The organism is Vibrio sp. THAF190c (assembly GCF_009363355.1).
Classification (GTDB): domain Bacteria; phylum Pseudomonadota; class Gammaproteobacteria; order Enterobacterales; family Vibrionaceae; genus Vibrio; species Vibrio fortis_A.
Window position 1 is genome coordinate 2,190,445 of record NZ_CP045338.1, and the last position, 57,671, is coordinate 2,248,115.

The window sequence follows — 57,671 nt, forward strand, 5'->3', positions numbered from 1 at the left end:
TTATATCCTTGAGATTGCAACATCTCAACTAGCCAAACTACAACTGGCGTTTTGCCGTTGCCACCCGCCGTAATGTTTCCTACGACTATCACTGGTACAGGCGCTCGATACTTCGCTTTAGTACCTTGCTTATACGCTTGGCAACGCCTTTTACTGATAAAACTAAAGAGTAAACTCAATGGCCACAACAGTGGCCAAAGCAGATACTTTAAAGGGTGATTATCAAACCAAATCTTTTCGACCACGCTTAACTCGTCCCTACTCACCAAACTGAATACGGTGAAGTTGAGCATAGGCACCATCATGCTGAATTAGCTCAGCATGAGCACCACGCTCGACGATATGACCGTCGTCAACAACAAGAATCTCATCAGCTTGCTCAATGGTTGATAGTCGGTGCGCAATCACTAGAACAGTCTTATCTTTCTGTAGCTCATCTAACGCAGATTGAATTGCACGCTCAGACTCGGTATCTAGAGCGGAGGTTGCCTCATCTAAGATGAGTACAGGGGCATCTCTCAACAGTGCTCGAGCAATAGCTAGACGTTGACGCTGACCACCTGACAAGCTTGCACCGTTTTCACCGATGATAGTATCGAATCCATTTTCCATACCTTCGATAAATTCAGTCGCATGAGCCAGTTTTGCTGCATGTTCGATCTGTTCTCGTGTGTATTCTTCTTCTGCAGCATAAGCGATGTTGTTCGCCACTGTATCATTGAACAAATGAACATTTTGCGAAACCAATGCAAAGTGCTGACGAAGATTTTTCAATTCGTAGTCACGAATATCATGACCATCAAGCTCGATAGAGCCAGAGTCTACGTCATAAAAACGAGTAAATAGACTTGCTATCGTACTCTTACCAGACCCAGAGCGTCCCACCAATGCTAGAGTCTTTCCTTGAGGGATGATAAAGCTAACATTTTCTAGAGCAGGAGCATCAGCGCCTTGATATGTGAACGTAACACCTTGAACCTTCACCTCCCCTTTGACCTCTTGAGGCTTCAAAGTACCTGTATTTTTCTCTGTATCCAAATCCATCAAGCCAAACAAAGTTTGACTTGCTGCCATACCTCTTTGGAACTGAGATGTAACGTTTGTTAGTGCTTTGAGTGGCCTCATTAAGCCAAACATAGCTGAGAAAACAACCGTGAAAGTACCAGGAGTAAGGTCAGCTTTAATAGAGTCAACACTTGCCAAGAACAGAACGACCACGATTGCTACCGAGGCAATCATTTGGATAATTGGGTTGGCTGCTGCCTGTGCAGTTACTAGCTTCATTGTCTGTTGACGCATTTGGTTGCTCACTTTGTCAAAACGCTCTTTTTCTACGTCTTGACCGCCGTAAGTTAATACAACTTTGTGACCTTTAAGCATCTGTTCGGAAGCAGTCGTAACCTTGCCCATTGTTGTTTGCATGTTCTTTGAGATCTTTCGGAATCTCTTTGAAACAACATTGATACCAAAAGCTACAACCGGAGCAACCGCAAACAATACCAATGAAAGCTGCCAGCTATTCCAAAACATCAGTACCAATAAGCCGATAATACTTGCTCCTTCTCGAACAATAGATACTAACGCTTGACTTGTCGCTGCTGACACCTGCTCTGAATCATAAGTAATACGAGATAGAAGCGCACCTGTCTGTTCTTTATCGAAAAAAGATACCGGCATATGCATGAAATGATTAAATATCTTGCGGCGTATTTGCATCACTACATTGCCAGAGACCCAGCTCAAGCAATAGGTAGATACAAAGCCACTAATACCGCGAATGAACATCATAGCGAAAATAATAAGTGGGAGAGTTCTTAAGAAATCAGACTCTACACTTCCAAACCCTTCATCAAGTAGTGGCTTCAACAAAGAGATCATATAGGTATCAGAGATCGCGTTAATAACTAGAGCAACTACCGCGACCGCTAACCCTGATTTATACAGTCGAATATAAGTCCAAAGTCGCTTGAAGGTGGCCCAAGTATTTTCATCATTTTCTATAGACATGGAATCGCTTAATTTTTCTCACAATAATCTATCTATTCTACTCCCTTCCTGAGCATCTGCCTATACCATGGCTGTGCTCTATCTTGTCTAATCGAATGATAATTCCAGTCCTTAGTGCCAACGTTGATGGTAATTTGACCACTTTCACCAGTATCTAACCATTTCGCATTAATCGACTGATATCTTTTAACAACCTCTTCATTAGGCATTCCCCATCGATTGCCTTTTGCTAACGATGCAATCGCCAATGTAGGTGAAACAGATTCAATAAAACGGCGGCTCGATGAGGTTTTGCTGCCATGGTGAGGAACAAGCATGACGTCACTTTGTAAGGCAGAGCCTTTTCTCGACAACATCCACTCGCTGACTAATTCGATATCACCAGTCAGCAGCATAGACAATTGACTACGCGGGTCGAACAGGCGTATGACACAGGAATGCGGGTTATATGCGCGCTTTGTCAGCCTGGGCGGCCAAAGAACATCAAACTCCAAGCCTTGCCAATGCCAAACATCACCAGCTATACAGGTATACACTTGAGGTGAAACCTGCTCACTCAATCCCTGGCTACTTCGTACCCAAAAACCTGATTTCGACACCATGAGGTCATCCAAGCCTCCGGCATGATCTGAATCTAGGTGACTTAATATGACACCATCAACAGGCGGGTTAGACCTTTGATGCAATATTGGCAATAACGTTGAAGCGACAACTGAGCCACCTTGCCAATGATTACCTAAATCGTAGAGAAGCGTTCGCCCACCTTTTTCGATAATAACGGCTAATCCATGCCCAACATCCAGTACATCAACTCTCCACTCATTAGACGCCATTTCCGGTGCTGTTTCTCGTAGACTGACTAGTACAAGTAGCAACATGCTCACCCAAGGTCTGAAATAGCGATAAATGAATAAGCTGATGAGTACAGCTAAGCTCATCCATTGGGCTATCTGTACATCAAGCTCCCACCAAAAACGTATCGCCCAAGGAGATGAAATTGAAATAACCTCGAGTAGAGTATCAACAAACTCCCATAGAACCTGCACATGCTCTGATACAAAGATATGAACAAATAAGGCTAGAAAAAGCATCGGCATAACTAGAAAAGTTACCCAGGGCAACATCAGTAAGTTATAGAAAATTGAAGCAGTACTTAAGCCTTGGTAGAAATAAAGAGTCATGGGTAACAACAAGAGTGTAAGTACACACTGAACTTTAACGGCTAAGATTAGCTTGCTGACAAAACTAATATGAGAATGTTTAGTACGCGACATTGAAATTGCATATAGAACGGCCGCTAATGATCCAAAAGAAAGCCAGAAGCTTCCAGTCAGTGCCGAATATGGCCAGATAACGAGAACAATACAAACACTCACTAGAATAAAGTTGAGACTGCTAATGCTTCTCCCCTGCCAAATAAAATAGGCCCCTAAACAACACATTACTAACGCCCTTACCGTTGGTAATGTAAAGCCAGAGAACCAACTATAGACAAGTGCTATAGTTAAACCTGCAACAAAAGGAACCCAAGTCATCATCGGCGTTAAGCATCGTATACTACGCCCTAATTGATAGCCGATGCCAAAGGCCATACCAATGTGCAAGCCCGAAATCGCGACTAAATGAATCAAGCCACTGCTTTTAAGCTCTGACCACCTTTGTTGTGAAATAAAGTCTCGATATCCAAAAGTTAACGCGACGATTAAATCTCGGTTCGATAATGAGTCAAGGTTTCGCGTTATTTGATCAAACCAAATCGCGCGCCAAGATGAAGTAGATTGAATACGATATCGCGTGCCGGACTGGTAAGATGCATGAGCCACTATTTTTTGACTGAAAGAGTAGGTTTCTAAATCAAAACCAGCCTCATTGAGCTTACCTAAGATAGGTTTGATTCTGACGCTCAGTTCAATTGTTTCGCCTTGAGTGACACGAAAAGGGGTAAACAGTCTGACCTTTACCCATTGCCACCTGTCTAATTTATCGCCGTTAATTGATCTAACTACAATTCCGCTTTCATAACCTCGGCTATTTTCACTAAAAAGGCTAACAACCGATGCATTTATGGTAATATCCTGCCCGGACTTAAAGAGTACAGTTGTTTGCTGTTTTACCAAATCACTGACTATTAAAACCACCATTACCCCACAGAGAACACCTCTTAAAGGTTGGGAAACGCTATACTTGGTTGATGCTAATAGAACGAGCAATATCACCCAAGCCCAGTTCCAATGGGGCATGACAGGCCATAGGCTTGCTGACATTAATGTCAAAGCAAAAGACAATAAAAACCAAGTATTAAACAAAAGAGTTACTTCCTATATGCCAAGAAAGTTTATTAAGCGTTTTATGCCTGACCATGAGCTCATCAAGCGTCAGAAAGCATTAAAAGTTTTTGGCAACGTGCTATATAACCCCAATTTATGGTGCTTAAATCGACGTTCAGCCGCAGGGGCGTTTGCAGTGGGTTTATTTATGGCGTTTGTTCCGCTACCAAGCCAAATGATCATGTCTGCAGGCCTTGCCGTTATGTGTGGCGTAAACCTGCCACTGGCAGTTGCCTTGGTTTGGGTAAGTAACCCAGTTACCATGCCAGTCCTGTTTTATTTTGCTTACAAGGTCGGTGCGTTCGTCATGCATGTCCCACCTCAACCATTCCACTTTGAACTTTCTTGGGACTTCATTCTTGCTCAAATGAGTACTATTGGTCCTCCGTTCTTGCTTGGCTGCCTAATCTGTGGCATCGTTTCCGCAATGATCGGCTACTTCGGAATCCGTGGGCTGTGGCGATATTCCGTTGTTAGAAGCTGGAAGAAAAGACAAGTTAGATAGGTATAAGACTGTCACGATAAGCTTCGCTTCAGGGTTAATAAAACAATGAAAGCCGAGCTGTGAAGCAAGAATTAAAACTCTGTTGCATGCTTTTTCAGTAATAGCGCTCGCAATAAATAAAGAAAAAGGATCCCAGTTGGGATCCTTTTTTTATACCGTTAGTAAGTAATTACTTTGAACTTAGTACCGCTGCTGGATTTAGCTTCGCAGCTCGAGAAGCGGGATAGAGGGTCGCCAATAGGCTCAAGACTATCGCTGTACCAGACACCACCAACACATCCACCATATCTAGTTGTGAAGGCAAAAAGTCCACAAAGTAGATATTCCCTGATAAGAACTGGTGGTCAATAAGCGCCTCTAAGCCTTTTATCAAGTGAGTGAGATTGAGTGCCACTAATACACCAATAACACTACCGACTAAGCTACCCAACACACCTGAGAAGGCACCCTGCCAAACAAAAATACGTTTCACCAACCCATCGGAAGCCCCCATGGTTCTTAAAATGGCAATCTCTGAAGCTCGGTCTTTCACCGCCATCATCAGTGTTGATACGATATTGAAACAAGCCACGCCAATAACCAAGACCATAACCAAGTACATGATGGTACGTACTAACTGAATATCTCGGTACAAGAAGCCATACTTTTGCTGCCAACTTCTTAGATATACATACACATCCAATTGGTTACCGACTTCGCGCACAATGTTGTTCGCGTTGAGAACGTCATTTACCTTAAGTGAAACGCCAGTCACAGCATTGCCCAACTTGGCGTAGCTCTGTGCATCCTTTAACGGCACAAGCGCTAAGTTATGGTCTATCTGTCCATTAAGGGTTAATAGCCCCGCTACTTTTACTCGTACACGCTTTGGCGCTTGAACCTTAACAGAACCGTTCGCCGTTGGAATCATCAAGGTTAAGTAGTCTCCGACTTTAGCCCCAATCGTTTCCGCTACTCCCGAACCAAGAATGACTTTTTGTTCACCGCTGTTAAATGATTGCCAAACCGACTTGTCGATAAAGTTGCCTAGGCTCGATACCTGTGATTCAAGCTCTGGATCAATACCACGAACTTCAATCGCCTTAAGCTCTTTTCCGCGCTCTGCTAGAGCTGTAATTTTTACGTAGGGCGCCGCAGCCAATACTTTTTCATGACTCACGGATTCGTCAATCACATGTTGCCAGCGCTCAATCGGTTCATTAACGCCTTCAAATTCACCGTGTGATATAACCGAGAGTACTCGAGATTCAAGCTCGCGTTCAAAGCCGTTCATCGCCGATAAACCAATAATGATTACCGCAACACCCACTGCGATACCCACGGTTGAAGAGAGTGAAATAAAGGAGACCATTTTATCGCGCTGTTTAGCACGGCTAAATCGTCCACCAATCAAAAGAGATAAAGAGGCAAACACTAATTCACCTCCTCATTCACATCCACCAGCAGTCCATCTTGCATATGCAGTTGGCGATCCATCTTAGCGGCTAGTTCGCCATCGTGAGTGACAACTAAAAAAGCCGTATTATATTCACGATTTAGCTCTCGCATTAGGTCGTAAATAGAGAGTGCTGTCGCATGGTCAAGGTTACCGGTAGGTTCATCTGCCAGTACCAGTGAAGGCTTGTTCACTAAAGCTCGAGCAATCGCTACACGCTGCCTTTCACCACCAGACAATTCCGATGGGCGATGATCGACTCGATGACTCAGCCCAACCTTATCTAACAAGGCAGCGGCCTCTTTTTTAGCTTGGCTCGGTTTTACGCCACCAATAAGAAGAGGCATTGCAACGTTTTCTAAGGCAGAGAAGTCCGCAAGCAAATGATGGAATTGATAAACGAAACCTAAATGCTGATTGCGCAACTTAGCTTGCTTGTTCGAGCTAAGCGCCGCGAGATCTTGCTCTAGAAAGTGCACGTTTCCCGATGACGCATCATCAAGTGCACCCAAGATGTGTAGCAAGGTACTTTTGCCCGATCCTGACGTTCCGATAATCGAAACCAGTTCACCCTGCTCAATATCAAAGCTCACGCCTTTTAGCACTTCAGTATCGAGTGAGCCTTCGCGATATGTTTTACGGATGTCGCGACATTGAAGAAAATTACTCATAACGAAGAGCCTCAGCAGGTTTAACAGAAGATGCGCGATAAGATGGGAATACCGTCGCAATTAGACTAAGTGCGATCGCTAAAACAACGACCACGACAATTTGAATAGGATTAATCAAGATTGGCAAACTGCCACCAAACGAGAACAAGGCGACCCCCATAACTTCTAGAACGGTATTGAGATTCATCGCCAATACAACGCCCAAGATACCGCCAGAGAGAGCACCAATCACTCCACTACTCGCCCCTTGAACCATGAATATCCCCATCACTTGTCCATCAGGCATTCCCTGTGTTTTAAGAATCGCCACTTCAGATTGCTTCTCCATTACCACCATAATCAAGGCCGAAATAATATTGAAAGCGGCCACTCCGATGATCAAGCCAAGCATCAGGCCCATCATGTTTTTTTCCATGCGAACGGCTTGGAACAACTCACCACGTTGGTCACGCCAGTCACTCCACTCCCAACCTTCTGGTAGAGGCTGTTCAGCCAAATCTGCGACTACAAATGGGTCTTCAAAAAACAGTCTCCACCCCGAGATAGTATCCGACTTAAATCGCATTAAACGGCCAGCATCTTCAATGTGAGTCACCATTAATTGAGCATCGATATCCGAACCCGTATTAAAAATACCAGCGACGGTAAAATTGCGCTGACTTGGAATTCGACCTAATGGCGTATATTGGCTGGCTGAAGTCACCATTAGGCGCACTTTGTCACCCAACGAGACTTTGAGGTTTCGCGCCAATGTATGGCCCAAGAATAACTGATACTCGCCTGCCTTCAATGAAGACAAACGCCCAGCAATAAGGTGGTTTTGCAATGGATCGTCAGAAGCAGGCTCAATACCAATCAACAAACCCGCTGCCAATTGAGCAGGGCTTTGAATCACTGCCTCACTGCGGACTAAAGGTTCAACATGCCCTTTCAACGAAAGTTGTTGAGCGAAGGCTGGAGGCGTATCTGTGAGCTGTGTCTTCGCATCACTTTCATAGACTACCGCTTGAGGTAAGACACCAAGGATACGGTCTTTGAGCTGCGCTTCGAATCCATTCATTACTGACAAAACAGTAACTAACGACAACACACCTATAGTGATTCCTGCCGTTGACATATAAGAGACAAAACGGCTAAAGCGATCCCCTGAACGGCCTTTTAGATAACGCAGACCGATAAACATTGAAATAGGATGAAACATACTTTGAACCATCGAGTAGAGTTGCGGGTTAATGTAACGGGAATTACTTTCGGTGTGTAGGGGTCAACTGCAAATATAGAGTGAATTCACCGAATTAGTGGGCGATGACGCACTGTAAGGCACCATTTTCGCTTCAAAAACAAACTATTTGCTACTTTGCTAATACCAACCTTGATTACTGTAGCCACATAGCGATAATCAATAGATCACTTCAAGGAACTAAAGCATGTCAGAGCAAGAATTTTTCACCGTCCACCATAGCCTTACCGCCAACATCGAGCCGATGGCTGAAGATTTTGTTCTCCCATCGCAAATCCAGTTCGAATCTGAGATTCCAGCTCCGTTTGTGGTAGCGAGTGAATTCAGCCAACTTGATCTAATGGCAGACAGTGCGCGTAAAGAGTTAAAAAACAGCGACCTCAAAAACGTCATTAGCTTGCTTGATGCTCAAAACTCTAAACTCAACTTACTGCTCAGTTTTATGCTCTCTCAGCAAGACCAAGCCGAGTATCGTACACATACATACAGTTTTGGTGCGAGCCAGTTCTCTTGCTTTACTCAGTCGGATATCACTCAGGGAAGCTATGTAAAAGCTAAGTTGTTCCTTGAACATCCGGCCGCCGCTGTATATTGCTACGCTCAAGTAAGCAGTTCAGTACCAAGAGACGGCGGATTTGAAGTTCTATTTAAATACGCGCATCTGCGCGACACAGACCAAGATCTATTGATCAAAGCAGCCTTACATCAACAACAGAAACTGCTTCGTCAACGCTCACTCGATCGAGATAACAAGTAAATCCCATGACCGATACATCGATTTTTACGTTACCGACGCCAAGCGGCGCAGGGGACAAAAAACATTTAGGTAATCTAATTGGCTCTTCACTGGCAGCCTCCATCGCTGGCCTAGCTGAACAACATAACAGCCATACATTGCTCGCGGTGCCTGACCCACAAATTGCTCTCAAATTACAGTCCGAGATCGAGCAGTTTACCCAGCATTCAGTAAACCTATTTCCTGACTGGGAAACGCTGCCCTACGATAGCTTCTCTCCTCACCAAGAGATCATCTCTGACCGTATTGCTCACCTGTATGCGTTACCGACTCTAAAAAACGGGATCACGATTGTACCGATCAGCACGCTATTGCAACGCCAGTCGCCAAGAGAGTTCCTGCTTCAACACACCCTGATGGTAAAAACAGGCGATCTTTACTCACTAGAAAAACTGCGTCTACAGCTTGAAAAATCTGGCTATCGTTATGTTGATCAGGTATTTGGTCCGGGTGAATACGCCAGTCGAGGCTCGATCTTAGATCTGTTCCCAATGGGCAGCAAAGACCCATATCGTATCGACTTTTTTGATGATGAGATCGATACCATTCGTACCTTTGATCCGGAAAATCAGCGCTCAATCGCCGATATTGATGAGATCCGCCTTCTTCCTGCTCATGAGTTTCCAACATCAGATTCGGCTATCGAAGACTTTCGCATTCGCTGGCGTCAGCAATTCGAAGCGCGTCGCGAGCCTGAATCTGTTTATATGCAGGTCTCCAAAGGTACATGGCCTGCGGGTATTGAATATTGGCAGCCGCTTTTCTTTGATCAAACCGAAACCTTGTTTGACTATGTCGCGGACGACACACAAATCTTGGCACTGGGTGATATCGAACAAGCTGTCGATACCTTCTTATCTGACGTAGAACATCGCTACGAGCAGCGCGGTGTCGATCCATTACGTCCACTGTTATCGCCTGACCAGCTTTGGCTGAAAAAAGATGAGCTATTCAGTCACTTTAAGCAAAAAGCACAAGTGGTACTGAGTGTTGAGAGCTTAGAGGAGAAAGCGGGACGTACAAACCTACCCGTTTCAGCACTGCCAGATCTTAGTGTCCAACATCAGAACAAAGAGCCGCTTGCTAACCTACGCAAATTCACAGAATCATTCTCAGGCAAGATCGTATTCTCGGTAGAGTCGCAAGGTCGACGAGAAGCATTATGTGAACTACTGCAAGGCATTAAGATTCGTCCTGTCGAAGTCGAGACACTACTGCAATCATTATCAGAGAAAGACAAATTCAACCTCGTTCTTGGTTCTGCTGAGCATGGCTTTATCGATAATCAACGTGAGCTTGCCTTCATCTGTGAAAGTGATCTCCTTGGTGACCGCGTCATTCAGCGCCGCAAGAAAGACAAAAAGAGCGTTAACAGCGACACGGTTATTCGCCATCTTGCAGAGCTAAAACCTGGGCAACCTGTGGTTCACATCGACCACGGTATTGGCCGTTATATTGGCTTACAAACTCTCGAAGCCGGTGGCATGAAAACCGAATACGTAACACTTGAGTATCAAAACGATGCCAAGCTTTACGTTCCGGTTGCTTCACTAAACCTTATTGGCCGCTACTCAGGTGGCGCAGAAGAGACAGCTCCTCTACATAAACTCGGTGGCGAAGCGTGGCAGAAAGCGCGTAAGCGTGCCGCAGAGAAAGTGCGAGACGTTGCTGCAGAACTTCTTGATGTATATGCCAAACGTGAGCTAAAGCCGGGCTATAAATTTGTATTAGACCGTGGCCAATACGCCACCTTTAAAGCGGGCTTCCCATTTGAAGAAACCGATGACCAATCGATGGCCATTAATGCCGTTATGTCTGACATGTGCCAACCAAAGGCTATGGATAGACTGGTGTGTGGTGATGTGGGCTTCGGTAAAACAGAAGTGGCAATGCGCGCTGCATTTGTCTGTACCGATAACGAAAAGCAAGTTGCGGTGCTAGTACCCACTACCCTGCTAGCACAACAGCATTTCGAGAACTTCAGAGATCGCTTCGCTAATTTGCCAATTCGTGTCGAAGTGCTTTCGCGCTTTAAGTCAGCGAAAGAGCAGAAACAGATCCTTGCCGACGTTGCTGAAGGCAAAGTCGATATTGTGGTTGGTACGCACAAACTGCTTTCAAGTGATATCAAGTTCCACGACCTTGGCTTGTTGATTGTCGACGAAGAACACCGTTTCGGCGTTCGACAAAAAGAAAAAGTTAAAGCGATGCGTGCTGATGTAGATATCCTCACCCTAACTGCAACGCCAATTCCAAGAACATTGAATATGGCGATGAGTGGCATGCGTGACCTTTCCATCATCGCGACACCACCAGCTCGACGATTGGCCATCAAAACCTTTGTTCGTCAAAGTGATGATGCAGTGATAAGAGAAGCGGTACTGCGTGAAATTATGCGTGGTGGTCAGGTCTACTTCTTACATAATCAAGTCGACACCATAGAAAAGACCGCAGAGTCGCTACAAAAATTGATTCCAGAAGCCCGAGTAACGGTTGCTCATGGTCAGATGCGTGAACGCGAACTAGAACGCATCATGAATGATTTCTACCACCAGCGCTTTAACCTACTGGTGTGTACGACCATCATTGAAACCGGCATCGACGTACCAACGGCTAACACCATTCTCATGGATAGAGCGGACAATCTCGGTTTGGCGCAACTACACCAACTGCGTGGCCGTGTAGGTCGTTCACACCACCAAGCGTATGCATACCTACTAACGCCGCATCCAAAAGCGATGACCAAAGATGCGATTAAGCGACTCGATGCTATCGCTTCACTCGAAGATCTTGGCGCTGGTTTCACTCTAGCAACTCATGATTTAGAGATCCGTGGCGCCGGTGAACTACTTGGTGATGAGCAGAGCGGTCAAATCCAATCGGTTGGCTTTAGCTTGTACATGGAGATGTTAGAACAAGCGGTTGAAGCACTTAAAGAAGGTAAAGAGCCGTCACTTGATGATCTTCTTCGCGAGCAAACAGAGATTGAGATGCGTCTACCTGCGCTACTGCCAGACGACTACATCCCAGACATCAACACTCGCTTGTCGACATATAAACGCATCGCTAGTGTGGCCAACAATGACGAATTGGCGGAACTAAAAGTCGAGCTTATCGATCGCTTTGGTGTACTACCAGATGCGACCAAGAACTTATTGTCAGTATCTGAACTGAAACTAGCAGCGGCGGCAATCAAAGCTAAGAAGATTGAAGCTCACGATAAAGGTGGTTTCTTAGAATTCTACCCAGACGCTGACATAAACCCAGCGTACCTTGTTAAACTATTGCAATCTCAACCGCAAAAGTTTTCAATGGAAGGGCCAACTAAGTTCAAGTTTACGGTACCATTGGTAGACAGACGGAAGCGAATTCAATTTGTCGGTGATCTTTTGGGCGAATTTAGACAAAACTTGCTGCCTGCAAGCTAATTCCACTCTTTTCACTGAGCATTTAATTTATCCAGCCGGATCTCCGGCTGGGATACGGAGTAAAAATGAAACGACTGATCCCACTACTACTATTGTTAGTCTCTATGCCGAGCTTGGCACAAAGACAATTTGATATAGAAGTGATCATTTTCAAGCGTGCTGTTGATGCTGAACAAGTCAATGAATCATGGCCAAACAGCCTTCCTGAAATCTCTCTTGAGCGTGCAGGCTCTTTCCAAAACTCTCAGTTTCGTGCTCAAAAAGGCGTAGAGATGTTGCCTTACTCAGCATATGAGCTAAACGATGAGAAAGAAAAGCTGCGCAAACACGCAGGCTTTGAAGTCTTAATGCATACCGCTTGGCGCCAAGGTGACGAAGGTCGTAATGCAGCGCCAGTGTTCCGTATTCAAGCAGGCAAAGATTACTCGCAATCTTTTAACGCTGATGGTTCAGAGAAGAGCGCCGTTGTTACAACCAATGCGGAAGGCATTAAAGAAGAGACTATCGATAAGCCTCTTTATGAGCTGGATGGTAAGCTGCAAATCTACGTTCAGCACTATCTATACGCGGAGACAACTCTAGATCTGAAAGCACCAAGTGTTCGTGAAGTCACACTTCAAGAGCAGCAAATCGAACTAGACTCGCCAGTTAGTGGCGGCGACAGTACTATCCAGGTAGGCAATTTGACTGAAATCTCTCCAACAGTAAAAGTTGAAGAATTCCTAAAAAGCTACCGTATGGACCAAAAACGTCGTATGCGCAGTACCGAAACCCACTACCTAGATCACCCGCTACTAGGTATGATCATTCAGGTTCGTCGCGTCGCGCAGTAACCAAAGCTGTCAATAAGCTACACTTAATATGTTATCGATACGCCCTCCTAGTGAGGGCGTTTTGTTATTAGGAGGGCAATATGAGTCCTGATTTTCACATAGTGACCCGCAACTTAGTCCTCAGAATCATAGAAGCATCTGATGCACCAGAGTTTGCTCAATGTATCCAGCAATCACCGAGCCTATCGCGTTGGATTGATTGGTGTCATACCGAGTACTCCCAGCAAGAGGCAGAAAAGTTCATCCTCGCCACTCGACTCAACTGGGTCAAAGCAGATGCGTTCGGTTTTGGAATATTTGACCGAGAGAGTGACAAATTAATGGGGATGGTGGCCATCAACGAGCTTTATCACACCTTCAATATGGCAAGCTTAGGGTATTGGGTTGCAGATCAATACCAAAGACGCGGCATCGCAAAAGAGGCCATGTTAGCGCTGTTTGAATTCTGTTTTGCTCAGCTCAAACTCACTCGTCTAGAAGTTGTATGTGATCTTGATAATTTACCAAGCCAACACCTGATCGAAGCATGCGGTGCAGAGCGTGAGACCATTGCTCGAAACCGGTTTATCTTCAATGGTGAGCCTAAGGATGGTGTGGTGTACGCTGTGCTACCTCCTGGGTGCTAGAATTTCCTCCACCAACTCTCTTTCTAATCAAGCCGCAACAAATGCGGCTTTTTTTGTCTTTAAAACAACCAACTAAGAGTGAGCCTTACTTCTTTCTCTCATTTTTCTTCCCATAATTCTCAGAGTTAAATATACTGTGTATATATACAGGTATTTAACTATGCATGAACTGATCAAAAATCTACAAGACCGCCAACTTATCTGGAAAGGTCTGCAGCCTAGTACACAAGGGCAAACTCACTCTACAGGATACCCTGAGCTCGACAATCAGCTTAATGGGGGCTTCCCTACGCACGGTGTCATAGAGGTCGAATCCCAATCTGGTTTAGGAGAGATCCGCTTACTGACGCCCTACCTAGCGCAACAAAACGCCCAGCGACTTGCTGTATTTATTAACCCTCCAGGTCATGTATGTGGTGAGTTCTTTGATGCTCAAGGGCTATCCCTTCATAACATTCTTGTGATTACTCCGAGTAGCGATATCGAAGCGTTATGGGCTGCTGAGCAATGTCTAAAAAGTGGTGCCTGTCACTCTGTACTTTTATGGGGAACGGAACTTGAGATTCATCAAACCAAGCGTTTACAAGCAGCGAGTGAAACGGGTCGTTGCCTGCAGTTTCACTTTAAGAGCGGTAGCCATAATCAACTCTCTTTGCCCGTGTCACTGAGCATGAAATTATCACCGCATCATCTTGGTTTAAAAGTGGAAGTTATCAAGCGCAAAGGCAGTTGGTCGTACGGCAGCTTGGTCATAAACATGCAGCAACAGTGGCCACTTTTAACAGAGCAAGCATCTGCAGAGCTGCACGACAATTCAACCATCATCCCTTTCCCAATTGCGAAACAAGGGTGATCTATGTTGTGGCTCTATCTGCATTTTCCATCATTACAGCTGGATAGCTTATTTAGTGGTGACAAGCAAAACGAACACCCGTTGATTATCGTTGATGAAAAAACGCATAAGGTGATTCAGGCCAATAGCTTAGCTTTGGACTCAGGAATAACGCTTGGTATGGGGCTTGGTTCGGCTGCCGCTCTCAATCACGAACTCCAAGTGCTGCCTCATCGCGCTGAGCTTGAAGAAAATCGCCTCAAGGAGATCGCACATTGGGCCTATCTAGTCACCTCGGATATGGCTCTATTGCCACCAAATGGGCTTTTAATTAAGACTTCAAACATGTTGTCGCTCTATGATGGGCTCGACAATTACTGGATCACATTAAAACAGCATCTCTCTACATTAAATGTCCAATTCCACTTCGCCACTGGCTACTCACCACTAGCAGCTATTTTGCTCGGGAAAAAGTCACTTAATTTAATCACGAGTGACACCGAGACAATGAAGCACCGTGTTCAGCAACAGTGCTTAACCAGCACCGAATTACCATTTAAACAGGTCGAGCGTTTACAGCGTGTTGGTATGGATACAGTTGGAGACTTATTGAAACTATCGATCCAAGATGTCGCGCGCCGATTTGATATTGATCTGGTGAACTACGTTGGACGCCTAAATGGACAATTTAAGCACCCTATTGATTTTTATCATCCACCCGAAAAATTCGAACAATATCTAGAGTTACTGTTTGATATCGAGAACCTGCAGTTTATTGAGAAACCACTGACCAAATTACTCACACAGCTTGAAGCCTTTTTGAAACTCCGTGACCGTGTCGCTTTTGAAATCAAACTCACTTTGCATCTGCGAGACTGTGAGGACCACAGCGTGCCTTTTTTCTCTGCACAGGGAGATTACCTTGCCACTAAGTGGGCACAACTTACCCACCTTAGCCTAGAGTCTGTCACGATTAATGCTCCAGTTCAGGGGTTAACCTTAACCTTAGTTCGCCATGGAGAGCCTCAGGCGACCTATCATGATCTGTTTGATGGCAACACAGGAACCCTAGCATCACTAGACTTGCTTTCACTCCTGCAAGCTAAACTAGGGCAAGCAGCGATTCACTCGCCTTTCACGCATCAAGACCCAAGGCCAGAGAAAGCCAATCAATACTCATTGCCCAACTTAGCGTCTCAAGCTAAGGGGACAGAACCTTCAACGATTAATGACACTTCCTCATCATCACACAAGCGCTTAAGGCCAAGCATCTTATTGCCGACACCAGAACCATTAACTACGCCTGTAACGTTGTCTCAAGGCCCTGAGCGTATTGTTTCTGGCTGGTGGGATGGTGAGAAAGTGATTCGAGACTATTTCATCGCCCGTTGCGAAACCGGACGTTGGCTATGGGTGTTCCGCACTCCAAACAAAGCATGGTTTATCCATGGGTTATTTAGTTAAGCGGATTCAACAATCAGCTCAGTTTCGGTCATACATACCCATTAACCGCCGAGCAGACCAACCGCCCCGCAGACACATTTTCATTAGGACTTAACACGCTATGGCACAGCACTACTCTGAACTATTTTGTCAAAGCAATTACTCTTTCCTAGAAGGAGCGTCCCATGCTGAAGAGTTGGTTCTTCAAGCGGATTTTCTGCGTTACAACGCTTTAGCTGTCACTGACGAGTGCTCTGTTGCCGGTATCGTGAAAGTACATGCCGCAATAAAACAGCACCAGTTAGCACTAAAACAGATCGTCGGCAGTATGTTTTGGCTCAATGAAGAGTGCCAGCTCTTGTTGCTATGCCCGGATAGACAAGCTTATGCGGAGCTATGCCGAATCATTACCAATGCTCGTAGACGCAGTGAAAAAGGACATTACCAACTCTCTGAGTGGGACATCATGTCTGCCAAGCACTGTTTGGTGATATGGCTTCCTCAACAAACTGCTCAAGATAATCACTGGGGAAGCTGGCTCAATCAGCATCACTCAGGCCGACTTTGGATAGGGGTTCAGCGTCACCTTAAACAGGGTGATCAAGAGTATGTAGCTCATTGCTCGACACTTGCTCAGCACCTCCAACTTCCTATCACGGCCTGTGGTGGCGTACTGATGCATAATGCCAACCGCCTACCACTACAACACTCTCTTACGGCAATAAAACATCAATGCTCCGTGCCCGAAGTTGGCAGTCACTTACTGGCTAATGCAGAGCGCTGTTTGCGTAGCATTAATAAGCTCAACCATATATTCCAAAAGTCCTGGCTGGATGAGAGCAACCACATTGCGAGCTTATGCCAGTTTGACCTTGATAGCTTGCGTTACGAGTACCCAAGTGAATTGATTCCTGCGGGGCAAACGCCAAACCAATACCTCAGAAACTTGGTCGAACAAGGCAAGAAAAGCCGCTTCCCTGACGGGATACCCCATGATATTGAACAGATCATCGAGAAGGAACTGAACTTAATTGAAGAACTCGATTACCCCTTCTTCTTTTTAACCATTCACGACATCGTAATGTTTGCCAAACAACAAGGCATTCTTTACCAAGGCAGAGGCTCTGCGGCAAACTCTGTGGTGTGCTATTGCCTTGAGATAACGTCGGTCGACCCGCGTCAGATATCAGTACTCTTTGAACGCTTCATCAGTAAAGAACGTAATGAGCCACCTGATATCGATGTGGATTTTGAGCATGAGCGTCGCGAAGAAGTTATCCAATATATCTATCAAAAATATGGTCGAGAGCGTGCAGCATTAGCGGCTACCGTGATCTCCTATCGTTTTAAGAGTGCAGTACGAGATGTAGGAAAAGCGCTAGGGCTGCAAGAGACACAGCTGGATTACTTCATTAAAAACACCAACCGCCGAGATAAGCATCAAGGTTGGCAAGCACAACTGACACTGCTTGGGTTACAGCCAGACTCTCTCAAAGGGAAACAGTTTATCCATTTGGTCGATGAGATCATCGGCTTTCCACGCCACTTATCTCAACATGTGGGCGGCTTTGTGATCTCTTCAGGACCGCTTTATGAGCTTGTTCCTGTAGAAAATGCGGCCATGCAAGAACGTACGATTATTCAATGGGATAAGGATGACTTAGAAGCGCTTGGCCTACTCAAGGTCGATGTATTAGCACTTGGTATGCTATCTGCAATCCGTAAGTGCTTCACCATGATCCAGCAGCACTATGGGCGATCACTGTCGATTGCAGAGATCACTCGTTTACAAGACGATCCCAATGTCTACGGCATGATTCAGAGAGCCGATACGGTGGGCATCTTCCAGATCGAATCTCGTGCACAAATGAGTATGCTGCCGCGCCTAAAGCCAAGGAGCTATTACGACTTAGTGATTCAAATCGCCATCGTACGGCCGGGGCCTATCCAAGGTGATATGGTACACCCCTTTTTGAAGCGAAGAGATGGACAAGAACCCATCGACTACCCCTCCTCTGAGGTTAAATCAGTACTCTCTCGCACATTGGGCGTCCCTATTTTTCAAGAACAGGTCATTAAGCTCGCCATGGTTGCTGCTGGCTTTACGGGTGGTGAAGCCGACCAGTTACGACGAGCAATGGCGGCTTGGAAAAAGAACGGTAACGTATTTAAGTTTAAATCTAAGCTCATTGATGGGATGCAAAGTCGCGGCTACGATATCGCCTTTGCCGAGCAGATCTTTAAACAGATTTGTGGCTTTGGTGAGTATGGATTTCCCGAGAGCCACTCCGCTTCTTTTGCCGTGCTGGCGTACTGCTCCGCGTGGTTAAAGTTCTATTACCCAGAATGCTTCTATGCGTCATTGTTAAATAGTCAACCCATGGGCTTCTACAGTCCATCACAACTAGTGCAAGATGCACAGAGACACGGTGTAAAAGTACTTCCGGTATGCGTTAATGCCTCACAGCGAGACCATATCGTCGTTAATCAAGAGCAGAAGTTAGCCATTCGACTCGGTTTAAGGCAAGTGAAAGGCTTAAGTGAACAAGCAATGGAGAGCTTAGTCGCTAATCGCCCTTACCAAGGCTACCGCCATCCAAATCAGGTCACTCAACTCTCCATCAACCGTAGAGATATTGAACTATTGGCTTCAGCGAACGCAATGCACAGTGTATCCGGTGATCGTTTTCAAACCCGTTGGGCTTTAATGGATTCAGCTTCTGAATTGCCACTGTTTAGAGACATACACGAATCCCCCCAGCCACTGCGCCAACCCAATGCGACACAAGATCTATTAGAAGACTTTACCAGTACAGGTATCTCTCTCAACCAGCACCCAATAAGCCTACTTGAGCAAGCAAATAAGCTCGGGCGCTTTACTCACATGCAAGATCTTAAGCATCAAAGAGATAAATCCATGGTCACGGTTGTGGGTGTCGTGACAGGAAAACAGTCGCCGGGTACAGCAGCAGGCGTGACCTTTTTTACCCTAGAAGACAATACCGGCAATATAAATGTAGTGGTATGGAAGGCAACCGCTCGCTGTCAACAACAAGCCTACCTCACCGCAAAAATTTTAAAGGTGAAAGGAATTATAGAGAAAGAAGGTGATGTACTTCATGTGATAGCAGGCCAGCTTATTGACCTAACGGATGAATTAGAAGGTTTGAAAACTCAGTCACGGGAATTTCATTAATATGGTGAGAGTCGAGAGGTAACTGTTTGTTTCAAAGCCATTATCATAGAAGTGACAAAACCCCAAAAACAGAAAAGGGAGGCAATTAGCCTCCCTCAATTCTAATACGTTGAATTAAACTTCAACATCAGCTTCCGTACGTCTTTTCTTAAATTCCCTATATAGTAATAAGCTTAAAGTCATAACGACTTTAGACGTTAACCATATCATTAAGAGGGACTACCTTAGATTGTTCATGAAAAGTTACGTTAGTCATTAATACATACTCGATATGCTCAAATATGCATCGCGAATATAGCAAACGTTGTCCATAAAATCATCTAAAAATAACCGTACGCTGACATTTATTATAAAATCTGGCGCATTCTTTCTTGAGTTACTTCCACCAGCAAGTCTGGTTGGAACTTAGAAATGAAGCGGTTACAGCCAACTTTCTCAACCATAGCCTCGTTAAAGCTGCCGCTGAGTGAAGTGTTCAGTGTAATGAACAGGTCTTGCATACGAGGGTCACTACGTACTTCGTGGGTAAGCTTGTAACCATCCATCTCAGGCATCTCTGCATCGGTGATCATCAACAGAAGCTCTTCATAGATGTCTTTACCTGCATCACACCATGACTTAAGTAAATTCAAAGCCTCAAGACCATCACGACATTCAATAATGTTCAAACCAAGCTGAGACAAAGTACCTTTAATTTGGTTACGCGCTGTTGAAGAGTCATCAACGATCAATACATTACGTCCAACCAATTGAGCGGCTAACTCTGCATCGAGTACGCCTTCAGAGATTGAAACATCGTAGTCGATGATCTCAGCAAGCACTTTTTCCACATCAATGATCTCAACGATCTTCTGCTGCTTGTCTTCTTCAATGTGCGTAATTGCAGTTAGGTAGTTAGCTCTTCCCGTCGTCTTCGGCGGCGGCTGAATTTCAGTCCACATCGTATTGACGATATTACGAACCTGACCAACTAAGAAGCCTTGAACGGTACGGTTGTACTCGGTAATGATAAGGTTACTTTCTTGTGATTCTTGACGAGACGGTGGGAAACCAATCGCACTGCGTAAATCAATCACAGGTACTGACTCACCACGTAGGGAAGCAACACCAGTAATATTATGATGCGAACCCGGTAGTTTGGTTAACGCAGGTACTTTGAGCACCTCTTTTACTTTGAATACGTTAATCGCAAACAATTGGCGGCTATTCAAACTGAAAAGCAACAGCTCTAAACGGTTTTCACCGACTAACTTGGTTCTTTGATCAACCGAGTTCAAAACGCCAGACATACAACACCTTAGTGATAACAATAACTGCAGATACAATAGCCTAAATCAATAGGCTAACGCAAAACTACATAGGGAGGTTCTTAAACTAATGGCATCATTGTAAGCAATATGCCATTGAAGTAAATGGGCGGTGTTCAGATATGAGTCACGGCGAGGTTGATTTATAAATTAACCTTCGATCACCTTCATAAGTAATTGGCCATCGTACAGTGCTTGTTTGATCAGAGCAGCACCCGGCATGGTAGCTTGTTTATAGAAACGAGACTCCATCAATTCAAGATCTTGGTGATAGACCTTTAAGCTCTGTTCTTCTATGCACTTTTGAATTGCTGGATAAAGGACGTTTTTCGCTTGGTTAACCACACCACCAATCAAGATCTTTTCTGGGTTGAAAAGGTTAATCACGATAGCGATGGCCGAGCCTAAGTAATGGCCTAGCTGCTCAATGACTTCCACAGCCATCGGGTCACCTTCGGCTGCTGCTGCACAAATCTGCTCGATGGTAACGTCTTCGATACCTTCCAGAGACGAACTTTCACCTTGAGCAATACGCTCTTTTACTCGCTCACGAATCGCTTGAGAGCTGGCAACAGTTTCTAAACAGCCTCGGTTACCGCAGTGACAAAGCTTGCCCTGTTTATCGATCTGGATATGACCGAGTTCACCGATATTTCCGTGGCGACCTTGTAAAACGCGACCATCGAGAATAATACCTGCCCCTAAACCGTGGTGGATAGAGATAAGTACAGAGTTGTCGTTGTCTTGCGAGTTACCAAACAGCTTCTCAGCCAATGCCCAAGCACGTGTGTCATTGGCAATAAAAACGGGAAGCCCAGTTTCTTTGTAGATCTCTGGCCCTAAAGCAAGGTTCTCTACATTGTAGTGTGGCATCTGCAAAACGATGCCCTGCTCCGAGTTCACTAAACCCGGTAGTGTCACCGCAATGCTGGTTACCCTATCAAGCTGCTCAGCATACGTTTGGAAGAATTCGTCGATTTCATGGAGTAGACGCGCCAATACATCTTCTTGGTCGCGTTCGTGGATATCGATCTTAGTGTCGATAAGCACATCACCACCCAGCTCGTGCAGAGCGATAGTGAGATAACCACGACCCAAGCGCATCGAAAGAAACTGCCACCCTTCATTATTGGTTTGCAAACCAACAGCCGGACGCCCACGCGTGGTCGCTTCCTGAACCGTGGTTTCATGAATAAGGTGAGCTTCCATGAGTTCACGAGTAATTTTGGTAATACTCGCCGGAGCCAACTCACTTTGTTTGGACAGATCGATACGAGAAATGGGACCTTTAAGGTCTATTAGTTTATATACACGACCAGCATTGACCTGTTTGATATGATCAATATGGCCCGGTTGAGCCATGTACATTTTACGCTCCAGAAATCATCAATCGGGTAATTTTTTTACTTTGCGAAGTAATTGTGAAGTCCCTTGGTATATTGCCGTGACAAGCATCACGTATATACATGAATCTTTGTGTTTCGAGTCAAATACTTTAACAGAAATTCATACATCTCCCTCTACGACAAGACTTAATTTTCACCAGAAAACATCGCTCCTGCGTCTGATCATCAATTATTTTACGTAATTGGAGAAATATCTCGTTGGCTCCCAATAAATTATCAATTAATGCATATACTTAATTTTATCTTACACAGATTACTTGGTCTCACAGTAGGAGCATTCATGACAGCACAGGTAAGAAAAACAAAAATCGTTACCACACTGGGCCCATCCACAGACAAAGGCAACGTTCTCGAAGAGATCATCAAAGCCGGCGCCAACATCGTTCGCATGAACTTTTCTCATGGTAGTAGCGAAGATCACATCCAACGCGCGGCTAACGTTCGTGCTATTGCCAAAAAACTCGGTACCCAAGTCGCAATACTCGGAGACCTTCAGGGGCCGAAGATTCGAGTATCCACCTTTAGAGACGGAAAGATTCAACTCGCCGTCGGCGACAAATTTACACTCGATAGCAGCCTAGGACTCGGTGAAGGTAATCAAGAATCGGTCGGACTGGACTATAAAGAGCTACCCAATGATGTGGATGCTGGCGATGTCCTGCTACTCGATGATGGCCGTGTTCAACTAAAGGTTACTTCAGTAGAAGGCTGTCGAGTGCATACCGAAGTCATCATCGGCGGTCCTTTGTCGAACAACAAGGGGATCAATAAGAAAGGCGGCGGCCTCTCGGCTGAAGCTCTGACAGAGAAAGACAAGCGTGACATCATTACCGCCGCAGAGATCCAAGTTGATTACCTTGCTGTTTCATTCCCTCGTAACGGGGAAGACATGAGCTACGCCAGACAACTCGCTCGTGACGCTGGCCTGGAAGCACATCTAGTCGCCAAAGTTGAACGAGCAGAAACAGTTTCTAGTATTGAGAACATGGATGACATCATCATGGCGTCAGATGTAGTCATGGTAGCCCGTGGAGACCTCGGAGTTGAGATTGGTGACCCAGAGCTAGTTGGCGTACAGAAACAGCTTATACGTCGCGCTAGAGCGCTTAACCGTACGATTATCACCGCAACCCAAATGATGGAATCGATGATATCAGCACCCATGCCAACACGCGCTGAAGTGATGGATGTCGCCAACGCCGTGCTTGATGGTACCGATGCGGTAATGCTATCTGGAGAAACGGCTGCTGGCGCCTACCCCGTCGAGACCGTTAAGTCGATGGCTGAAGTATGTATCGGTGCAGAGAAGATGGCTGGAGTGAACCAATCTAACTACCGCATCGACCGAACGTTTGTAACGGCGGAAGAAACCATTTCAATGGCGACCATCTACTCGGCAAACCATATGGAAGGCATTAAAGGCGTTGTCACTCTCACTGAGTCCGGTCGCACAGCATTAATGATGTCTCGCCTCAGTGCCGACATGCCAATCTTCGCTTTGTCACGCAACGAAGGTACTCTAAATCGCTGTACCCTATACCGAGGCGTTACGCCTATCTATTTTGAGACGGACAAAGAAGACAGCTTTGATATCGCTCTCTCTACGCTGACCTGTTTGAAAGAGAAAGGGATGCTCAAATTTGGCGATCTCGTGATTATCACGCAGGGTGACATCATGGATGTCGCAGGTTCAACAAACTGCATGCGTGTGCTTCCTGTTACCTAGATATTACGGCATTCATACTTATGGCTGTGGAGCTAAACTTCACAGCCATTTTTGTGCTTAACACTCGATATCCGCAAGTTGAGAGGCATAAAAAGCAGAGATGTTAGATGCAGAAACGCTAGATGCTATGCGAACTGGATAACATGGGATGCTTTGGCGTTTTGTATGGAGCAATACAACTCCACAAATTTAAATCCAGCTTCCATCCCAAGCTGATAATCATGTAAGAGATCTTCTTTATCACTCATCAATGAGCTCGATTTGAGAGGCTCACTCGGCGCAATTTGAATCACGAAGGTATCATCTGGCGGAGAGTGTAAGAAATCTTCAGTCAATGAGTAGGTTTGGTAGTGAACCATCAACATATCCGCTAAGCCTGAATCGAACTTGTCGCCAACCAAGTGACTAAGACGGTAGATATCATCAGCACCAAACAGCCAACGCCCGCCATTAAGCAGGTCTAAATGCCGCCTGTCACGTTTCTGTTGCTTAGAGCGCGTGATCTGTTGCTGGAAGAACGAACTCCAATCGACCTTCCATTGCTCGACTTTCTGTTGCCAATGATCTTGCACGCTGCTGAAAGAACTACGAAACCACTCCAGCTCTTCCGCTGAGATAGGTTTCGGTGGCTTAGGTCCTTGCTGCAACTCATTCTCGGGGCGCCATTCAGAAGCCGGCTCAGTGCGTATAACAACGATTGAGCGTGCTTGTCTTCTCCAAGCCTCTTGAACCGGAATTGAAGCCGATACTCCACCATCTACATAATTCTCCCCAGCGATCTCAACCTCTCCATTGTAAAGCCGAGGAATGGCACAGGTAGCGAGCATAACCTTGTGCCAATCTTCACTAAATAATGGGAAATAGTGATCTTTAAGATCTTTTACATCCGTCACTGCCGCGTAGATGTTGCGTCCACCCAAGGCTTGCTGCCCTAAATCAAGGTCGAGCTTATACGGATAGGCTAGGATTTTTTCGAGCGCCCACTCCATTCCCAAGCCTTTACGGTGGCGAATATAAGAGAATAGATTAAAGAACTCAGGATCTGTGGTCAGATCCATAATAAAGGACTTACCCAGGCCTTTGTCTCGACAAGCAAAAGCACATAGATTCAGAGCACCAGCAGAGGTACCAAAGAAATCATCGAATGGGTCAAAATTAGAGAGGAGAAAGGCGTCTAGTACGCCAGATGTAAATATCCCTCTTTGGCCACCACCTTGAGCAACCAAAGCTGTTTTACCCGCAATAAACTTGTCGTAGTAAGCCAAGTCTATTGCGATATCGGTATTAGTAATTACGCCACTGTTCATTGCTACTTAAAGCGAACTGTGTAATTTCGCTTTCCTGCTATGGTTAGTTAGTTATTGCGATAAAACCGAACGTTAGCAGCACAATGAAGATAAAAGCGGTAATTTGTAGAGCGTTTTTCAGATCATGTTCCATAGACACCTCTGGTTATTATATTTAGTTTAGCCTTATTTAAGTGATATCAGGTGTGTGAAGTATGTTCAAGATTCGTCGAAATTAGTCGCACAATATTGATGTAAGCATCACAATTAATAGGTGTTTGGATAAGGATAGACCCATGAATAACAAAACAAATACTCTCGTGCTTTTCGCCCTTCTGAGTTATTCAGGGGCTTCTCTATCGGCTGAGATTCAAATCACTCCAATGATAGGTTTCACTGGCGGTGGTGCTGTCGAGGATGAAGATGGCAACACCTACGATATGGAAAATTCAGCCAGCTACTCTCTTGCTATCGAGACGCCACTCGAAAAGGGGCGAGTTGGGTTATTTTACTCAAATCAAAAGTCTGAGCTGGAATCTCTAAAACTAGACTCTTCAATTCAATACTTACACTTCCAGAGCAGTATCTACTACCCTGCAACGAATCAGTTTTCTGGTTACCTAGGTTTAGGACTGGGCGCTTCCTATGTCGATGTCGATTGGGCCAAAGATAAGTACGGATTCTCAGCATCTATTTTTGGTGGTGTGGAATACAAGCTCTCTGATAGCCTCGCACTAACTACTCAATTGCGTTGGCTAGGTACGGTCGTTGATAACGATACCAGCGGAGCCTGTAACTTACCCTCTACTGGGCAGAACTGTGTGATCCGATTTGAAACCGATTGGATGAACCAGTTTCAAGCCAATGTCGGCCTGACATTTACTTTTTAGCGATACAACGCCAGGTGCATAAGGGCGCTACACATCTGCATTAATGCTATCTAATAAAAAAACAGGCGCGGATATAACCGCGCCTATTTATATATCAGTCTTCTGAGCTTAAAACTTGTAAGTCACACCTACTGCACCACCAAGTTGTAACTCTGCTCCTGCGTACAAATCCAGCTCAGGATGAACTTGTGCGTAAGCGTTCCATCCCTCGTAGAAATTCACTTTTACACCCAGTGGTACTCGGACACCGAAGTCATCTTCCCACTCAGCCCATGCGCCAACGCCCACATACCAGTCTAATGGTGTTTCTGAATCAAACTTGCCACGTTTAAGCATGTAATCGAAGGCTGCGCCATCATTACCCACGGTGACGCGGTAAGTGTTATCTATTTCAATCACTGCGCTCAAGTCTTGGTCTAGTGCTAAACCCACTTCAAGGTCTGCATTGTCTGCCGCGTGTGCAACAAAAGAACTGCTCGCAATCAGGAGACCAAATAATCCATATTGTTTCATAATCAAGCCCTATTAATACATCTGCGATGAAGCATAGTTACCTATTAAAGATAGATGTCATCGTAGAGTTAGAGAACCATGGATATTAAGTCAACTTGGCCACAGTGGTGAAGAGTATGCAGAAACGAAAAAAGGAGGCTTAAAGCCTCCTTCTACTCGATTGAATCAGTGATTAACCGTTGTTACGGATCCACTCATCCATGTCTGTTTTCAGGTTGTCAGACTTAGTACCGAAGATAGCTTGAACGCCACCAGCTACTACTACTACACCAGCAGCACCTAGTTTCTTCAGTTTGTCCTGGTCAACAACTTCTGTATCAGCAACCGCTACACGTAGACGAGTGATACAAGCGTCAAGACCAGTGATGTTAGCTTTGCCACCGAATGCAGCAACTAGTTCGCCAGCTAGCTCAGAGCCAGTCGCTACAGCTTGGTCTTCTGACTCGTCTTCACGACCAGGAGTCTTAAGGTCTAGAGCTTTGATTACTGTGCGGAATACGAAATAGTAAAGCGCTGCGTAACCTAGGCCACAAACAATCATTAGACCCATCTTAGACGCGTTGCCAGATAGAACTAGGAAGTCGATTAGACCGTGAGAGAAAGATGTACCGTGTACAAAACCTAGAGTGTTCGCTAGAACGTATGCAGAACCTGCTAGTAGAGCGTGGATTGCGTACAGTACTGGAGCAACGAATAGGAATGAGAATTCGATTGGCTCAGTAATACCTGTTAGGAATGAAGTCAGAGCAGCTGATGCCATGATACCCATTACTTTAACGCGGTTTTCAGGTTTAGCAGAGTGTGCAATTGCGATTGCAGCAGCTGGTAGACCGAACATCTTGAACATGTAACCACCTGCTAGCTGACCGAAGCCGTTGCCTGCAGCACGAGATGCTTCATCAGCAACTAGGTAACAAGTAAGAACACCGTTTTGAGTTTCGCCAGCAGCGTTTACACAAGTACCAGCTTCGAAGAAGAAAGGTACGTTCCAAACGTGGTGAAGACCGAATGGGATCAAAGAACGCTCAATGATGCCGTAGATACCAAACGCAACTTGTGGGTTTTGGTGTGCAGCCCAATCAGAGAATGCAGCGATTGCGCCGCCAACTGGTGGCCATACGATAGATAGTAGGATTGCAAGACCGATCGCAGAGAAACCAGTGATGATTGGCACAGCACGCTTACCAGCGAAGAAGCCAAGGTACTCTGGAAGTTGGATACGGAAGAAACGGTTGAATGCCCAAGCAGCAACACCACCGACTAGGATACCACCTAGTACACCAGTATCGATTTTCTCAACGCCCATAACACCAGCCATTACGCCAAGTGTTGCAGTCATGATACCGTAACCAACGATTGCAGCTAGACCTGCAACACCGTCATTGTTTGTAAAGCCAAGTGCAACACCTACAGCAAATAGCAGAGCCATTTGACCGAATACTGAACCACCCGCTTGTTCCATTAGATTAGAAACAATCTCTGGAATGAAAGAAAGGTCCGCTGCACCAACACCAAGCAAAATACCCGCAACTGGTAAAACTGATACTGGTAGCATCAGAGACTTACCAACTTTTTGCAGGCTAGCAAAAAGGTTCTTAAACATGTTTATGCTCCTGATAAAGATAAAATAATTATATGGGTTCTAACGGCACACCCCCGTAGCCTAAATGTTAGCACCCAGTGAAAATGTAACCATGTATTGCATTATATTTTCTGCCGCTAAATATATATTGATGGGTAACAAACTTTCTAGTGACTTACGAAATTTAGTTTCAAAACACGTCTTGGATCACATGTCAAATCCAAAAATGCAATGGTTTACAATTAGGTAAAGTATTGTTTTTAAATGATTTTTTATTTACAGATTATTATTTCACGGGGTAAATAAAATAAGGGCTAATGTTATTTTTAGTAACAAATTTACAGATGTTACATTTTATGCTCTCAAGTTCAACATAATTCGTAAACATTAAAAAAGTTGAGCGTTTTGGTGATCTAATACGCAAAAAAGGGAGCTTACGCTCCCTTTTGTTTATCGATTTCATTTTTCATCGCAAAAAAAGTTTTCGGTAATTTTCCGTTGTTTTTTGTGCAACTTCTTTCATTGAGATTCCCTTGAGCTGAGCGATGTACGCGGCCACTTCAACCACATATGCAGGCTGATTCTGTTTGCCACGATATGGGACCGGAGCGAGATATGGAGAGTCTGTTTCAATCAGTAGCCTATCAAGTGGGATATTTTTAACCACTTCTTTTAACTCTGTCGCTTGCCTAAAAGTCACGATGCCAGAAATTGATATGTAAAAACCCAACTCCATAGCTGCATCAGCGAACGCCTGATCCTCAGTAAAACAGTGAATAACACCACCGCATTTCTCAGCGCCACCATCACGCAAAATAGCGAGAGTATCTTCGCGTGCATTGCGTGTATGAATGATCAAAGGCTTGTTAAGCTCAACTGCAAGTTCAACATGCTGCTTAAAACGTTCTTGTTGCAGCTCTGCTGTCTCTGGTTGGTAGTGGTAATCCAACCCGGTCTCACCAATAGCAACAACCTTATCGTCGCTTGCGTAACGACGCATACGTTCAAAATCGAAGTCACTCTCAACATCAAGTGGATGAACACCACACGATGCATGAACATTATCGAAAGGCGAGATCATTTCGAGCATATTTTCGAAAGAATCTAATGTCACGCCAACGGAAAGTAGCTGTTCAACGTTAGCCTCTTTGGCCTTATTGATGACATCTTCTACGCCGGTATGTAAATCTTGATAGTCCAATTTGTCTAAATGACAGTGGGAATCTACGAACATGTTTCCTCGCAAGTGGCGATAAGCCAATTCATTATCAGAAGCTCTGTGTTAAGCCCTGGGTGTTGCTTTAATTGTTCAAGAAGAACCAATAGCTGACTCGATGATTTATGAGCCGCTTGATACGAAAGAGTGATCGATAAAGCTTGTGCACTCGGCAGAATAGATTGACTTTGAATACCAAAATGTACCTTCTGCACGTCTGAGAGTAGATGCCATAACCAACTTAACTGAACAATTGAATCTTTCGCTATTTCAGATGCCAATTGCATCAAATTGAAGTCACTGCGCTGAATAATCTTCAGAAAGCGGTCGAACAGTTGTTGAGAGTTCTCTACCCCCCCCTCTTCTACCATAGCTTTTGCTAGTAGCGGGGCATTGTCATTCAGAGATAGCACGTAGTCTGGGACATCTTTTCCTAGCTCTTGCTTCAACCACTGACCACCTAGTTCTAAGCTTGGAGTAGCGACGCTGAACTGCTGACAACGACTGACAATCGTCGGCATTAAACGATGGCTGTTCTGGCTAACTAGAATAAAAACACACTCACTAGAGGGTTCTTCTAAGGTCTTTAGTAGTGCATTCGAAGCCGATTCATTCATCGCCTCGGCTGGACTAACCACGATGACACGCAAGCCATTCAATTGGGATGACTCTTGCGCCCAGCGATTACTCGATCGTATCTGATCGACTGTGATCGCTTTGCCCTCTTTCTCTGGAGAGATAACATGAAAATCCGGGTGACTGCCTGATTTCATCAGCTCACAGCTATGACAAAAACCGCAAGCCTCACTTTCGTAGTTGATACACATCAACGACGCGGTGAGTTGATCCACGGCTTTTTCAACACCCAAACCTAGCGGTGCATTAACAATCGATGAATTGGGGAATCGCCCTGCTTCTAGACTCTTTTTCCACTCGTTCCAAAGTGGTGATAGCCAAGGGTATAACTCGGTCATGTTTAACCTACTGTTGCTCTAACCAAGTTGTTAGCGCTTGTTTGATATCTGCCGCTACTTGCTCGATCTCTTGCTCTGCATTAATGACCAATACCGATTCATCTTGCTCGGCGATCTCTAAGTAACGTTCACGTGTACGGTCAAAGAATGAGATATCCATCTTTTCAATACGATCTAACTCGCCGCGACCACGCGCACGCTCAAGGCCAACACGTGGGTCCAAATCTAAATATAGAGTCAAATCGGGCTTGAAGTCGCCTAAAGTAGTCTCTTTTAATGACGTCATGGTCTTGCGGTCAATCTGACGACCACCGCCTTGATAGGCTTGTGACGACATATCATGACGATCACCCAGCACCCATTTACCTTCAGCAAGCGCTGGCTTAATTACATTCTCTACCAGCTGAACACGCGCTGCATACATCAATAACAGCTCGGTCATATCTTGCAGCTTCTCACCTTCATGCTCTTCTTTAACTAAAGAGCGCATCTTTTCGGCAAGGACAGTACCACCAGGCTCACGAGTATTCACGACCTCAGCGACACCTGATTCTTTGAGTGTCGCTAAGATTGCGTTAATCGCAGTGCTTTTACCTGCACCTTCTAGACCTTCTACCGTAATAAACTTCGACTGATTCATAGCTTTGTTCTTTATTTGTTTTTTCTTAATTGTTTTAAGTAAGCTCGTACTGCACGGTTGTGCTCAGCCAAACTCTTTGAAAATACGTGACCACCTGTGCCGCTTGCCACAAAGTAAAGGTAGTTACTTTGTTCTGGGTTCAAAGCCGCATTAATCGATGCTCTGCCAGCCATCGCAATCGGCGTAGGCGGTAGACCATTGATAGTGTATGTGTTGTATGGTGTTGGTGTTCTTAAATCTTTCTTACGAATGTTGCCATCATAGCTATCACCCATTCCGTAGATAACGGTTGGATCGGTTTGTAGGCGCATACGCTTATTTAGGCGATTCACGAATACCGATGAAACACGCTCACGCTCAGAAGCAACAGCAGTCTCTTTTTCGATGATAGACGCAAGGATAAGCGCTTCATACGGTGATTTAAGAGGCAGCTTTTCAGCACGAGTCTCCCACTCTTGGTTAACCACATCCATGAGATCTTTGTGAGCACGTTTCAATAAGTCTAAATCGCTGGTGCCATAGGTGTAGTGATAAGTCTCAGCGAGAAATAAACCTTCTAACTTCTTATGTTCAATACCCAGTAGCTCTGCGATCTCTTCTTCTGAGACGCCTTGTAGCGTCTGCTCAATAAATTCGTTCTGTTCTAGCTGCTGACGCCACTCATCAAAGCGGCTACCTTCAACAAATGTGATCGTAAACTGGTGCTCTTTACCTTCAACCAATACTTGAAGTGCCTGGTTAAGCGTTAGTTCTGGCTCAAGCAAGAAAGTACCCGCTTTCACATCAACCAATTCTGGGTGAAGCTTACGAATCAGCTTGCTGTATGGCGACGCCGTAAACAAACCTTCATCAACCAGTTGATTCAATACACGATGGAAACTCGCACCAGGAGCAACAGTGATCACCTGTGGCTCCTCTAGCTGAATTACTTGTTTTAGGTGCGCTTCAGCTTGATTGTAAATATAGAATGCTGCTGATGCTGCGATCACTAAGCATAAGACGACAAAAATAGATAACTTCTTAATCACGAGTTTAATAGTCCTTGAAGGGTACGTGTGACATGTCCAATTTCGAATTGTGTTTCTTTAATCTTGGTAACAGGAGCAACACCAAGGATTGAGTTAGTCATAAAGACCTCGTCGCTAGAAAGTAGGTGTTCTAGGTCAAAGCGACCGACGACAACCTCTGTTTGCTTACCTAGCTCAAGCAACACCTGTTTACGCATTACCCCAGCAACGCCACTGGCGTTAAGTTCAGGAGTGAAGAGCATTGAATCTTTGCGCCAAAACAGGTTCGCCATCGTGGTTTCGACCACCTGCTCATTGATATCTAATGCAATACCATCAACCAAGCCTAATTCATCTAGCTCAGCCTTCATGAGAATCTGCTCAAGACGATTGTTATGCTTGTGGCCGGCTAACAATGGGGATAGCCCTAGTTTTTGCTGACAAACACCGAGTTCGACGCCAGATTGCTGCCATTGACTGTAATGTTCTGGAAAAGCAAACGTACTAATGGTCACGACAGATGAAAACACGCCTGATGGGCTGTAACCTCGGCCACCAGAACCACGACTCACATGTAGCTTAACGCCCCCTAACCCTTTTTCAGGTACAGAGCAAAGCGCTTTATCCAACCATAAGCTGACTTGCTCCCAATCGAGAGGAGCAATGCGCAAAGCAACGAGACAAGCATCAACTCGCTGTTGATGATCATTGTAATATTGAATTTCACCATCGAGTGTCAGCATCGTGGTAAAACAACCATCGCCGTACTGAAACGAGCGATCGGTTAAGGCGACTGTTTGTTGGCTTTCTCCATCAACCCAAAACATGCTTTTCTCCAAAAAAGAAACGGCTCAATGCTAAGCATCAAGCCGTTTAAAAACAAGTCTAATTAGTGACTATCTACGATGTTTGAGTCTTTTATAAGATGATTAAATCTTTTTGAAGATCAAACAGCCGTTTGTACCACCAAAGCCGAATGAGTTACACGCCGCATATTCCATGCCGCTAACTTCACGCGCTGTGTGTGGAACTAGGTCAATGTCTAGACCCTCTTCAGGATCGTCTAGGTTGATAGTTGGTGGAACAACTTGATCAACCAGAGACATTGCAGTGATGATAGCTTCTGCAGAACCTGCAGCACCTAGTAAGTGACCAGTCATCGACTTAGTCGAAGAAACTAGTACTTGCTTGTAACCTGCTTCGCCAAGAGCACGCTTGATGCCTTTGATCTCTGCTACGTCACCTGCTGGAGTCGATGTACCGTGTGCGTTTACATAACCGATTTGTTCACCAGTAATGCCAGCATCACGCATCGCCGCTTCCATCGCTAGTGCACCACCTGAACCATCTTCACTTGGAGAAGTCATGTGGTAAGCGTCACCAGACATACCGAAGCCTACAAGCTCACAGTAGATCTTAGCGCCACGTGCTTTAGCGTGTTCGTACTCTTCTAGTACCATCATACCTGCGCCATCGCCAAGAACAAAACCGTCACGGCCTTTATCCCATGGACGAGAAGCTTTTTGCGGCTCATCGTTACGTGTTGATAGTGCTTTAGCTGCACCGAAACCACCCATACCTAGAGGCGTAGATGCTTTCTCAGCACCGCCCGCTAGCATTGCGTCTGCATCGCCGTATGCAATCATGCGAGCTGCGTGACCAATGTTGTGTAGGCCAGTTGTGCATGCAGTAGAAATAGCGATATTAGGACCGCGTAGACCACGCATGATAGACATGTGACCAGCAATCATGTTCACGATCGTTGACGGAACAAAGAATGGGCTAATTTTACGAGGGCCTTTTTCAGTCAGCGCTTGGTGACCAGCTTCGATCAAACCAAGGCCACCGATACCAGAACCGATAGCCACACCAATACGTGGTGCGTTCTCATCAGTAACGGTTAGACCAGAATCATCAAGTGCCTGAACACCTGCTGCGACGCCGTACTGGATGAATAGATCCATTTTACGAGCATCTTTTTTAGACATGTACTCTTCGCAGTTAAAGTCTTTAACTAGACCTGCAAAACGAGTTGAGAAATTGGTTGCATCAAAGTGCTCGATATTCACGATACCACTTTGACCAGCTAGCAGGGCTTTCCAAGAAGATTCTACAGTGTTGCCTACCGGTGACAACATACCCATGCCAGTGACAACTACACGACGCTTGGACACGATTTTACACTCCGGGGATTGAAATGATTTAGGATGAGGATAGATGAGTTAGATAAAACACAGGCGGTCGAGGTGACCGCCTGGGAGAGATTATTACTGAGCGCTAGTTACGTAATCGATAGCAGCTTGAACAGTAGTAATTTTCTCAGCTTCTTCATCTGGGATTTCAGTGTCGAATTCTTCTTCTAGAGCCATTACTAGCTCAACAGTGTCTAGAGAATCAGCACCTAGGTCATCAACGAAAGAAGCTTCGTTTTTAACTTCTGCTTCGTCTACACCTAGTTGTTCAACAATGATTTTCTTTACGCGTTCTTCGAGGTTGCTCATTTTTTCTTTTCCTTTACAGAGTTCGCTTTATGCGATGTTTTCCGTAGTTTATTCAATCTATTAAAAGTTGCAAGGCCAACTTTTCTGGTCAAACCACAATTTTAGCGATTTTAACCGAAATTACGTATGATTTTGACTTAAATCATGCACAAATGTTGCACACAATTTACACCATGTACATACCGCCATTGACGTGAAGTGTTTCACCTGTGATATAAGCTGCCGCAGGCGACGCCAAAAATACCACAGCTTCAGCGATTTCGCGAGGGTCGCCTAGACGACCTGCTGGTACATTCGCCAAAGTTGCTGCACGTTGGTCATCATTTAGCGCTTTTGTCATGTCTGTTTCAATAAAACCAGGTGCAACTGTGTTCACTGTCACACCACGAGAAGCTACTTCACGTGCCATAGACTTAGTGAAACCGATAACACCTGCTTTAGCTGCAGCGTAGTTTGCTTGGCCAGCGTTGCCCATAGTACCAACAACAGAACCTACGTTGATGATACGGCCTTCACGCTTCTTCATCATGCCACGCAGTACCGCTTTAGACATGCGGTAGATAGGCGTTAGGTTAGTATCGATGATATCGTTCCACTCGTCATCTTTCATGCGCATAAGTAGGTTATCGCGTGTGATACCAGCGTTGTTCACTAGGATATCAATCGCACCAAACTCATCGTTGATGGTTTTTAGTGTTGCAGCGATAGAATCAACATCTGTTACGTTCAGAGCAAGACCTTTACCGTTCTCACCAAGATACTCACTGATCGCAGCAGCACCGTTTTCTGACGTTGCAGTACCGATAACTTTAGCACCACGCTCAACTAAAAGTTCAGCGATAGCACGACCGATACCACGGCTTGCACCTGTAACTAGTGCAACTTTGCCTTCTAAATTCATCATAACTTCTCTTTATGTCGTTATTTAGCAGCTTCTAGTGATGCAGCATCATTTACTGCAGCAGCTGTCATTGTTTTAACAATACGCTTAGTTAGACCTGTTAGTACTTTACCTGGGCCTAATTCTAGTAGTTTTTCTACGCCTTGCTCGTTCATTGCTTGCACACCTTCAGTCCAACGTACTGGGCTGTAAAGTTGACGAACAAGTGCATCTTTAATCTTCGCAGGGTCTGTTTCAGCAGCCACATCAACATTGTTGATAACAGGCAGTGCAGGTGCGTTGAACTCTAGTGCTTCTAGAGCATCGGCTAGCTTCTCAGCAGCTGGCTTCATTAGTGCACAGTGAGACGGTACAGATACTGGTAGAGGAAGTGCACGCTTAGCGCCCGCTTCTTTACATAGTGCACCAGCACGCTCTACAGCCGCTTTATTTCCAGCGATAACAACTTGGCCTGGAGAGTTGAAGTTAACTGGAGAAACCACTTCATCTTGTGCAGCTTCTTCACAAGCTTTAGCGATTGATTCGTCATCTAGACCAATGATTGCGTACATTGCACCAACGCCTGCTGGTACCGCTTCTTGCATCAATTGACCACGAAGTTCAACCAGCTTGATCGCTTCTTTGAAGTCGATAACGCCTGCACATACTAATGCAGAGTACTCACCTAGGCTGTGGCCTGCTAGGTTTGCAGGTTGCTCTAGGCCAAGCTCTTGCCATACACGCCAGATAGCAACAGATGCTGCAAGTAGAGCTGGTTGAGTACGGAAAGTTTCGTTTAGGTTTTCTACTGGACCTTCTTGAACTAGAGCCCATAGGTCGTAACCAAGAGCTTCAGAAGCTTCAGCGAATGTTTGTTTTACAACATCATACTGCTCGCCTAGTTCAGCAAGCATACCAACAGCTTGAGAGCCTTGGCCTGGGAATACGATAGCAAACTTGCTCATTGTAATTATCCTTTAAGCAATGCAAAAAATTGAATAAGGCACATAATCTATGTGCCTTGATTGTTCTGTCGACTTAGGGGTTAGAACTTAACCAGAGCTGAGCCCCAAGTGAAACCGCCACCAAACGCTTCAAGAAGAAGAGTCTGACCGCGCTTAATTCGTCCATCGCGAACCGCTTCATCTAACGCAGTCGGAACCGTCGCTGCCGACGTGTTGCCGTGCTTATCAAGTGTAATCACCACCTGATCAAGTGACATAGTTAGCTTTTTAGCTGTTGCAGAGATAATGCGGTAGTTGGCTTGGTGTGGTACCAGCCAATCTAGTTCCGACTTATCCATGTTGTTAGCTGCCAGTGTGTCTTTTACTAGCTTAGAAAGCTGAGTCACTGCCACCTTGAAAACTTCGTTGCCTGCCATGTGAAGCCATTTGTCAGCATCACCGCCGCGCTCAGGAACTTCAAGGCTTAGTAGCTCACCGTATTTACCATCAGAGTAAATGTGAGTAGACAAAATACCTGGCTCTTCACTCGCACCCACAACAACTGCACCTGCGCCATCACCAAATAGGATGATAGTAGAACGATCAGTTGGGTCACAAGTTTTAGACAATGCATCTGCACCGATAACCAAAACGTTCTTACACATGCCTGATTTGATGTGTTGGTCAGCCACTGATAATGCGTAAACAAAACCAGAACATGCCGCCGCTAAGTCAAACGCTGGACAGCCTTTAATACCAAGCTTACCTTGCACCTGGCATGCAGAAGAAGGGAACGTATGGCTGCTGCTGGTCGTTGCAACAATGATCAAGTCGATATCATTTTTATCGATACCCGCCATATCAATTGCGTTTTCAGCAGCGTAGAACGCCATATCCGCTACAGTTTCATTTTCTGCAGCAATACGACGCTCTTTAATACCTGTTCTAGCAACAATCCACTCATCGCTAGTCTCTACCATTTTCTCTAGATCTGCGTTTGTACGCACCTGAGATGGCAAGTAGCTGCCAGTACCTAATATTTTGCTATACATGAAGACTAATAATGCCTCTCGAGTAAAACCGCTTCCAAACGATCGCTAATGCGGCTAGGGACTTGTCGTTTGACCTCGTGTACTGCCTCGCCAATTGCGTTGACGACCGCAGATACATCAGCACTTCCATGACTTTTAATGACAATGCCGCGCAATCCTAACAAACTTGCGCCGTTATACTGGTCGGGGTTCAAGGTTTTTAATTCAGTAAATAGCTCAGAAAACAGTATTCTGGCGATCCAACCCTTTATCGTTGACGCCATGATGCGCGTTTTTAGCTTATCAATAAAGAGTTGTGCAGTACCTTCACACGTTTTTAGGCACACATTGCCCACAAAACCATCACAAACAACCACATCTGCTGCATCTTGCAGCAGCTGATTTCCTTCAATATAGCCGATGAAGTTCACAGACTGGGTGTTAGACAACATTTCCGCGCATCGTTTTACAAGGTCATTGCCTTTTATTTCTTCTGCGCCGATATTCAAAATCGCGACACGTGGTGGGCGGTTTAAATGTTGTTCTGCGAGTGCGCTTCCCATAACAGCAAATTGAAAAAGAGAGTCTGCGTCACTGGATACGTTGGCACCTAGGTCCAGCATCCACGTTCTACCACCGGATGCAGTTGGCAACGCTGAGACAAGTGCTGGTCTATCAATGCCGGGAAGGAGTTTCAAACGAAAACGTGACAAAGCCATTAATGCACCGGTATTACCACCGCTGACACATGCGTCTGCTTGAGATTCCGCAACCAGATCGATTGCTTCACGCATAGAGCTGCCCTGACTGTTTCGTAAGGCAAGAGAAGGCTTTTCTGAGTTTGAAATAACTCGGTCACAGTGCTGGATGCTCAAACGAGAATCAGGCTGCCGACCTAATGAGGATAATTGAGATGTGATCGCATTTCGATCACCTATGAGAATGACTTTTAGCTCTGGGAAATACGACAGTGCCTGCACGGCGGCAGGCACTGTTACACGAGGACCGAAATCCCCGCCCATTGCATCAAGCGCAACGGTTATATTTTGCAAAAGGTCAACCTTACTTGTTGATAACCTTTTTGCCGCGGTAGTAACCTTCCGCAGTCACGTTGTGACGTAGGTGAGTTTCACCTGAAGTTGCGTCTACAGAAAGTGCAGCTGTAGTTAGCGCATCGTGTGAACGACGCATGCCACGCATTGAACGTGATTTCTTGCTCTTTTGTACGGCCATTGACCCTACTCCTATGTAAATTCTTAAAGAAGCAGTTACTTCTTTAAGCTTTTTAAAACATCAAATGGATTCGGCTTCTTTTCTTCCTCAATTTCTTCAGGAAGTTCACCAAACACCAAGTTATTTGAGTTAACGCTACAGTCCGCTTCGTCGTGCATTGCTACTTGAGGCAATCCAAGGATGAACTCGTCTTCAACTAGTTGAATCAGGTCTAACTCACCGTACTCGTTCAGATCTACCAAATCGTACTCTTCCGGTGCTTCTTCTTCACTTTTCTCATTGTAGTAAGGAGTATAAGTGAATTCGACATCGCACTCATGTGCGAAAACCTCATTACAACGTTGACACTCTAAATCGACTTCGACGTTAGCTTTACCAGAGATAACGACTAATCGTTGTTCATCAAGCCCAAATGACAATGAGACTTGCGCGTCACGTTTTACGCCTTCAGTTGCTTCGCTTAAGCGCTTGAAAAGACTAGTTTGGATGATGCCATCTAAATCAAGTCGTTTTTGAGCGGTTCTAGCCGGATCAACTGTACGCGGTATTTTTACCTTTTGCATAGGGCGCGAATATTATCTTCCAAATCGAGTTTAGTCAAAGGAAATGGCAAAAAAAGTACACTTTTTTCCCTTTCCCATACAGAGCATTATGAATATCAAGATAAGTTACTATATCCTGCATTAAATGCTTCTACGAATTGTAAATTAAAATGAAAAATTACCAACTAGTTTTGGCCTCTACTTCGCCATTTAGGCAAGAGATCCTCAAAAAGCTCCATTTAGACTTTGTGACTGCTAAGCCAGACTGCGACGAAACACCAATTGCCGGAGAATCGCCGCAACAATTAGTCATGCGTTTAGCAGAAGAAAAAGCCAAGTCTTGTCAGGTCACTTCGTCAAGCCTGATCATAGGTTCAGACCAGGTGTGTGTGATTGATGGAGAAATCATTGGTAAACCACACACCCGCGAAAAGGCCATTGAACAGCTATCACGCCAAAGCGGCAAAAGCATCACCTTTTACACCGGCCTCTCTGTTTGGAATTCCGTTACTCAAAAAGCTGACACACGTCTCGACACCTTTGTGGTTCATTTTCGCAACTTAACCACTGCACAAATCGAAAGCTACGTCGACAAAGAGCAGCCTTTCTATTGTGCGGGCAGTTTTAAGAGTGAAGGACTGGGTATTGCTCTCTTTGAACGTCTTGAAGGTAAAGACCCAAATACGTTAATTGGACTGCCGCTTATCGACCTGATTGATATGTTGGAAGCGCAAGGGTTGGATGTGCTTTAGGTTGGTCTCGAGCACTTTATAGAGATTCCCTACTCCTTCCTTCGTCGGTCTAGGGAATGACTAGCTTTGTCACTCACTCTAGAATAACAACACGATTCGACCAACATAATCGAGTTGCTTTATCACTAAAAAACCAAAGTTCGTCATCCCCAAGAGTGAGGGACGAGTGAGTTGGGGATCTCTGATAACGAGCACAAACAAAAAAGGTTGACGAAATTCTTCAACCTTTCTCATTTATGGATACTGCAGAACAAATTGGGAGAACACTCTATCCCTTCGTATCTCGTATCTCGTATCTCGTATCTTACAGAATTAAAGCTTACGCAGACCTACGATTGCCTTCTCTAACTTAGCTTCCATTGGAGCCGAGATATCCATCTTCTCTTCACTGCTTGGGTGTGTGAACTTAATATTCGCGGCATGTAGGAACAGACGGTCTAAACCAACTTTGCCCGTGTACGCGTCAAAGCGGCGATCACCGTAGCGATCATCCCATGCAATCGGGTGCCCCGTGTACTGTGTGTGAACACGAATTTGGTGAGTACGACCAGTAATCGGGCTTGCTTGAATCAAAGTCGCGTCTTTGAACTTCTCTAACACCTTAAAGCGGGTTTCAGAAGCTTTACCATTCGGGTTTACACGAACAATGCTGTTGACTTCATTTTTAAGAAGCGGTGCATTCACTACCTTACAACTGTTCTTCCACTCGCCCATGACTAATGCAAAGTAGTACTTCTGGACCGTCTTTTCACGGAACTGAGCTTGCAGATGGCGCAGCGCCGAACGCTTTTTCGCCACCAAGAGGATGCCCGAAGTATCTCTGTCAATTCGATGCACCAATTCAAGGAAGCGGGCTTCTGGTCGCAATGCGCGTAGAGCTTCGATGGCTCCGAACTTTAGACCACTGCCACCGTGCACCGCGGTACCTGAAGGTTTATTCAAGATAAGCATGTGGTCATCTTCATAAATGATGCAATGCTCTAGCTCGGACACTTTATTCAGCTTGGTGCTTGGCACGTTCTCTTCGATTTTCTCTTCCACAGTCACTGGTGGAATACGAACAAGATCGCCGGCTTTCAGTTTGTATTCTGCTTTGATGCGCTTTTTGTTAACACGCACTTCGCCCTTACGTACGATTCGATAAATCATACTTTTTGGGATGTTTTTTAATTGGTTACGTAAAAAGTTATCAATACGTTGACCAGCCATATCTTCATCGATGTCGACAAATTGGACTTTGGTTCTAATTTCGCTCATGCGGTTAGTGTATCACTGTCAAATTTGATAATTGAGAGTTAATTGCATTTTTCAGCGCGATTATACCCAAAAGGAGGTGTGAAACTTCTATATTTGTTTGATTCTTCGAACAAAAAACAATCAAGACTGCCGCAAAATTAAATATCATTTGATAAATTATTGATAGACAGTGAGTTAGAGCTATCAAAACCCAAACAAAAACCGTTTTTTTTCGCGCATTCTGATAAAGCAGATTGCTGTGATTAGCGACCACTGCTATAGTTCACAGCTGCTATCTATGGTTTGACTACTATTTAAACAGCCAACCATTCACAAGCAAGTAAATGAGTAGATGACTCAGTCAAAACCGTGCTGCATTGGCGTAAGACACCGTTAACTGAGTTCCTTGTCGCTCTACTCACGTACGCTCATGTTGAGTATTCACCGCCACATCGCGGATCATAGTTCACTATCTATGATGACTGACGTGCCCCAAGAGCATCCCTTCCAGCCGGGAGGCTGCACCGATAAAGCCATGGGATCAGGCACCATGAGAAACGAAATCAAGCGACAAGAACAATGATGAAAATAAGAAAAGACAATGAGTATTTCTAAATGAAAAGAATGTTAATTAACGCAACTCAAAAAGAAGAGTTGCGTGTCGCTTTGGTTGATGGCCAGCGACTTTTCGATCTTGATATCGAAAGTCCAGGTCACGAATCAAAAAAAGCGAATATCTACAAAGGACGTATCACTCGTATTGAACCAAGCCTAGAAGCGGCATTTGTTGACTACGGCGCAGAACGTCACGGTTTCCTCCCTCTTAAAGAAATTGCCCGCGAATACTTCCCTGAAGGTTACACATACCAAGGTCGTCCAAGCATCAAAGAAGTGCTAAAGGAAGGCCAGGAAGTTATCGTACAAGTTGAGAAAGAAGAACGTGGTAGCAAAGGTGCTGCACTGACTACTTTTATCTCTTTGGCGGGTAGCTACTTAGTTCTTATGCCAAACAACCCTCGTGCAGGCGGTATCTCTCGCCGTATCGAAGGTGACGAGCGTACTCAACTAAAAGCAGCTTTAAGCACACTTGAGCTTCCTCAAGGCATGGGTTTAATCGTTCGTACTGCTGGCGTTGGCAAAAGCGCAGAAGAGCTTGAGTGGGACTTAAACGTACTACTTAATCACTGGGCTGCTATCAAGCAGGCTTCGGATTCAAACGCAGCACCTTTCCTTATCCACCAAGAAAGTAACGTAATTGTTCGTGCAATTCGCGACTACTTGCGTCGTGATATTGGTGAAATTCTTATCGATAGCAACACTATTTTTGAGCGTGCACAAGCGCACATTCAACTAGTGCGCCCAGACTTTATCAGTCGCGTTAAGAAGTACGACGGTGAAGTTCCTCTATTTAGCCACTACCAGATCGAAAGCCAAATTGAATCTGCTTTCCAACGTGAAGTTCGCCTTCCGTCGGGTGGTTCAATCGTTATCGACCCAACAGAAGCTCTAACTTCTATCGATATCAACTCTGCTCGTGCAACGAAAGGTGGTGATATTGAAGAAACAGCTCTGAACACAAACCTAGAAGCCGCAGATGAAATTGCTCGTCAACTTCGTCTACGTGACCTAGGTGGTCTAGTAGTTATCGACTTCATCGATATGACGCCTGTTCGTCATCAACGCGAAGTAGAAAGCCGTCTACGTGATGCCGTTCGTCTAGATCGTGCTCGTGTACAAATTGGCCGTATTTCTCGCTTTGGTCTTCTAGAGATGTCTCGTCAACGTTTGAGCCCATCACTAGCAGAAGCAAGCCACCACATTTGTCCTCGTTGTACAGGTACTGGTGTTGTTCGTGACAATGAATCTCTAGCACTTTCAGTTCTTCGTCTAATCGAAGAGGAAGCTCTAAAAGACAACACAGCACAAGTGCTTGCAGTTGTACCTGTGCCAATCGCTTCTTACCTATTGAACGAGAAGCGTCGCTCTGTAAACCACATTGAGCGTACTCAAGAAGTTAAGATCACTGTTGTACCTAACTCTGATATGGAAACTCCGCACTTCGAAGTTATCCGTGTTCGTGAAGGTGAAGAGTTCGATCTACTTTCTTACCTACTTCCTAAGAAGCTAGACGCTCTGAAAGAAGCAGAAAGCAAAGAGCCAGCAGAACAGACGATTCGTCCTAAGAAGATCGAAGAACCTGCACTGAAAGGTTTTGCTGCTCCTGCTCAATCTGCGCCAGCTCCAGCGCCAAAAGCAGCAGCTGCAAAAGTAGAAGAGAAGAAAGAAGAGCCTAAGGCACAAGAATCAGGCCTAATCAGCCGCTTCTTCAAGGCTATTGGCAGCTTCCTATTCGGTGGCTCTTCATCTCAAGAAGAAAAACAAGAAGAGAAGCAAGAAGAGAAACCTAAGAACAATCGCAACAATGGCAACCGTCAACGTCGCGATCGCAATGACAATCGTCGTCGCAACCAGCGTGGTGATCGTAACGAGAACCGCGACAACAAGCGCCGTCGTAAGCCAGCTCGCGATGAGAAGCCTGAAGAGCAAAAAGAAAATGCAACTCAGCAACCTCGTCAAAACCGTAAGCCGAAGCAAGACCGCCGCAATAAGCAGCGTGACGAGCAGAAGCAACAACGCGAAGAGCAAGTACCATCTAAGGTTGCAGAACAAGGTCAACAGCTAGCAGCTGATGCTCAAGCGTCTAAACCTGAAGGTCAAAAACAGAAGTCTGAAGCGAAAGCTGCAAAAGTTAAAGAGCGTCGTCAACGTCGTAAACTGAACAAGCAGATCCGCGTTAAAGACCAGCAAGCTCAAGCAGAAAACAACTCTGCGAAAGAGCAGGTTGCAGCTAAAGATAAGTCTGTTGCTCAAGAGCAAAAGGTAGCGGAACAAGTAGAAGCTAGCCAAGCGAACGCTGAACAAACAGAACAGGAAGAGCCGAAGCAACGTCGTAACCGTCGTTCTCCACGTCACCTACGTGCAAGTGGTCAACGTCGTCGTCGCGGTCGTGACCGTCGCCCTAACCCATTCCGCCTACGTAAAGGTGGTGTAGCCTCTCCTGAGATGGCGATGGGTAAAGTGATGCCTCGTTTCGTGCCTAAACCGCACCACAAACAAGCAAAACCTGAAGCTGCTAAAGCAGAAGCGCAAGTACAACAATCAACTGAACTAGAAGCTGTTCAAAACAATGTTGTGATTGCTGGTGGTTTTGCATGTCCTGAAATGGCAATGGGTAAAGTGATTATCCGCCGTGAAGAGCCTGTGGTTGAAGCGAAAGCTGAAGAAGTGGTAGCACAGCCTGCAGTTGAAGCACCTGTTGTTGAAACACCTGTTGTTGAGACACCTGTAGCTGAAGCGCCTGTAGCAGCACCAGTTGTTGAAGAATCAGTTAAAGCTGAAGAAACGGTTGAAGCAGAAGCTGAAGAGACTTTAGCTGAAGCTCCAGTTGTTGAAGCACCAATCACTGAGGCTAAACCAGTTGAAGCAGCACCTGTGACTGAAGAGAAACCTTCAGTAGAAGCGAAGAAACAAGCTAGCTCGCCAATGACGAAAGCTCCTGGTCCACAAGAGATCAAAGAGATTGAAGTTGTTGCAGCACCATTCCGTAGCGAACGTTACGTATCGAAGGGTGCAGGTAGTCAGGTTGCTTCGAACCAAGCGGGTTCTGGTATGACTAAGCCAAACTACTAAGCATTTACTGTTGTAAATTCTTAAGTAAATAGAATCAAAGGCTGCTTATTATAAGCAGCCTTTTTCACATGCGTTATCGGAATAACGATTAATAGATATATTACTCAAAGTTAGGTTCAACCTTGAACTTAATCACATTTTTGGGTAGGATTCGCGCACTTATCTTTTTCGACACTTAGCTATTGCCGCTCTTTTATACACCTGTTTAGCTCCGCAATATGTTCGTGTCGGTAAATCCATTTAAAGCATAGCTGAGCACACATGTTCGAATTCCCACAATTTTCAAAGCACTCTGTAAAGAATGACGTTCTTTCAGGTCTTACTGTAGCACTTGCTCTAGTACCTGAAGCCGTTGCATTCGCCTTTGTTGCTGGTGTTGACCCAATGGTTGGTCTATACGCAGCATTCATCGTCGGTCTTATCACTTCTATCTTCGGCGGTCGTCCTGGCATGATCTCTGGTGCAACAGGCGCAATGGCCGTTGTAATGGTTAGCCTAGTTGCGACTCACGGTGTTCAATACCTCTTTGCCGCTATCATGCTAGCGGGTCTTCTACAGATAGCTGCGGGTCTATTCAAGCTCGGTAAATTTATTCGTATCGTTCCACACCCAGTAATGATTGGTTTTGTGAACGGTTTGGCGATTGTTATCTTCCTTGCGCAACTTGGCCAGTTTAAAGCACCAGACATCACTGGCGCGCTAACTTGGCTTCCAACAGACCAAATGACACTTATGCTTGGTCTAGTGGCACTGACTATGGCTATCATCCACTTCTTGCCTAAGTTTACGACTGCAGTGCCTTCTTCACTGGTTGCTATCGTGACTGTGACAGCGCTAGTGGTTGGTTTAGATCTAGAAACACGTACAGTAGTTGACTTCCTACGTACTATGTCTGGTGACGATGCTGCAACGCTTGCAGGCTCTCTACCAACATTCTCGATTCCAGCAGTACCATTTAACCTAGAAACGATTTACATCATCTTGCCTTACGCAGTAATTCTGGCGGCAATTGGTCTAATTGAATCGCTACTGACTCTGACAGTACTTGATGAAATGACAAACACTCGTGGCCAATCAAACCGTGAGTGTGTTGGTCAAGGCATGGCTAACGTAACGTGTTCAGTATTTGGCGCGATGGGTGGTTGTGCGATGATTGGTCAATCGATGATCAACGTAAACTCTGGTGGTCGTGGTCGTCTATCAGGCATCGTTGCTGCAGTTGCACTACTGATGTTCATCCTATTTGCATCGTCGCTAATTGAAATGATTCCTCTAGCAGCACTTGTGGGCGTAATGTTCATGGTTGTTATCGGTACATTCGAATGGGCAACGTTCAAGCTTGCGCGCCGCGTACCAAAACAAGACTTCTTTGTTATCGTTCTAGTAACGGTTGTTACTGTAATGACTGACCTTGCAGTTGCTGTATTTGTTGGTGTTATCGCTTCTGCGTTAATGTTCGCTTGGCAGCACGCTAAGCACATCTACGCAGATACTTGCATCAACGAAGAAGGCTCAAAAGAGTACAAAGTGAATGGCCCGATCTTCTTCGGTTCTACAGCGAACTTCCTAGAGCTATTTAACGCTCAAGAAGATCCTCAAGACGTTATTGTAGACTTCGCAAACTCTCGTGTAACTGACCATTCAGCAATTGAAGCGATCGATACTATTGCTGAGCGTTACGCTGCACAGGGTAAAACACTGCACCTACGTCACCTAAGCCAAGACTGTGTTGCTATGCTGCACAAAGCAGGTAGCTTGGTTGAAGCAAACGTTGCAGAAGACCCAATCTACAAGGTTATGTCTAAGTAATAGCTGATGGCTTTACATAGATAAGAATAAAAAATGCCGACGATAAACGTCGGCATTTTTGTATCGGCTTATTAAAGCGGAATACGATCTTGCTAAAGGGATTTCAGTATCGCTTCACTCGACTCTTCAATTAAATCGAGAACCAGCTCAAAGCCATCCCCCTCTCCATAGTAAGGATCAGGAATTTCCTCATAACTCGATTCACCATAGCTTAGAAACAGAGCCAATTTATACTGTAAGTGAGCCGGACATTGAGATTCTAGGTCAGCTAAGTTTGCTCTATCTGCAGCTAAAATTAGGTCGAACGTATCAAAATCTTGTGCCACTACTTTGCGAGAGCGAATTCCTTTAAAGCTGTAGCCCCTAGCCTCACCAGCCGCTTTAGAACGTGGATCAGGTGGGTTTCCTTGGTGATAACCGATTGTACCAGCGGAGTCAACTTCAACCTCGATCCCCCTAGACTTGGCCTTGGCTCGCAATATCGCTTCACCTGTTGGAGAGCGACAGATATTCCCCATACAGACTACCAGTATCTTTTTCATCTCTAATCACCTGTTCTTTCGATGGTTTTTGATAGTGTTAACTTAAGCTATGATAGTGCTAATCACAAATTATAAGGAAGAGTTATGTCGACTGAAGACAACAAAGAACAGCGCCATAAGGCCCGCCAACAGAAAGTTAAAGAACAAGTTGATGCTCGTGTTGCTGCTGCTCAGGAAGTTAAAGGCCTACTGCTTGTTATTACAGGTAATGGTAAAGGCAAGTCAACTTCAGGCTTTGGTACCATTACTCGTGCTGTTGGTCACGGTAAGAAATGTGCTGTTGCTCAATTCGTTAAAGGAACCTGGGACAACGGTGAAAAGAACGTACTTGAGAAACTCGATGTTGAATTTCAGGTGATGGGCACTGGCTTTACTTGGGAAACACAAAACAAAGCCAAAGATATTGAAGCTGCACAACGCGTTTGGACAGAGTGTAAGCGCATGCTTGCTGACGAATCGTTGGATGTGATTCTGTTTGATGAGCTGACTTACATGGTCAGTTACGGTTACATTGAACTTGATGAAGTTGTTGAAGCACTCAATAACCGACCGAAGATGCAATCAGTGATCATTACAGGTCGTGGCGCTCACCGCACACTTACGGAGATGGCAGATACGGTTTCAGAGGTACGTAATGTCAAACATGCTTTTGAATCAGGGGTTAAAGCTCTGCAAGGCGTGGATTGGTAATAACCCTCGAACAGGGATCCTCGACTCAGGCAAATCACGGCTTTGGCCGTGTTACCTCCTATAACAAAGGGCGAGCGTCTTAGAAAATCTCTGTTTTAGACGTTCAAATAAAAAAGCGCCACTCCTAATTAGAGAGTGGCGCTTCGTTTATATCAGACTAAAAACGGATTAGTTAAACAGACCTTTCAGAAGTCCATCTACCGCTTCCTTGGTTTTCTCATCTTTGATCTTATCCGTGAGTTTCTCCACACCACGGTCGATCTCTTTCTGAGCTTTCTGTTTCAATACGTCGTCGAACACTAAGCTAAACTTAGGATCTGCCCAAGCACCTGTAACCTTAATTGGAATCGTCACATCTTTAAGGTCATCAATGCTCTTGCCCCCCTGACCTTCCAGTGAGCCCACAATAGAGGTGCGCACTAGGAAATCAACGGTCTCCTTGATGAAGTTAGCCTTACCTGAACCAGTTACACGCAGCAGAGGTGATTGCGCTGAAAGGTCGTTAGTTGATACCCAACCTTTGTCGACTTTTAGTGTCGCCTTCATCGCACTGAAATCGGTCTTTTGAACACCTTCGCTCTCGTCGTACTTCTCACCCTTGATCTTCGCATAGTTCTCACGAATCAGCTGTGCTACGTTGATACCATTTACAGCACCATCGGCAAAGTTGATAGCAATAGTACCCACTAGATTCTGCTTGATACCTGTTGGAGTTAGGCTCTTACCAGAAACATTCACGTCAATGTTACCAGTACCTTCGAGCATATCGTTGTCCGCAACATCCACCAGCAATGGCTGAACCTTAACGCCCTTGATTGCTTTCTTAGCCGTGTATGACGCTGGTGACTTACGAGCATCCAGAGTCGCTGTCGCAGAAATAGAGCCTTCATAAAGGTTAGACGTGAATGACTCTAGTTTTGCGACGCCACGGTTAACCGAGAATGCCGCTTTTACATTCTGCATATGAGCGTTATTAGCTTTGAATTTATCAATTGTAATATCGCCTTTAACATCAAGCGTTTTCAAGGCTGTTAAGTCCGGTTCTACTTCTTTCGCAGGTGCTGAAGATTCAGCTTCTTTAGCTGGCTGTGAGGCTGCTGACGAATCAGAAGCGCTACCCAAACCTAAGAACTCGTCCAAATCAATATTCGGACTATGAAGAGAGAAGCGTACCTTAGGAATCTCAGAGAGCGTCACATCTGCTTTACCGTCAAGTGCGATGCTGTTCGCTTGAAGCTTCTCTAATACAAAGCTCAAGTGACTCTTAGTTAGATCAAAACTCAGATCAGATAGCATATCGACTTTCATTGGTGATTGAGGAAGTGCATCACCTTTAAACGTAGAGTCTAGAGTTAGCTTGTTAAGCACAACTTTTGAAATCGCGCTATCAACTGACAGTTCACCAGCGCCTTTCAGATCCAGTTCCATACCCGCAGCATTACCCACAACGCTATATGTTAAGTTATTCACTTTGTCGAACTCGAACGTATCAAGACCAATCTTAGCCGACTCAATTTGAGTACTTGGATCGCTAAAGGTCGCATTCAAGTCTATATTACGCAGCGCATAGCTCGCGAAGCCTTTTGCCAGCTTCAAGTCTGCACTGCCTTGCGCTGAGAACTTCTGCTGATTGTTCTCACCAGATGCGGAGAAAGTCGCTGTAGTCCACGTATCAGCCGCGAATTCAGATAGGTTAAACGCCACATCATATAGCTTGATAAATGAACCAGCTTGTTTGTCATCCATCTCGAACAATGCATTCGATACAGTCACACCGGCGAGGTTAATCGTCCAATTTGAGGCTGCACTTTCTTGTGGCGAAGTGGACGCTTCTTCTGGTTGAGTTGTTGTCTCTTCTGCAGGAGTAGCAGCGGTTTGAGCCTGTGTTAACGCATCAATATTCTTACTGCCATCTTTTAGAGTTTCTAAATAGAATTCAGCGCCATCCAGCGTAACGTTACCGATCTCAAGTTGATTGCTAAAAAGAGGTGTAACAGAGATATCAACGCCGACGGTATCAACTTTGAATAAGTTAGGTTGAGTGAAGCCCTGCGGATTACGCAGTTCTGTCTTTCCTAGTTCAAAACCAATCGATGGGAAAAATTGCCAGCTGATGTCACCTTCAATCACAAGCTCTAAACCAGTGTGTTTTTGGGCTTGTTCGACGATCAGTGGTTTAAACTGGTTGGGATTCACTAACAGCACTAGCGCCAGAATCGCCGCGATAACGACAACAACTGGGATAGCTATGAAAATGAGTAGTTTCTTCATCCGCATATTCCTTGCTTAGATTCCAAAAGAAAGTGGCACTATAAAAGTGCCACTTATTCGATAAAAAATAAAGCTAAGTTAAGAACTTATAACTAAATTCTTACTTTTGTCAGATGGTACCGACTACGCCTTTAATAGCTTAGCAATGTGAGCTTTCAAAACGTCGATTGCGATACGGTTTTTACCACCACGAGGGACGATAATATCGGCATGCTGCTTTGATGGCTCAATGAACTGCATAAACATAGGACGTACTGTCTCTTGATATTGCTTCAGTACAGAGTCCATCGTACGACCACGCTCTTCAACATCACGCTTAACACGACGCAGTAGACAAATATCTAGTGGTGTATCCATGAAAACACTCGCGTGCATCAGTTCACGTAGACGTGGATCTGTTAGCAGTAGGATACCTTCTAAAATGATCACTTTCTTTGGAGTAAGTGTAGTCGTTTCAGAAGTACGTGTGTGCTCAGAGTAGCTGTATTCTGGAACTTCAACCGCGTTGCCGTTCATTAGCTCTTTAAGATGCTCACACAGTAGATCGTGATCTAATGCATTTGGGTGGTCGTAGTTTGTTTTAACACGCTCTTCCATACTCAAGTGGCTTTGGTCGCTGTAGTAGCAATCTTCCGTGATAACACCAATTTGATGGTCGCCTACTTTTTCGCGCAACTCATTATAAATAGTACTAGCAATCAGACTTTTTCCTGAAGCTGAAGCGCCAGCGATACCTACGATGACACATTGATTATTATCAGACATTATTTTGCACCCGATATGGTTTTGGTGATGGGAATAGATAAACCGCCTGATTATAGGGGCTAAGCTCTATAGATTCTAGTCGCCATTTCAGCAAAATACCGTCAAATTGATGATCTAAATGGATTAAATCAAAATAAACGTTTGCTTAATGACCAGTGCCCATCAACCACTTGCACACTCTGTATAAATTATAAACTACTCAACCATTGAGAAGTTAATCGCTTCTGGTTTCACTTTGCCCGTCCAGTACATCTTACAGGCTACATTTTCGGCCAAATCGAGGTAATGGCGCGTATGCTCGCTGTCTGGTCGACGCACTACGGTTGGCATTCCCGCATCAATATCTTCACGGACATCGATGTGCAAAGGGATCTGAGCAAGAATATCAAGGCTAAACTCAACTGCCATCGCTTCAGCGCCACCAGAACCAAAGATATGCTCTTTTTCACCACAGTGGCTACAGATATGGTAGCTCATGTTCTCAACAAGACCCGCCACTGGCACGCCTACTTTGTCAAACATCGCCACACCTTTACGTGCATCCGCTAAAGCGAGGTCTTGCGGTGTAGTCACTACGATCGCGCCTGTCACAGGGATTTGCTGAGATAGAGTCAGTTGAATGTCACCTGTACCCGGCGGCATATCAATCACCAAATAATCCAGATCCGGCCATACCGTTTCATTCATGATCTGGCCAAGAGCTTTCGCTGCCATTGGACCGCGCCAGATAGCGGCATCGTCTTTGGAAACCAAGTAACCAATTGAATGAGTAAAGATCCCATGAGCTTCAATAGGGATCATCCATTTGTTATCACGCACTTCAGGTTTCGCTTGCATTTGGCCAAGCATCATAGGCACAGAAGGACCATAAATATCTGCATCCAATAGACCAACTTTAGCGCCTGACTTTGAGAGTGCTAACGCTAAGTTGACTGAGGTTGTTGATTTACCAACACCCCCTTTAGCAGACGTCACCGCAATGATATTTTTCACGCCTTTCACAGGGCTTGATACGGTTGTTTCAAGTGCAGCAGGCTTAATTCGAACTTCAAAGTCGAACCCAGCGACTTTCTGTTCAGCGATTTGATGTGATATCCAGTGTGATAGCTCTTCTACCAAGCTATTGGCCGCAAATGGAAGCGTAATGATGAATGACCCCTTTGGGTCTACCGTCACCATATTCGGTTGCGATGCCCATTCTGGGATTAGAAGTACATATTCAAACTCATTCAGCCAAGAACAAAAATCTTGCTTTGATGTGAAGTTACGCATTGGGGCTCCTTTTTTTGATTTATGCTATCACCCGCTGACGAAAGACTGAACCCTTAAAAAACTAAGGGATTCGTCAATTTGATACCTTGGCGTGACACCTGTTATAAAGTAGTATTACACATCAAATTTATACCCATCAAAAAGAAGCGAAATTTAAGTATGGCAAACGATCCAAGAACTCTTGATTCAAGGAAACTACTGGTCACTTGTGCCCTTCCGTATGCTAATGGTTCGATTCACCTAGGTCACATGCTTGAGCACATTCAAGCTGACATTTGGGTGCGCTACCAACGCCTACGCGGCAACACTGTAAACTTCATCTGTGCTGACGATGCTCACGGCACGCCAATCATGCTAAAAGCACAACAGATGGGTATTACACCAGAAGAGATGATCGCTGCTGTAAGTGAAGAGCACCAGAAAGACTTCGCTGGCTTCGATATTAGCTTTGATAACTACCACAGCACACACTCAGAAGAGAACCGTGAGCTGGCTTCACACATCTACCTAGAGCTTAAAAAGAACGGCTTTATCTCTAGCCGCACTATCTCTCAGCTATTCGACCCTGAGAAAGAGATGTTCCTACCGGATCGTTTCGTAAAAGGTACATGTCCTAAGTGTAAGTCAGAAGATCAATACGGCGACAACTGTGATAACTGTGGCGAAACATACAGCCCAACAGAGCTGATCGACCCTAAGTCAGCAGTATCTGGCGCAACACCAGTGATGAAAGACTCTGAGCACTTCTTCTTCGACCTACCTCAGTTCGAAAGCATGCTACAAGAGTGGACTCGCTCTGGTTCTCTTCAAGCTGAAACAGCGAACAAGATGCAAGAGTGGTTTGAGTCTGGCCTACAACAGTGGGATATCTCACGTGACGCGCCATACTTCGGCTTTGAAATCCCAGGCGAGAAAGACAAGTTCTTCTACGTATGGCTAGACGCACCTGTTGGCTACATGGCTTCATTCAAGAACCTATGTAACAAGACTGAAGGTCTAGACTTCGACGAATATTGGAAGAAAGACAGCACAACTGAACTTTACCACTTCATCGGTAAAGACATCGTGTACTTCCACTCTCTATTCTGGCCTGCAATGCTAGAAGGTTCTGGTTTCCGTAAGCCAAATAACGTATTCGTACACGGCTACGTAACGGTAAACGGCGCTAAGATGTCTAAGTCTAAAGGTACGTTCATTAAAGCAGCGACTTACCTAGATCACCTAGATCCAGAATGTCTACGCTACTACTACGCCGCTAAGCTAAACAGCCGCATTGATGACCTAGATCTAAACCTTGAAGACTTCACTCAACGTGTAAACGCTGACGTAGTAAACAAGATTGTTAACCTTGCATCTCGTAACGCAGGTTTCATCACTAAGCGTTTTGAAGGCAAGCTATCTGACAACTTCGCAGAGCCAGAGCTATACAACGAATTTGTTGCAGCTGCTGATCGTATTGCTGAGCTTTACGAAACTCGCGAATTTGGTCGTGCAATCCGTGAAATCACGGCACTAGCAGACAAAGCAAACCAATACGTTGACGAAAAAGCACCGTGGGTTGTAGCGAAAGAAGAAGGTAAAGACCAAGAACTGCAAGACATCTGTTCTGTTGGTATTAACCTGTTCCGCGTTCTGATCACGTACCTGAAGCCGGTAATGCCGGAGCTAGCAGCACGTACTGAAGCATTCCTAAACCAAGAACTGACTTGGGAAGGCATGGCTGCACCACTAACAGGTCACGAGATCACTAAGTTCAAAGCACTGTTCAGCCGTATCGACCCTAAGAAGGTTGAAGCGATGATTGAAGCTTCTAAAGAAGATGCAGCAGCGGAAGTTGCAGCGAAAGAGAAAGCAGAAGCGGAAAAGAACAAGGCAAGCCAAACCGAGCTAGACAAAGATCCAATCGCAGACGAGATTGAGTTCGATGCGTTCGCAGCAGTCGACATGCGTATTGCACGTATCATCTCTTGTGAAGAAGTGCCGAAGGCAAACAAACTGCTTAAGTTCCAACTAGACATCGGTGGTGAAACTCGTCAGGTGTTCTCTGGCATTAAGTCAGCGTACAAACCTGAAGAGCTAGAAGGCAAGCTAACCGTAATGGTAGCAAACCTTAAACCTCGTAAGATGAAGTTTGGTATGTCTGAAGGCATGATCCTAGCAGCGGGCCCTGGTGGCAGCGACCTATGGATTCTTGAGCCGCACGAAGGTGCACAGCCAGGTATGCGCGTAATGTAACGCCAACCACTGAATTAAAAATCCCCATCGCAGCAATGCAAGGGGATTTTTTATTTCTGTTGATATCCCACATTCTCTGATACATTCCCCCCTCAACTTTTCAGTCGAAAATACGCTTAATATACGAAACAATACTCGCGATTCTCGACTCACTGCCGAATTAGGACTCCTGTGACTAACAATGAAATCTTGCGCCGTATCCAACACGCGCTAAACCTGAAGAACGCCCAAATCATCAAAGCCTTTGAGCAAGCAGACTCTACCGTTGCGCATGACCAAGTAAACAACTGGCTAAAAGCTGAAGGTGAAAAGTCATTCTCAAAAATGAAAGATAAAGAGCTGGCAATCTTCCTAAATGGTTTCATCAATCTTAAGCGCGGTAAGAAAGAAGGCGAACAACCGAAACCAGAAGTATCACTGACCAACAACATGATCTTCATGAAACTGCGTATTGCATTAAACATGAAGGCTGAGGATGTACTGGATGCATTAGAAGTGATGGGAATTAGCCTAAGTAAGTACGAAATCGGCGCCTACTTCCGCAAGCCAAACAACAAGAACTACAAGACTTGTGAAGACCAACTATTGTGCGACTTCTTAAGCGGTGTTCAGTTCTCTCAGCGTCCTGATTCAGAAGAGTTTGCTGGGTAAGTCTACCCCTGTTAGCAAAACGGTAAACGAGAATAAAAAACGGCGAGCTATCAGATAGCTCGCCGTTTTTGTTTGTTCGCAGAACTTAGACTATTGGCTGTATTTATTAACTGTCGTCTTCAGTAAAGTTCGTTGGCAGTGTCGTTTTCATTTCGTTCCAAATCTGTCCACTTGCAACACCGTAGTTACGGATCACTAGAGGCAAGTTTTCACGCTCACCGCTCTCACAAATTACTAGCAGCTCTTTGTAGAAATCCATAGCTAGGCGACGCGCTTCTGGGTTAGAGAAGTAGTAGCTACCGATACGATCGTAAAGCTTACGAACACCATTAAAAATCAAACCGTAGATTTGGTTACCTGAATGGAACGCAAGGCGTTGGAACAACATGTAGTCGTAGAAGTTGAACGTTTTAGCGATAAGAATAGCTTGGCGTTTCTCTTCGTCTTTTTCGTTGTCTTCTTTTACTGCATGCTTAATTTTTTCTGCGTATGGAGAAGACTCTACAAACTCATCCCACGTTTTAGACGCAAGCAGTGCTTCACATGATTCAATCACGTTGATGATTGTGCGCTCAGAGTTTTCTTTGTTCGCCTTAAATGCGTAGCGCATAAAGATAGGGCTGATATTTGTACGTGCTGCAAGCAAGTCTTCTACGATGTTAGTCGCGTTATCAACGTCTAGCGTCATTAGCGTGTCTAGAATATGCAGACCCGACGTTTCCATGAACTGGTTCACCTTAGTTGGCTTACCATGTTGAATCGTCAACCAACCGTCACGGGCTAGACGCTGCAATACTTCACGTAGTGTGGTACGGGTAACACCGATTAATTCAGACAGCTCACGTTCAGCTGGTAGGATTGAGCCAGGGGGAAAACGGCCATTCCAAATACTTTCAATAATATACTTCTCTGCAAATCCTGCCGGGCTCTTCGCCTTAATGACCATCTACACTTCAATCCAATTTAATTATTTTGCTTTAATTGACTCATCATACCACTAGTTAGCGCCTCGCGGAAACACCTCGAAAAGTTTACTGACACCAAACCCACAATAGAGCTAAAACTCTAAATTGCAGCACGCGTTTGCACCTTTAGTCTAATATCGCTGCAAGGTATAACATCAAATTAAACAAAAATTTAACACAACATTTTGTCAATTAAATCATAGATATAGCTCATATTTTTAGATCTATTAAAATGCAATATTAAGTTGTAATAATCGAACATAAGGTGAGATTATTATGTAAATTTCAATCATTTCACGCAAATATTGATTCTAGTCGGTTTTTCTCACAATTTTAGTGTTATGCTTGCGCTACTTTGATCGCGTTTTTCAACAAAAAAGAGGTATTTTTAGGCCAACAGAGCATTTCCTGTTGACTAAATGTTATCTAAGAGTAGAGTTGCGCTCAAAAATGAGCAGTGCACGAGTTTCTAAGGGAGTGACTTGGCAAGGCCACAGAACATTACATGGAATGTAGTTTTTCTAAGTCACTGTTAGTTATAGTTTTTAACAAATTTCTATAGCTCGAAGCTCGAATGTTGTATTGCTTGTCAATTCATAATCAACATAAAAGAGTATTAACATGCCGATGTCTCTCGGAAACGCTTTCATCAAGAACTTTCTTGGTAAGGCTCCTGATTGGTATAAAGTTGCCATCATTTCGTTTTTAATCATCAACCCATTTGTTTTTTTCCTCGTTGATCCATTTGTTGCGGGTTGGCTATTAGTCGTAGAATTTATTTTTACGCTGGCAATGGCGCTCAAATGTTACCCTCTTCAACCAGGTGGTCTGTTGGCTATTCAAGCTATCGCAATTGGCATGACCAAACCTGAAATGGTTTACCACGAAATCCAAGCCAACCTACCAGTATTACTCTTACTCGTCTTCATGGTTGCCGGTATCTACTTCATGAAAGAGCTCTTGCTCTTTATCTTCACAAAGATACTGCTTGGCATCCGTTCTAAGATTCTACTTTCTGTTGCATTCTGTATTGCAGCTGCATTCCTATCAGCGTTCCTAGATGCACTAACAGTTATCGCAGTAGTAATTAGCGTGGCTGTCGGCTTCTACTCTATCTACCACAAAGTGGCTTCAGGCAAAGGCTCTAACTCGGCACACGACCACACTCATGATGAAGAGATTTCAGAACTGACTCGTGAAGACCTTGAAGACTACCGTGCATTCCTTCGTTCACTGCTTATGCACGCAGGTGTTGGTACAGCCCTAGGTGGTGTAATGACCATGGTAGGCGAACCTCAAAACTTGGTTATCGCTAAACAAGCGGGTTGGGAGTTCGGTGAATTCATCATTCGTATGCTGCCGGTAACACTGCCAGTATTCATCTGCGGCATCATCACGTGTGCACTTGTTGAGAAGCTAAAAATCTTTGGCTACGGTGCAAAACTGCCTGCTAACGTTCGTCAAATCCTTGTTGAATTTGATAACACGCAGAAAGCAAGCCGTACTAAACAAGACATCGCGAAGCTTTGGGTTCAAGGCGCAATTGCAGTATGGCTAATCGTAGGTCTTGCTCTACACGTAGCTGAAGTAGGCCTGATTGGTCTGTCTGTTATCATCCTAGCAACTGCGTTCACAGGTGTAATCGAAGAGCACTCTATGGGTAAAGCGTTTGAAGAGGCACTGCCATTTACCGCTCTACTTGCTGTATTCTTCTCAATCGTTGCTGTAATCATCGACCAAGGTCTATTTAAGCCTGTTATCGATGCGGTACTTCAC

General features: G+C 45.0%; 48 protein-coding genes (2 of these 48 only partly in view). 17 read left to right on the forward strand and 31 right to left on the reverse strand.

The genetic code is table 11. The features are described 5' to 3' along the window. The 3 genes in view from lpxK to FIV04_RS09735 are tightly spaced (at most 32 nt apart) and all read right to left on the reverse strand, a layout consistent with a single transcriptional unit that may run on beyond the window. A protein-coding gene (lpxK, locus tag FIV04_RS09725; RefSeq protein WP_152469561.1) for a tetraacyldisaccharide 4'-kinase crosses the window boundary here: on the reverse strand, positions 1 to 245 show its 5' end (the start). It extends 763 nt beyond the left edge of the window; 245 of the gene's 1,008 nt are visible here — the first part of the coding sequence; the start codon lies at positions 243 to 245; its stop codon lies beyond the left edge, outside the window. A gap of 13 nt (positions 246 to 258) precedes the next feature. Next, positions 259 to 2,007 (reverse strand): lipid A ABC transporter ATP-binding protein/permease MsbA, encoded by a 1,749-nt coding sequence (gene msbA / locus FIV04_RS09730; RefSeq protein WP_152469019.1) that lies wholly within the window; start codon positions 2,005 to 2,007, stop codon positions 259 to 261. 32 nt (positions 2,008 to 2,039) lie between these two features. Next, positions 2,040 to 4,313, reverse strand: coding sequence for a DNA internalization-related competence protein ComEC/Rec2 (locus FIV04_RS09735; protein ID WP_253895342.1), 2,274 nt, complete (start codon positions 4,311 to 4,313; stop codon positions 2,040 to 2,042). A 16-nt stretch (positions 4,314 to 4,329) separates the two neighbouring features. Here FIV04_RS09735 and FIV04_RS09740 point away from each other — a divergent pair, with 16 nt between their 5' ends. Next, positions 4,330 to 4,839, forward strand: coding sequence for a DUF2062 domain-containing protein (locus FIV04_RS09740; protein ID WP_032552060.1), 510 nt, complete (start codon positions 4,330 to 4,332; stop codon positions 4,837 to 4,839). Positions 4,840 to 5,008: 169 nt separating this feature from the next. Here FIV04_RS09740 and lolE read toward each other — a convergent pair whose 3' ends face one another. From lolE to lolC, 3 genes are read right to left on the reverse strand one after another with little or no spacing between them, the layout of a single operon-like run. Next, positions 5,009 to 6,253, reverse strand: a complete 1,245-nt coding sequence (gene lolE, locus FIV04_RS09745) for a lipoprotein-releasing ABC transporter permease subunit LolE (RefSeq protein ID WP_152469020.1) — start codon at positions 6,251 to 6,253, stop codon at positions 5,009 to 5,011. Further along, positions 6,253 to 6,945 carry a lipoprotein-releasing ABC transporter ATP-binding protein LolD gene (gene lolD / locus FIV04_RS09750; protein ID WP_152469021.1) on the reverse strand — a complete coding sequence of 231 codons (693 nt, stop codon included), beginning with the start codon at positions 6,943 to 6,945 and terminating at the stop codon, positions 6,253 to 6,255. Before lolD ends, lolE begins: the two co-directional genes overlap by 1 nt. Continuing rightward, positions 6,938 to 8,146: a lipoprotein-releasing ABC transporter permease subunit LolC gene (gene lolC, locus FIV04_RS09755; protein WP_172974238.1), complete on the reverse strand. Its 1,209-nt coding sequence runs from the start codon at positions 8,144 to 8,146 to the stop codon at positions 6,938 to 6,940. Before lolC ends, lolD begins: the two co-directional genes overlap by 8 nt. A gap of 226 nt (positions 8,147 to 8,372) precedes the next feature. Here lolC and FIV04_RS09760 point away from each other — a divergent pair, with 226 nt between their 5' ends. The 7 genes from FIV04_RS09760 to FIV04_RS09790 all read left to right on the forward strand — a co-directional run bounded on the left by FIV04_RS09760 (position 8,373) and on the right by FIV04_RS09790 (position 19,339). Next, positions 8,373 to 8,942, forward strand: a complete 570-nt coding sequence (locus FIV04_RS09760; protein ID WP_152469023.1) for a PilZ domain-containing protein — start codon at positions 8,373 to 8,375, stop codon at positions 8,940 to 8,942. A gap of 5 nt (positions 8,943 to 8,947) precedes the next feature. Next, the gene (gene mfd, locus FIV04_RS09765) at positions 8,948 to 12,409 is read left to right on the forward strand and encodes a transcription-repair coupling factor (RefSeq protein ID WP_152469024.1); all 3,462 of its coding nucleotides are present in this window, start codon (positions 8,948 to 8,950) and stop codon (positions 12,407 to 12,409) included. 65 nt (positions 12,410 to 12,474) lie between these two features. Then, positions 12,475 to 13,242, forward strand: a complete 768-nt coding sequence (locus FIV04_RS09770) for a peptidoglycan binding protein CsiV (RefSeq protein WP_150868960.1) — start codon at positions 12,475 to 12,477, stop codon at positions 13,240 to 13,242. Positions 13,243 to 13,322: 80 nt separating this feature from the next. Further along, positions 13,323 to 13,868, forward strand: a complete 546-nt coding sequence (locus FIV04_RS09775; RefSeq protein WP_152469025.1) for a GNAT family N-acetyltransferase — start codon at positions 13,323 to 13,325, stop codon at positions 13,866 to 13,868. 160 nt (positions 13,869 to 14,028) lie between these two features. Beyond that, positions 14,029 to 14,721 (forward strand): translesion DNA synthesis-associated protein ImuA, encoded by a 693-nt coding sequence (gene imuA / locus FIV04_RS09780; RefSeq protein WP_150868962.1) that lies wholly within the window; start codon positions 14,029 to 14,031, stop codon positions 14,719 to 14,721. Between the two features lie 3 nt (positions 14,722 to 14,724). Continuing rightward, complete coding sequence (locus FIV04_RS09785) at positions 14,725 to 16,164, forward strand: DNA polymerase Y family protein (protein ID WP_152469026.1); 1,440 nt, start codon at positions 14,725 to 14,727, stop codon at positions 16,162 to 16,164. A gap of 100 nt (positions 16,165 to 16,264) precedes the next feature. Continuing rightward, positions 16,265 to 19,339: an error-prone DNA polymerase gene (locus FIV04_RS09790; protein ID WP_152469027.1), complete on the forward strand. Its 3,075-nt coding sequence runs from the start codon at positions 16,265 to 16,267 to the stop codon at positions 19,337 to 19,339. Between the two features lie 347 nt (positions 19,340 to 19,686). On the opposite strand, the gene FIV04_RS09795 is transcribed toward FIV04_RS09790, so the two are convergent. Both FIV04_RS09795 and FIV04_RS09800 read right to left on the reverse strand, forming a co-directional pair. Next, positions 19,687 to 20,628, reverse strand: coding sequence for a chemotaxis protein CheV (locus FIV04_RS09795; protein WP_150868965.1), 942 nt, complete (start codon positions 20,626 to 20,628; stop codon positions 19,687 to 19,689). Positions 20,629 to 20,796: 168 nt separating this feature from the next. After that, positions 20,797 to 22,014: an ROK family protein gene (locus FIV04_RS09800; RefSeq protein WP_152469028.1), complete on the reverse strand. Its 1,218-nt coding sequence runs from the start codon at positions 22,012 to 22,014 to the stop codon at positions 20,797 to 20,799. 318 nt (positions 22,015 to 22,332) lie between these two features. Here FIV04_RS09800 and pyk point away from each other — a divergent pair, with 318 nt between their 5' ends. Continuing rightward, complete coding sequence (gene pyk / locus FIV04_RS09805; protein ID WP_150893988.1) at positions 22,333 to 23,778, forward strand: pyruvate kinase; 1,446 nt, start codon at positions 22,333 to 22,335, stop codon at positions 23,776 to 23,778. A gap of 125 nt (positions 23,779 to 23,903) precedes the next feature. On the opposite strand, the gene FIV04_RS09810 is transcribed toward pyk, so the two are convergent. Together FIV04_RS09810 and FIV04_RS27380 are read right to left on the reverse strand one after the other, a co-directional pair. Then, on the reverse strand, positions 23,904 to 25,085 hold the full coding sequence (locus FIV04_RS09810; protein ID WP_152469029.1) for a patatin family protein: 1,182 nt from the start codon (positions 25,083 to 25,085) through the stop codon (positions 23,904 to 23,906). 43 nt (positions 25,086 to 25,128) lie between these two features. Further along, positions 25,129 to 25,218, reverse strand: coding sequence for a YnhF family membrane protein (locus tag FIV04_RS27380; protein WP_150868968.1), 90 nt, complete (start codon positions 25,216 to 25,218; stop codon positions 25,129 to 25,131). Between the two features lie 142 nt (positions 25,219 to 25,360). Between FIV04_RS27380 and FIV04_RS09820 the strand changes: the two genes are divergently transcribed. After that, positions 25,361 to 25,954 carry an outer membrane protein gene (locus tag FIV04_RS09820; RefSeq protein ID WP_150893984.1) on the forward strand — a complete coding sequence of 198 codons (594 nt, stop codon included), beginning with the start codon at positions 25,361 to 25,363 and terminating at the stop codon, positions 25,952 to 25,954. Positions 25,955 to 26,062: 108 nt separating this feature from the next. Here the strand turns inward: FIV04_RS09820 and FIV04_RS09825 are convergent, their stop codons facing one another. From FIV04_RS09825 to yceD, 15 genes are all read right to left on the reverse strand, one after another. Beyond that, complete coding sequence (locus FIV04_RS09825) at positions 26,063 to 26,467, reverse strand: hypothetical protein (RefSeq protein WP_032552044.1); 405 nt, start codon at positions 26,465 to 26,467, stop codon at positions 26,063 to 26,065. A gap of 172 nt (positions 26,468 to 26,639) precedes the next feature. Then, the gene (gene ptsG, locus FIV04_RS09830; protein ID WP_032552043.1) at positions 26,640 to 28,070 is read right to left on the reverse strand and encodes a PTS glucose transporter subunit IIBC; all 1,431 of its coding nucleotides are present in this window, start codon (positions 28,068 to 28,070) and stop codon (positions 26,640 to 26,642) included. 445 nt (positions 28,071 to 28,515) lie between these two features. Beyond that, positions 28,516 to 29,283, reverse strand: a complete 768-nt coding sequence (locus tag FIV04_RS09835; protein ID WP_032552042.1) for a TatD family hydrolase — start codon at positions 29,281 to 29,283, stop codon at positions 28,516 to 28,518. Continuing rightward, complete coding sequence (locus FIV04_RS09840) at positions 29,274 to 30,239, reverse strand: DNA polymerase III subunit delta' (protein WP_152469030.1); 966 nt, start codon at positions 30,237 to 30,239, stop codon at positions 29,274 to 29,276. Before FIV04_RS09840 ends, FIV04_RS09835 begins: the two co-directional genes overlap by 10 nt. Before the next feature lie 7 nt (positions 30,240 to 30,246). Continuing rightward, positions 30,247 to 30,879, reverse strand: coding sequence for a dTMP kinase (gene tmk / locus FIV04_RS09845; protein WP_032552040.1), 633 nt, complete (start codon positions 30,877 to 30,879; stop codon positions 30,247 to 30,249). Between the two features lie 11 nt (positions 30,880 to 30,890). Continuing rightward, positions 30,891 to 31,907 carry an endolytic transglycosylase MltG gene (mltG, locus tag FIV04_RS09850; protein ID WP_152469031.1) on the reverse strand — a complete coding sequence of 339 codons (1,017 nt, stop codon included), beginning with the start codon at positions 31,905 to 31,907 and terminating at the stop codon, positions 30,891 to 30,893. Then, entirely contained in the window at positions 31,904 to 32,713 is an 810-nt protein-coding gene (pabC, locus tag FIV04_RS09855; protein ID WP_152469032.1) for an aminodeoxychorismate lyase, read from the reverse strand. The genes mltG and pabC overlap by 4 nt, the downstream gene beginning before the upstream one ends. Positions 32,714 to 32,815: 102 nt before the next feature. Next, complete coding sequence (gene fabF / locus FIV04_RS09860; protein ID WP_032552037.1) at positions 32,816 to 34,060, reverse strand: beta-ketoacyl-ACP synthase II; 1,245 nt, start codon at positions 34,058 to 34,060, stop codon at positions 32,816 to 32,818. A gap of 93 nt (positions 34,061 to 34,153) precedes the next feature. Next, a complete protein-coding gene (gene acpP / locus FIV04_RS09865) occupies positions 34,154 to 34,387 on the reverse strand; it encodes an acyl carrier protein (protein ID WP_004737381.1) in 234 nt (77 codons plus the stop codon). A gap of 166 nt (positions 34,388 to 34,553) precedes the next feature. Continuing rightward, positions 34,554 to 35,288 (reverse strand): 3-oxoacyl-ACP reductase FabG, encoded by a 735-nt coding sequence (gene fabG, locus FIV04_RS09870; RefSeq protein WP_172974268.1) that lies wholly within the window; start codon positions 35,286 to 35,288, stop codon positions 34,554 to 34,556. Between the two features lie 20 nt (positions 35,289 to 35,308). Then, positions 35,309 to 36,232 (reverse strand): ACP S-malonyltransferase, encoded by a 924-nt coding sequence (fabD, locus tag FIV04_RS09875; protein WP_152469033.1) that lies wholly within the window; start codon positions 36,230 to 36,232, stop codon positions 35,309 to 35,311. A gap of 80 nt (positions 36,233 to 36,312) precedes the next feature. Continuing rightward, positions 36,313 to 37,263 carry a beta-ketoacyl-ACP synthase III gene (locus FIV04_RS09880; protein ID WP_032552035.1) on the reverse strand — a complete coding sequence of 317 codons (951 nt, stop codon included), beginning with the start codon at positions 37,261 to 37,263 and terminating at the stop codon, positions 36,313 to 36,315. 5 nt (positions 37,264 to 37,268) lie between these two features. Continuing rightward, complete coding sequence (gene plsX / locus FIV04_RS09885; protein ID WP_032552034.1) at positions 37,269 to 38,294, reverse strand: phosphate acyltransferase PlsX; 1,026 nt, start codon at positions 38,292 to 38,294, stop codon at positions 37,269 to 37,271. Positions 38,295 to 38,304: 10 nt separating this feature from the next. Then, positions 38,305 to 38,475: a 50S ribosomal protein L32 gene (rpmF, locus tag FIV04_RS09890; protein ID WP_004414666.1), complete on the reverse strand. Its 171-nt coding sequence runs from the start codon at positions 38,473 to 38,475 to the stop codon at positions 38,305 to 38,307. 35 nt (positions 38,476 to 38,510) lie between these two features. Beyond that, complete coding sequence (yceD, locus tag FIV04_RS09895; RefSeq protein WP_032552033.1) at positions 38,511 to 39,038, reverse strand: 23S rRNA accumulation protein YceD; 528 nt, start codon at positions 39,036 to 39,038, stop codon at positions 38,511 to 38,513. 149 nt (positions 39,039 to 39,187) lie between these two features. Between yceD and FIV04_RS09900 the strand changes: the two genes are divergently transcribed. Beyond that, positions 39,188 to 39,769, forward strand: coding sequence for a nucleoside triphosphate pyrophosphatase (locus FIV04_RS09900; RefSeq protein WP_152469034.1), 582 nt, complete (start codon positions 39,188 to 39,190; stop codon positions 39,767 to 39,769). 312 nt (positions 39,770 to 40,081) lie between these two features. On the opposite strand, the gene rluC is transcribed toward FIV04_RS09900, so the two are convergent. Then, positions 40,082 to 41,026, reverse strand: coding sequence for a 23S rRNA pseudouridine(955/2504/2580) synthase RluC (gene rluC, locus FIV04_RS09905; protein ID WP_152469035.1), 945 nt, complete (start codon positions 41,024 to 41,026; stop codon positions 40,082 to 40,084). A gap of 594 nt (positions 41,027 to 41,620) precedes the next feature. Here rluC and rne point away from each other — a divergent pair. Both rne and FIV04_RS09915 read left to right on the forward strand, forming a co-directional pair. Continuing rightward, complete coding sequence (gene rne, locus FIV04_RS09910; protein WP_152469036.1) at positions 41,621 to 44,695, forward strand: ribonuclease E; 3,075 nt, start codon at positions 41,621 to 41,623, stop codon at positions 44,693 to 44,695. A gap of 261 nt (positions 44,696 to 44,956) precedes the next feature. Next, complete coding sequence (locus tag FIV04_RS09915) at positions 44,957 to 46,504, forward strand: SulP family inorganic anion transporter (protein ID WP_032552029.1); 1,548 nt, start codon at positions 44,957 to 44,959, stop codon at positions 46,502 to 46,504. Between the two features lie 92 nt (positions 46,505 to 46,596). Here the strand turns inward: FIV04_RS09915 and FIV04_RS09920 are convergent, their stop codons facing one another. Next, positions 46,597 to 47,046: a low molecular weight protein-tyrosine-phosphatase gene (locus tag FIV04_RS09920; protein ID WP_152469037.1), complete on the reverse strand. Its 450-nt coding sequence runs from the start codon at positions 47,044 to 47,046 to the stop codon at positions 46,597 to 46,599. 84 nt (positions 47,047 to 47,130) lie between these two features. Here FIV04_RS09920 and cobO point away from each other — a divergent pair, with 84 nt between their 5' ends. Beyond that, complete coding sequence (gene cobO, locus FIV04_RS09925) at positions 47,131 to 47,736, forward strand: cob(I)yrinic acid a,c-diamide adenosyltransferase (RefSeq protein WP_032552027.1); 606 nt, start codon at positions 47,131 to 47,133, stop codon at positions 47,734 to 47,736. Positions 47,737 to 47,904: 168 nt separating this feature from the next. Here the strand turns inward: cobO and FIV04_RS09930 are convergent, their stop codons facing one another. The 3 genes from FIV04_RS09930 to apbC all read right to left on the reverse strand — a co-directional run bounded on the left by FIV04_RS09930 (position 47,905) and on the right by apbC (position 52,044). Further along, positions 47,905 to 50,007, reverse strand: coding sequence for an AsmA family protein (locus tag FIV04_RS09930; RefSeq protein ID WP_152469038.1), 2,103 nt, complete (start codon positions 50,005 to 50,007; stop codon positions 47,905 to 47,907). A gap of 123 nt (positions 50,008 to 50,130) precedes the next feature. After that, positions 50,131 to 50,772, reverse strand: coding sequence for a uridine kinase (gene udk / locus FIV04_RS09935; protein WP_032552025.1), 642 nt, complete (start codon positions 50,770 to 50,772; stop codon positions 50,131 to 50,133). A gap of 195 nt (positions 50,773 to 50,967) precedes the next feature. After that, on the reverse strand, positions 50,968 to 52,044 hold the full coding sequence (gene apbC / locus FIV04_RS09940) for an iron-sulfur cluster carrier protein ApbC (RefSeq protein ID WP_152469039.1): 1,077 nt from the start codon (positions 52,042 to 52,044) through the stop codon (positions 50,968 to 50,970). Positions 52,045 to 52,203: 159 nt separating this feature from the next. On the opposite strand from apbC, the gene metG reads away from it, so the two are divergent. Both metG and FIV04_RS09950 read left to right on the forward strand, forming a co-directional pair. Further along, on the forward strand, positions 52,204 to 54,279 hold the full coding sequence (gene metG / locus FIV04_RS09945) for a methionine--tRNA ligase (RefSeq protein WP_152469040.1): 2,076 nt from the start codon (positions 52,204 to 52,206) through the stop codon (positions 54,277 to 54,279). Positions 54,280 to 54,450: 171 nt separating this feature from the next. Next, entirely contained in the window at positions 54,451 to 54,930 is a 480-nt protein-coding gene (locus tag FIV04_RS09950) for a DUF1456 family protein (RefSeq protein ID WP_150893958.1), read from the forward strand. A gap of 106 nt (positions 54,931 to 55,036) precedes the next feature. Here FIV04_RS09950 and fadR read toward each other — a convergent pair whose 3' ends face one another. Beyond that, positions 55,037 to 55,876 (reverse strand): fatty acid metabolism transcriptional regulator FadR, encoded by an 840-nt coding sequence (gene fadR, locus FIV04_RS09955; protein WP_032552021.1) that lies wholly within the window; start codon positions 55,874 to 55,876, stop codon positions 55,037 to 55,039. 640 nt (positions 55,877 to 56,516) lie between these two features. Between fadR and nhaB the strand changes: the two genes are divergently transcribed. Then, positions 56,517 to 57,671, forward strand: the 5' portion of a protein-coding gene (gene nhaB, locus FIV04_RS09960; protein WP_032552020.1) for a Na(+)/H(+) antiporter NhaB. Its footprint extends 435 nt past the window's final position; the window shows 1,155 of its 1,590 coding nt (coding positions 1-1,155); its start codon is at positions 56,517 to 56,519; its stop codon lies off the right edge, out of view.

What these genes read in the sequence shown, in the direction of transcription:
- fabD (WP_152469033.1), bottom strand. Translation starts at nt 36,232, where the DNA reads ATGAGCAAGTTTGCTATCGTATTCCCAGGCCAAGGCTCTCAAGCTGTT.
- mfd (WP_152469024.1), top strand. Translation starts at nt 8,948, where the DNA reads ATGACCGATACATCGATTTTTACGTTACCGACGCCAAGCGGCGCAGGG.
- FIV04_RS09930 (WP_152469038.1), bottom strand. Translation starts at nt 50,007, where the DNA reads ATGAAGAAACTACTCATTTTCATAGCTATCCCAGTTGTTGTCGTTATC.
- rne (WP_152469036.1), top strand. Translation starts at nt 41,621, where the DNA reads ATGAAAAGAATGTTAATTAACGCAACTCAAAAAGAAGAGTTGCGTGTC.
- tmk (WP_032552040.1), bottom strand. Translation starts at nt 30,879, where the DNA reads ATGAATCAGTCGAAGTTTATTACGGTAGAAGGTCTAGAAGGTGCAGGT.
- FIV04_RS09810 (WP_152469029.1), bottom strand. Translation starts at nt 25,085, where the DNA reads ATGAACAGTGGCGTAATTACTAATACCGATATCGCAATAGACTTGGCT.
- FIV04_RS09840 (WP_152469030.1), bottom strand. Translation starts at nt 30,239, where the DNA reads ATGACCGAGTTATACCCTTGGCTATCACCACTTTGGAACGAGTGGAAA.
- ptsG (WP_032552043.1), bottom strand. Translation starts at nt 28,070, where the DNA reads ATGTTTAAGAACCTTTTTGCTAGCCTGCAAAAAGTTGGTAAGTCTCTG.
- acpP (WP_004737381.1), bottom strand. Translation starts at nt 34,387, where the DNA reads ATGAGCAACCTCGAAGAACGCGTAAAGAAAATCATTGTTGAACAACTA.
- FIV04_RS09760 (WP_152469023.1), top strand. Translation starts at nt 8,373, where the DNA reads ATGTCAGAGCAAGAATTTTTCACCGTCCACCATAGCCTTACCGCCAAC.
- FIV04_RS09795 (WP_150868965.1), bottom strand. Translation starts at nt 20,628, where the DNA reads ATGTCTGGCGTTTTGAACTCGGTTGATCAAAGAACCAAGTTAGTCGGT.
- metG (WP_152469040.1), top strand. Translation starts at nt 52,204, where the DNA reads ATGGCAAACGATCCAAGAACTCTTGATTCAAGGAAACTACTGGTCACT.
- FIV04_RS09785 (WP_152469026.1), top strand. Translation starts at nt 14,725, where the DNA reads ATGTTGTGGCTCTATCTGCATTTTCCATCATTACAGCTGGATAGCTTA.
- yceD (WP_032552033.1), bottom strand. Translation starts at nt 39,038, where the DNA reads ATGCAAAAGGTAAAAATACCGCGTACAGTTGATCCGGCTAGAACCGCT.
- FIV04_RS09790 (WP_152469027.1), top strand. Translation starts at nt 16,265, where the DNA reads ATGGCACAGCACTACTCTGAACTATTTTGTCAAAGCAATTACTCTTTC.
- fadR (WP_032552021.1), bottom strand. Translation starts at nt 55,876, where the DNA reads ATGGTCATTAAGGCGAAGAGCCCGGCAGGATTTGCAGAGAAGTATATT.
- FIV04_RS09880 (WP_032552035.1), bottom strand. Translation starts at nt 37,263, where the DNA reads ATGTATAGCAAAATATTAGGTACTGGCAGCTACTTGCCATCTCAGGTG.
- msbA (WP_152469019.1), bottom strand. Translation starts at nt 2,007, where the DNA reads ATGTCTATAGAAAATGATGAAAATACTTGGGCCACCTTCAAGCGACTT.
- apbC (WP_152469039.1), bottom strand. Translation starts at nt 52,044, where the DNA reads ATGCGTAACTTCACATCAAAGCAAGATTTTTGTTCTTGGCTGAATGAG.
- rluC (WP_152469035.1), bottom strand. Translation starts at nt 41,026, where the DNA reads ATGAGCGAAATTAGAACCAAAGTCCAATTTGTCGACATCGATGAAGAT.
- fabG (WP_172974268.1), bottom strand. Translation starts at nt 35,288, where the DNA reads ATGAATTTAGAAGGCAAAGTTGCACTAGTTACAGGTGCAAGCCGTGGT.
- imuA (WP_150868962.1), top strand. Translation starts at nt 14,029, where the DNA reads ATGCATGAACTGATCAAAAATCTACAAGACCGCCAACTTATCTGGAAA.
- lolD (WP_152469021.1), bottom strand. Translation starts at nt 6,945, where the DNA reads ATGAGTAATTTTCTTCAATGTCGCGACATCCGTAAAACATATCGCGAA.
- lolC (WP_172974238.1), bottom strand. Translation starts at nt 8,146, where the DNA reads ATGTTTCATCCTATTTCAATGTTTATCGGTCTGCGTTATCTAAAAGGC.
- FIV04_RS09920 (WP_152469037.1), bottom strand. Translation starts at nt 47,046, where the DNA reads ATGAAAAAGATACTGGTAGTCTGTATGGGGAATATCTGTCGCTCTCCA.
- FIV04_RS09775 (WP_152469025.1), top strand. Translation starts at nt 13,323, where the DNA reads ATGAGTCCTGATTTTCACATAGTGACCCGCAACTTAGTCCTCAGAATC.
- FIV04_RS09770 (WP_150868960.1), top strand. Translation starts at nt 12,475, where the DNA reads ATGAAACGACTGATCCCACTACTACTATTGTTAGTCTCTATGCCGAGC.
- FIV04_RS09915 (WP_032552029.1), top strand. Translation starts at nt 44,957, where the DNA reads ATGTTCGAATTCCCACAATTTTCAAAGCACTCTGTAAAGAATGACGTT.
- FIV04_RS09900 (WP_152469034.1), top strand. Translation starts at nt 39,188, where the DNA reads ATGAAAAATTACCAACTAGTTTTGGCCTCTACTTCGCCATTTAGGCAA.
- udk (WP_032552025.1), bottom strand. Translation starts at nt 50,772, where the DNA reads ATGTCTGATAATAATCAATGTGTCATCGTAGGTATCGCTGGCGCTTCA.
- pyk (WP_150893988.1), top strand. Translation starts at nt 22,333, where the DNA reads ATGACAGCACAGGTAAGAAAAACAAAAATCGTTACCACACTGGGCCCA.
- FIV04_RS09825 (WP_032552044.1), bottom strand. Translation starts at nt 26,467, where the DNA reads ATGAAACAATATGGATTATTTGGTCTCCTGATTGCGAGCAGTTCTTTT.
- FIV04_RS09800 (WP_152469028.1), bottom strand. Translation starts at nt 22,014, where the DNA reads ATGTACATGGCTCAACCGGGCCATATTGATCATATCAAACAGGTCAAT.
- cobO (WP_032552027.1), top strand. Translation starts at nt 47,131, where the DNA reads ATGTCGACTGAAGACAACAAAGAACAGCGCCATAAGGCCCGCCAACAG.
- rpmF (WP_004414666.1), bottom strand. Translation starts at nt 38,475, where the DNA reads ATGGCCGTACAAAAGAGCAAGAAATCACGTTCAATGCGTGGCATGCGT.
- FIV04_RS27380 (WP_150868968.1), bottom strand. Translation starts at nt 25,218, where the DNA reads ATGGAACATGATCTGAAAAACGCTCTACAAATTACCGCTTTTATCTTC.
- FIV04_RS09740 (WP_032552060.1), top strand. Translation starts at nt 4,330, where the DNA reads ATGCCAAGAAAGTTTATTAAGCGTTTTATGCCTGACCATGAGCTCATC.
- pabC (WP_152469032.1), bottom strand. Translation starts at nt 32,713, where the DNA reads ATGTTTTGGGTTGATGGAGAAAGCCAACAAACAGTCGCCTTAACCGAT.
- FIV04_RS09835 (WP_032552042.1), bottom strand. Translation starts at nt 29,283, where the DNA reads ATGTTCGTAGATTCCCACTGTCATTTAGACAAATTGGACTATCAAGAT.
- FIV04_RS09820 (WP_150893984.1), top strand. Translation starts at nt 25,361, where the DNA reads ATGAATAACAAAACAAATACTCTCGTGCTTTTCGCCCTTCTGAGTTAT.